The sequence below is a fragment of the Variovorax sp. GW460-12-1-14-LB1 genome (assembly GCF_059423605.1).
In genome coordinates this window covers 1-57,671 of sequence record NZ_JBWKYF010000017.1, presented here as the reverse complement: position 1 = coordinate 57,671, position 57,671 = coordinate 1, and the positions used below count along the sequence as shown (strand labels likewise).

Genomic DNA, 57,671 nt, shown 5'->3' with positions numbered 1-57,671 from the left:
ACACGATCCACTTCTTCCTTGTTGACTTCAGCGCATGGTGGTCGTGGGCGAGTGGTTGGACGGGGCTTGGGCCGGGGCAGGGACGACAGGCTCGTGCGAGCCTTTGTCTCCGGCCTGACGTGCACCGTGGTGTGCGTCTGCATCGCCTGGGGATCGACAGCGAAGGCCGTGGCCGCGGGCACCGACGTGCAGTCGGCAGATGCCGCCACCCGCGCGTCGCCCGAATCGCAGTTGCTGGACTTCGATCTGCCGGCGCAGCCCTTGGCGGCTGCCCTGGCGCAATACGCCGCGGTGTCGGGGCGATCGGTGATGTTCATCGACGAGTGGGTGGCGGGGCGAACTTCGGCCCCGGTGCGCGGGCGCCATACGCCGCATGCCGCCTTGCGGGCCTTGCTGGCCGGCACGGGTTTCACCGCGGACGACGTGGACACGCAGCTTTCCGGTGCCTTCATCCTGAAGCGCGTCGCCGCGGCGCCCGGGCTGGCATCGACCGCCGGTTCGCCACGCGGGTACGACGCCCTGGTCCAGGCCCGTGTCTGGGACGCGCTGTGCGCCGATCTGCGTACGGCCCCCGGCCACTACCGCGCGATCCTGCAACTGCAGGTGACCGCGTCGGGCCGCATCGGCCAGGCCCGCCTGGTGTCGTCTTCGGGAGACCCTGCGCGGGACGCCGCCATGCTTGCGGCCTTGGCTCCTCTGAAGATGGACCATCCTCCGCCGGTGGACCTGGCGCTGCCGCTCACGCTGGCCATCCTCCCGCACGACGTGTTGCCCGGACCCCGCTGTGCCACGGTGCACTGACGCATGACGGAGAACGTCATCCCGCTGCTGCGCAGCTTCCTGGTGCAACGCTACGAGCAGCTCAGGCAGCGCCTGGCCGTGCGGCTGGGGAATCGCGAACTGGCGGAAGACGCCTTGCACGAAACCTGGCTGAAGCTGGAGCGCAGCCAGCCCATGGCGGGCCCCATTGCCACGCCCCAGGCGTACCTGCTGCGCATGGCGGTCAATCTGGCCATCGACGTGCGGCGCGCACAGAGCCAGGTCTTGCTGTCCGACGACATCGACATGCTGATGAACGAGCTGCCGGACCCGGCGCCCGGTCCGGCCGAGGTCGCCGAGGCCCGTTCGCAGCTGGAGGCGCTGGACGGCCTGCTGTCGCGCCTGCCGCCGCGCCGCCGCGAAATCCTGCTGCTGGTTCGCCTGGAGGGCTGGTCGCAGCGGGACGTGGCCACGCGGCTTGGCATTCCTGTGCGGACCGTCGAGTACGAACTGAAGGCCGCGCAGGATCTTCTGTTCTCGCGGCTGGAGCCGCGCCCTGGCAGGTCTTCATGACGGCACGAAGAAATAGTTTGCGGATTGCGGTGTCGGCAACCGTCTATCAAGTACGGGGCCCCTGAAACCGACATGACGACGCACCCTCCACCACCGACGCTTCCCGAGACGCTGCGCGAAGACGCGCGCGCGTGGGTGCGCAAGCTGCATTCGGGCGCCGCCACGCAGTGGGAGGCCCAGGCGTTCCGGCGCTGGCGCGACGCGAGTCCCTTGCATCAGGCGGCGTTCATCGAGGCCCGGCAGCAGTGGCGCGTGCTTCAACCCGCACTGAACCGGCTGGTGCGCACCGACGCCGAAGCGGCGAGCCTTCACCGCGAGACCCTGCGCAAGCCCGCGGCGAGCCGTCGGGCCTTCCTGGGCGTGGCCGGCGCAGCCGCCGCGGCCGGTGTCGCGGGGGTGGCGGTCTATTCGCCCTTGGGGTTGTGGCCCGCGGCCAATGAATGGCGTGCGGACTGGCGCACGGCCGCCGGCGAGCAGCGTGCCATCGCGTGGTCCGACCAGATCGACGTGACCTTGAACACCCGCACCAGCATCCGCCGGGTGGCCTCGGACGACCAGGCCGAGGGGCTGGAATTGCTGAACGGCGAAGCGGCGATCGAGATGCTGCCCAGTGCGCGCACCTTCAGCGTCGTGGCCGGCGCCGGCCGCAGCATTGGGGAATCGGCGCGCTTCGAGATCAGCCGCCTGGAAGGGCGTGTGTGCGTGACCTGCCTGGCGGGGCGCGTGCGCATCGAGCACCCGGCCGGCGACCGTGTGCTGCTGGCACGCCAGCAAGCGGTCTACCGCGACCACTCGATCAGCGGCATCGCCGCCGCGGACCCCGAGGTGGCTTCCGCCTGGCGGCGTGGTGAGCTCGTGTTCAAGCAGGCGCCCTTGTCGGTGGTGCTGGACGAGATCAATCGCTACCGCCCCGGGCGTGTGGTCCTGATGGTGGATTCGCTGCGGGGGAAAACGGTCACCGCGACCTTCAAGCTCGACCGCCTCGATCTGGCCTTGCTCCAGATGCAGCGTTCCTTCGGTTTGAACGCCCGGTCGCTCCCCGCCGGCGTGCTGGTCCTGAGCTAGAGGTGGACCTCGGGGTTGGGTGGTGACCCTGTCTCGATGTCACGGCTTCCCATGGTTGGCGTGCGCAGCCACTGTGAAGCTTTCGTGACTTTGCCGAGGTGCAGCGCGTCCTGGCCGTTGATCTGCAAGGACTTTCCGGACCAAGGCCGCAGCAGCACGCGCGCGCCCACAACGAGGCCAAAAATATTCTTCTGGAATTCGACGTTTCCGTCCCGTCAAGAAACTGACGGCTCCTGTCGCCTTGGCTTTCGATCGCCATCGCAGGGGCTTCTTGAATGGGGCTGGCCTGCGCGACGCGCACAGCCCCTTCGGCACAGGCTTTACTTCGGCGGGAACGAGACATGACCATCAGTGGGTGCAACGAAAAGAATCGACCGGCGCGCGCGGCGCAGCAGGTTTTCAGGATGGCGCCCCTCGCGCGGGCCATCGCGGTGGCGCTGGCTGCCGGTGGGGTCCTCGGCAGCGCGCACGCCCAGCGGGCGTTCAGCCCGGCGTGGTTCGCCGACAAGGGCGCGGCGCAGGCGGGCGCGATCGCCACGGGCAAGCTGCCGAACGGCGCGCCGGCGTCCAGCCTGATCCACCCGACGCAGCCGTCGTCGGCGGCGAGCCAGCAGCTGCAGACGTCCATCACCAACCTGAACCTGGCCGCGCGCGCGATCGCCGCGCAGCAGGCACAGCAGACACAGAAGCGGGCTGAGGCGCTGGCCAGCGGCGACTCCGCGCCGGACGGTCTTACCGAAGGCGGCCTGAAGGTCGACACGAATTCGCTGACCGCCGGCTGGCTCAACGCCAGGGACCCCGTGCAGGCCGCAGCCAACGGCAGGACCACGGTCACCATCGAGCAGACCGCCGACAAGGCCATCCTGAACTGGGAGACCTTCAACGTCGGCAAGAACACGACGGTGAAGTTCGACCAGCGTGCCGGCACCCACGCCAAGACCGGCGCCAACGAGTGGATCGCGCTCAACCGCATCAACGACCCCAGTGGCCGACCCAGCCAGATCGCCGGCCGCATCGAGGCCGAGGGCAGCGTCTACCTCATCAATCGCAACGGCATCCTGTTCACCGGCAGCAGCCAGGTCAACGTGCGCAACCTGGTCGCCTCCAGCCTGAAGCTCAGCGACGAACAGTTCAAGGCCGGTCTCAACACGCGCCTGGGCGCGAAATCGGGTGACCCCGGTTACTGGAGCGGCCTCGAAGTGGGCGTCGGCATTCCCACCTTCGGCGAGAACTCCAAGCAGATGCCGGCCGATTCGAACGTGCAGTTCGCCGACATGGGCCCGGCCTTCGATCCGGGCAAGCCGCCGGGCGACGTCAAGGTGCTGGCCGGTGCGCAGATCACGGGCCAGGGCGGCCACGTGCTGATGTTCGCGCCCAAGGTCAGCAATGCGGGCAGCATCCGCACGCCGAGCGGCCAGACGCTGCTGGGCGCCGGCGAAAACGTGTGGCTGGAAGCCAAGGAAATCAGCCCCACCGTGCGCGGCTTCGATGCCGTCACCTCGTCGGTGCGGCCCTGGCTCTTTCCGGCCAAGTTCCTGATCAATCCGCAGACAGCGCCCGCCTTCCAGCCCTATCTCATCGGGCGCATCGTGTCCGACATCCTGCCGCTGATGGAGCAGCGCGCGGCCCAGGTCGGCTACAGCGTGCACAACACCGGCATCGTCCAGGCCGATCACGGCGACATCACGATGGTGTCGCGCGAGATCCACCAGGGCGGCATCCTGCAAGCCAGCACCGCGCTGAACAACCGCACGGGCTCCATCCGCCTGCGCGCCTGGGGCCAGGGCGTGCACAACATCGATATCAATCTGGCGGCCGACGTCCCGCGCCTGACGGCCTGGTCGGGCGGCACGCTGACCCTGGGGCCGGACAGCATCACCCAGGTCGTCAACGACTGGCAGGACACCACGCGGATCGAAAGCGGCTCGCTGGCCAACCGCTACCAGCCCGGGCGCATCGAGCTCTACGGCAAGACGATCGACGTGCAGACCCGTGCCCAGGTCACCGCCGCCGCAGGCCACATCGACATCCAGGCCCAGGCCAACCCGGCGGCCCTGCAGCGCAACACGCAAGTGGGCGACGGCAGCCGCATCCTCATCGGTGAGCACGCCACCGTCAGCACCGCGGGTCTGATGCAGATGCCGGTGGACATGGCCAGCAACTTCGTCGAGGCCGAACTGCGCATCAACGAACTGCGCGACTCCCACCTGCAGGCGAACACCTGGCTGTACGGCCGCAAGGTCATCGTGGATCGACGCAGGTCGGGTGCCTTCAAGGGGCTCATGGCGGGCGTCGAATGGGTCACCGACGAGTCCGGCAAGGCGCTCAAGGGCGTCTGGGTCGGCACCCCGCTGGCGGACGTGACGGGCTGGGTGGGCAACGGCCTGGTGGGCTTGTCGGAGCTGGCGGCGCGAGGCGGCGACATCACCATCCAGTCCAACGGCTCGGTGATCACGCGGCCGGGCTCCATCCTGGATGTGTCCGGCGGCTCGGTGCGCTACAGCGACGGCTGGAACACGGAAACCCTGCTGCGCGGCGCGGACGGGCGCACCTACACCATGTCGTCCGCGCCGGCGGACATGACCTACACGGGCATCGCGGGCCAGTACCTGCACGCGCATGCGCGCTGGGGCGTCACGCAGACCTATGTCAATCCGATGCTGTCGGGGCGGCGCTGGGAGCCGGGCTACGAGGAAGGCCGCAATGCCGGTTCGATCGACATCCGTGCCGGCAGCGCCTTCATCCTGGAGGGCGAGTTCAGGGGCTCGGTGCAGCCCGGCGACCGGGTGCAGGAAGTGGCCGAGCTGCCTCGGGCCGGCCGCCTCACGGTGGGTTCCAACCGGGCGCAAGAGGGCATGTGGACCCTGGGCCAGGTCGTCATCAGCGACAAGCCCGCGCTGCTGCCGGCGGGCTTCAGCATCGACAGCCCGCTGGGCAAGGACGCCTTCCTGACCGAGCCGGAAGGGCAATCCCCCGGCGCTGGCGCGGGCGTGGGCCGCACCACGTGGCTGTCCGCCGCGGGGCTGAGCCATTCAGGCCTGGGCGCCATCGAGTTGAACCTCAACACCGGCTTCGTGCTGGAAGACAGCGCGGTGGTGACTCTGCAGCCAGGGGCGCGCTTCACGGCCGCGGTCTACGACGGGCAGGGCATCCCCGGCAACTTCGACATCCAGGGCAAGCTCATCGCCCCGGGCGGCTCCATTGCCCTGAGCGCCGGCGGCAAGGCGGACAGCGTGCTGCGCCTGGGGGCGAACAGCCTGCTGAGCGTCGCGGGCCAGTGGGTCAACGACACCGGCAGCGGCGTCACGCTGGGCCGCGCCATCCACGGCGGCTCGATCGCACTGGGGACCCCGATGAAAGAGGGCCTGGGCACGGTGTACGGCAACGTGGAGGTGGCCGCCGGCGCGGCGCTGGACGTGTCCGGCGGCGGCTGGCTGTCCGGTGCCACGGCGGGCGGCAAGGCCGGCAAGGTGAAGGCGGGCAACGGCGGGGCCATCAGCCTGACGGCGTTCGACAACACGGCGCTCGAGACGCTGGACCTGCGCGGCTGGGCGGGGGGCGATGCGTCCCGGCTCACCCTCACGGCGATCGGCGACGTGCAGGTGGGCGGCGCCGCGCCCGCGGCCGACGCCACGGGCGGGAAGGCATCGGGCGCAGCCAAGCCGCTGCACCTGCCGCAGACCCTGTACGCCGAGCGCGGCTTCGGCACGATCGGCATCCGTTCGCTCGGCGGGGACGTCGTGGTCGCGGAAGGCGCACAGGTGCACATCCAGCCCACGAGCTGGGACATGCCCGCCGCGGTGTCGACGCTGCGTACGCTGCCCAGCGGCAGCGCATTGGGCGACGTGCTGGCCCCCAAGGCACTGGACGAACTGAGCGAACAGCGCCGCGCCGCGCGCGCGCCCGGCGGCCTGTCGCTGGCGACCGGCGCGACCGGCGGCGGCATCCGCATCGACGCGAACGCCAGCATCCAGACAGAAACCGGCGGCGCGATCTCGCTGGACGCGGACGGGTCCGGGCAGGCCTCCGTGCGGGTGGCGGGCCGCCTGCAGGCGCCGGCCGGCACGCTGAACATCCGCGCCAAGAACACCTTGACGCTGGCCGACGGGGCCGAGCTGCTGCTGCCCGGCGTGGCGCAAATCTTCCACGACCCGGCCATGCGCCTGCCCCAGGGCAAGGTGCTGCCGGGCGGCACGGTCACACTGAGCGCCGGCACGCTGGACGCGCAGGCCGGTGCGCTGATCGACGTGTCGGGCGCGCGGGGCACGGTGGCGTATTGGGACCGCGGCACGGGGGCGCTCGGCGCCCTGCGGCGCGCGGACCAGGAACTGGGCAGCGACGGCGGCGCGGTCGCGATGGAGGCCGCCGCCGGCGGTGCCATGAATGCCAGGCTGCGCGCCCACGGCGGCAATGCCCAGGCGGCGGGCGGGTCCTTGTCCATCACGGACACCAGCGCGGCCGGTAGTTCGTCCGGGGACCTGGTGGCGCCGGACATCGGCTCCTTCCTCTACTACAAGAGCCCCACCGGCACGTACACGTTCAACGGCGAAAAGTACGCGCGGATCATCGGCACCAGCGGCAACCTCGACGTGCGCGACGAGTACGCTGGCGACGTCAAGATGAGCAGCGCCATGCGCACCGCGATCAACACCACGCTGCCGACGTCGGTGTCCAGCAGCAAGGGGCTCGTCCTCGACGCGGGTGCGGCGCTTGCCGCGGGACCGGGCGCCGACAGGGCGCCGTGGGAACACGACGCCACCATCGACAAGCGGGTGGTCGAACTGCTCAACAAGTACTTCTGGAGCGGCACCGGAACGGCGCTGAGCCACAAGATCAATATCGGCAACATCGCCACCTCGGATGGCACCCTGCACGTGTCGGCGAAGGCGCTGCAGGACACGGGCCTCTCGGCGGTCGATCTGCGTTCCACGCAAGTGGGTGTGCAGCTGGCCGGCGGCGTCGACCTGAGCGTCGCCGGTCGCCTGGGCATCACCGCCCCGGTCATCCAGAGCGACGGGTTGGGCGGCGTGGTGCGCTTGCATGCCCACCATCTGCAACTGAACCCACTGACAGGTGCAGTGGGCGCGGTCGGCGCCCCGGCCCGCAATGCGGGCGAACTGATCCTGTCGGCCACCCAGGCCATCGACATCGCAGGCAGGGGTGCGAAGGGCGAGTCGGCATCGCCCGTCAACGTCAAGCTGCGCGGCTTCGAACGCACCGTGCTGGAAACCGGCGACCTGCGCTTCGTGGCGGGCGCCTACAGCGAAGGCGGCACCGACTACGACGACCCGCAGCTGCGGGCCACGCTCGACGTGGGTGGCGCGCTGGAGATCAAGGCGGCGCAGGTCTACCCGGCCACCGCCGTCACGGCGCGAATCAACTCGGACCAGGCCATCACCGTGCGCGGCAACGGGAGCGCCGCGGCGCCTCTGTCGGCCGGCGGCAGCCTGACGCTGAATGCGCCCGTCATCGAGCAGGACGGCGTGCTGCGCGCGCCCTTCGGGCAGATCGCGCTGAATGCCGGCGAGCGCCTGACACTGGGCACCAACAGCCTGACCTCGGTGTCCGGCGCGGGCCTGGACGTGCTCTACGGCAGCTTGCGCAACGCCGAGTACTGGCTGGACCCGGCCAACCCGCAGGGCCGCAATCGCGTCAATGCCGGCGATGCCAGCTCCCTGGACGAAAACCGCTACCTGTCGTCCCTGCCGGAAAAGCGCGTGCTCCTGCAAGCGCCGGATGTGGCCATGGCCGCGGGCGCGGTGGTGGACATCGCGGGCGGGGGCGACCTGCATGCGTGGGAGCACGTGCCCGGCTCGGGCGGCTCGCACGACGTGCTGACGCTGCCCGGCATGTACGCCGTGCTGCCGGGCTACCAGGGCCTGTCGCCCGTGGCGGGCGGTGCGGCGGGCCAGAAGGTCTGGCTGGCCGGTGGCGGCCTGGGCGCCGGCTGGTACACGCTGCTGCCGGCGCGCTATGCGCTGCTGCCCGGCGCCTTCGCGGTGCAGAGCACGGGCCAGGCCTTGCCGGCGTGGGCCGCGTCCCGTGGCGAGGTGGTGAGCCTGCGCGACGGCTCGACGATCGTGGCCGGGCGGGAACAGAACACGGTCAGCGGCGCGCGCGATGCCACGACCTCGGGCTGGCGCGTGCTGCCCGCCAGCCTGGTGCGCAAGGTCAGTGAATACAACGAAGCGCGGGGCAACGCCTTCTTCTCGTCGGATGCGTTCAAGCTGACGCAATACCGCCTCACAGGGCAGGACGTCGTGACCCCGCGCCTGGCGCGCGATGGCGGCGCCGTGGTGTTCAAGGCCGACCGCGCGCTGACGCTGGACGGCGAGCTGCGCGCACAACCCGATGCGGGCGGGCGCGGCAGCCTGGTGGACATTGCCGCCGCCAAGATCGCCATCGTCGGCGCGGGGCAGGACAGCAGCGACCTGCGCGCCGACGGCTACCTGGTCGTGGATGCCGGCAGCCTGACGCGCTTCGGCGCGGGCAGCCTGCTGGTGGGCGGCACGCGCACGGGCAATGTGCGCGGCCTGCAGGTGGACGTGGCCGCCAGCGATGTGGTGCTGCGCAACACGGCAGGCACCGCGTTGAGCGGCCCGGAAGTGATCCTGGCCGCGGCGAATGCCGTGTCGATCGAGTCGGGCAGCGTGCTGCGCGCGCACGGCGCCGCGTCGGGCGACGAGGCGAACCTGGTGCTCAAGCCGCAGGTGGCGGCCGTGTGGAGCGACAACAACACGCCCAACGACACCAGCGACGACCACATCGTCACGCCTTCCAAAGACTGGGGTGCGCTGGTGCGCGTGAGCAGCGGCCAGGCCGTGCGGGCGCTGCGCGAGAACGTGGACACCACGGTCGGCGGCCAGGTGCGCATCGGCGCCGGTGCGCTGCTGCAGGGCGGCGAGGCGCTGCTGCTCGACGCTACCAACAACACCGAGATGGCCGCCGGCGCGCAGTTGTCGGGCAAGGCCCTGTCGGTGGCCGCGAGCCGCATCGGCATCGGCGGCGGCAGCGGCGGCCTGGTGCTGGACGCCGACGCCCTGGCGCAGCTGTCGCGCGCGCAGTCATTGACGCTGCACAGCTACGGCAGCCTGGACTTCTATCGCTCGCTGGACATGCGCGGCCTGGCGCAGGTGGTGTTCGACGCCGCAGCCCTGCGCGGTCATGGCGCCGATGCCGTGCAGGTGCAGGCCTCCCACCTGACGCTGCAGAACACGGGCGCGTCGCTCGGCAGCGCGGGCACAGGCAGTGGTCGCCTGGAACTGTCGGCCGGCGAGCTGGTGCTGGGCGTGGGCGACAAGACGATGTCCGGCTTCGACCAGGTGCTGCTGTCGGCCAGCCGGCGCATCACCGGCGAAGGCACCGGGAGCCTGGACGCCGGGACGGCGGCGCTGACGCTGCGCACGCCGGTGCTGCAAGGGGTGTCCGGCTCAGACCAGGCCCTGCGAACGCAAGGCCAACTGGTGTTGCAGCAGGACGCGCAGCTGGATGCGCAGGAGATGGCGTCACTGGGCCGCGCCAGCCTGGGCGCGCGCCTGAGCCTGTCGGGCCAGGGCGTGACCGTGGCGCTGCCGGTGCTGGCGCTGGGCGGCAGCATTGCGGTCGATGCCGGCACGGGCAACCTGACGGTTGCAGAGCAGGGCAGCCTGCACGCGGGCGGCCTGGAAAAAGTCTTCTTCGACGCGGCCCAGTACGTGGACGCGGGCCAGATCAGCCTGGCGACGCGAGGCGGCCTGATCGACCTGGCCCCGGGCAGCCTGCTGGACCTGTCGGCCCATCCGCACGGTGGCGACGCCGGCCGCCTGACGGTGGATGCATCGGCCGGTGGACGGGTCCACTTCGGTGGCACTGTGCAAGCGCAGTCCGGTGCCGGCGGCAACGGCGGCAACTTTGCGCTGGCCATCGATCGGCTGGACGATTTCGGCGCGCTGGCGCGAACGCTCAACGATGCGGGCTTCAGCCGCTCGCGCCAGTTCCGCGTCCGCCAGGGCGACCTCACGATCGCGGGCACCACGCGGGTGGCCGACTTCGAAGTCATCACCGACCGCGGCGTGATTGCTGTCGACGGCACGGCGCGCGTCGAGGCCAACGCAGCCTACGGCGGCAGCATCCGCCTGGTCGGCGGGGCGGGGTTGACGATGCAGCCTGGCGCGGTGCTGGCGGCCCATGCCACCGACGCCGTCGATGGCCTGGGCAGCAGCCGCATCGACCTGGAAGCGGTCGACGGCCAACTGAACCTGGCCGGCGGCACGCTCGACCTGAGCGGCGGCGAAGGCGGCAAGCTGCGACTGCGGGCGCAGCGCACCGCAGGCAACGACGGCCTGAACGTCACGGCGCTGAACGCCGCCGTGCAGGGCGCGCGCTCCGCGGTGCTCGAAGGCGTGCGTCGCCATGCCAGCACGGATGGCACGGTGGAATCCGTGGCCCCGCAGGCGATCGCCGAGGCCAATGCCTTTGCAGGCCACACCGGCATCCTGGCGAGGCTGGGTGGCAATGCCGCCGCCTACACCTTGGCGGCGGGCATCGAGATCACCAGCCCCGGTGACCTGACGCTCGGCCGCGACTGGAATCTGTTCGACAGCTTCGGTGCGGCGCACCGCGAAGGCACGCTCACGCTGCGCGCCGGCGGCAACCTGAACATCGATGGCCATCTGAGCGACGGCTTCGACGTGGCGGGCCGCGACAACGGCGCGGGCCGGGCGGCGCGGCTGCAGCAGGCCGCGTCGTGGAACCTGCGCCTGGTGGCGGGCGCGGACCTGGGGTCGGTCGATGCACTGGCCACGCGGCCATCGGGCGCGCTTGCAGCCGACACCGGCACGATCCGCGTGGGCACGGCCGGCACCGAGTCGGGCGCCGGCAAGCTGGTGCGCACCGGCAGCGGCGACCTGACGGTACGCGCCGGGCGCGACCTCGTGCTGGCGCACAAGGAGTCCGCGCTGTACACCGCAGGCCGGGCCGAGGCCGATCCCACCTTGGGCGGCGGCTTCGACACCGCCAGCGTCGATGCCCAGTACGGCACCGCAGGTGGCCACGTGGATGTCGCGGTCCAGGGCAGCGTGCGTGCGCCCACCGCGCAGGGCGCGCGTTCGGACCAGATCCTGACCGAATGGCTGTTCCGCCAGGGCCGCTATGGCGGAGATCTCAGCAGTCCCACCGGCTACTACGACGCGTACAACATGGGCGAGAGCTGGGCGCCGGTCATGTCCGCCCGGGGCCAGCAACCGAGCTGGTGGGTGAACCACGCCAGCTTCCAGCAGGGCCTGGGCGCGCTGGGCGGCGGCAACGTGAAGCTGTCGGCGGGCGGCGACCTGGTGAACCTGGTGGTGGCCTTGCCCAGCACCATGCGCGTCACGGGCGGGCGTTCCGCCGGCGATGCCGCGGCCTCCATCGTGACGCGCAACGGCGGGCAGCTGCAGGTGAGCGCAGGCGGCGCCCTGAAGGCCGGCCAGTACTACGTGGGCCGCGGCGCCGGCGAGATCGAAGCCGGCGCAAGCGCCTCCGGCTATGCCCTGACCGGCATCTCGAGCAGCTGGCCCAACACCGCCTATTCCTACGACATCGCGCCCGTGCTGGCGCTGTCGGACGCCACGCTCAAGCTGCAGACGCTGGGCGACCTGGTCCTGCAGACCGTGATCGACCCGATGCAGATACGTCGTGCCTACGTCGACCAGGCCGACCGGGACACCAGCGGCGCGTCCAGCCATGCGATGTTCATGAGCAGTCAGACAGAGCGCAGCGCCGTCAGCCTGGTGTCCACCGGCGGCAACGTGCGCCTGGTCAACCAGTCGGAATTCGTGGCAGGAAACGACACGGAGAACACCACCAGGCTGGTGAGCGGCATGACGGACACCAAGCTCCAGACGGACATGGTGGGCCTGTACCCGGCCAAGGTCAGCGTGTCGGCCCTGAGCGGCAACATCGACGTCGCGGGCCTGCTGGCGATGGCGCCGGCGAACAGCAGCGACCTGTCTTTGCTGGCCGCGAAAGACCTGCGCTTCCTGCGCGGCAGCAGCCTGCAGAACACGGGTGCCATCGTCATGACCCAGACCACGCTGGACAAGTGGCCGTCGATATTCCGGCCGTGGATGGGTTTCACGATCACGCTGGGCGGGGCATCGGCGTTCGGCGCGCCGCTGAAGTCGGTCTATGGCGGCTTCTCGGTGACGAACACGTTCCTGACCAACAGCCTCAATGGCATGGAGCTGTTCGACAACCCCGATGTGCTGCCGATGCAGGTGCATGACTTCACGCCCAGCCGCTTGTACGCGGTGACCGGTTCCATCAGCGACCTGAATCTGATCGCGTCGGAATCGGTGCACGTGCAGGCCGGCACCGACATCCGCAACTTCGAGCTCAGCGCGCGCAACCTGCGCCCCACCGACACCACCATGCTGGCGGCGGGCAACGACATCCTGGCTGTCGCCAACAGGCTCCTGTCGCACCGATATGCGCGATACAGCGGCGACGCGGCGGCCTACTACTACGACAGGGGCAGCCGCACCGCGCTGCAAGGGCCGGGATCCCTGCTGCTGCTGGCCGGGCGCGACATCCAGGGCAACAACCTGTCGCTGTACACCAATGCCAATCGCTATTGGGACTACGTGTCGGCAACGCCGCTCGGCGAAGAATCGAACGTCATCAAGGCCCTGCCCGCCGAGGGCGCCGGCATCACCCTGATGGCCGGCATGAACAAGGCCGCCAGCTACGACGCCTTCGAGCGGGCCTACCTGAACCCGGCCAACGTGGCCGCCATGCCGGACTATCTGAAGACCACCCTGGCCGACGGCACCGTGGCGCCGCTGTACCTGAGCGACGGGGTGGAAAACCGCGGCGACCTGGCCAAGTTGGCGCGCCGGGGCCTGGTGTCCTTCGTGGAAGGCATGCTCGGTGCCGACAAGGTCGCCAGCCTCACCGGCACTGCGGACGGCAAGCTGAGCCCGCAGCAGGCGTGGGAGCAATACCGGCAATTGCCGCCGCTGGTGCGCGAGCAGTTCCTGCGCCAGGTCTTTGTCTATGAACTGCGCGAAGGAGGGCGCGACCAGAACGGGGGCGATGGGCAGAACGGTCCGATCAACGGCGGCTACCGCCGCGGCTCCGCGGCCATCGACACGCTGTTCCGCGGTGCGACGGCCGAAGGCCAGCCCGTTCGCTACGCCGCGGACCTGCCGGACAACTGGCGCAGCAGCTGGTCCGGCGTGGGCAGCATCGCCGCGACCCGGATGGCGGCGCGCACCCACCAGGGGGGCGACATCAACGTCTTCACCCCCGGCGGCGGCCTGCAGGTGGCGGGGCTGGGCGCGGTGGTGCCGGACGGATATGGCCTGGTGACGCTGGCCTCGCCGGGGCAGGTCAATGTGTTCACTGACCGAGACATCATCGTGAACCGTTCGCGCATCCTGTCCTTCGTCTCGCAGGCCGAGCCGCTGGGCAGCGACCAGGTGTTGTGGTCCAGCCAGGGCGACATCGACGCCGGCCGCGGCGCCAAGACCGTGCGCATTCCGCAGGCGCCGGAAGTCACGTCGGACGTGGACGGCAACATCACCGTGGAGGAAAAGCGCGACATGAGCGGCGCCGGCATCGGCACCGTGGGCGAAGGCGACGTGGACCTGGTCGCGCCCAGGGGCACCATCGATGCGGGCGATGCCGGCATCCGGGTCGCGAGCAACCTCAACATCGCCGCGCTGCAGGTGCGCAACGCCGACAACATCCAGGTCAAGGGCGAAACGACCGGGCTGCCGGTGGTGGCCGCGGTGAACATCGGGGCACTGACCACCGCCAGCGCGGCGGCGTCGGCGGCGGCCATGGCGGCGCAGGAGTCCATGCGCCAGGAGCGGGCCGCGGCACGGCAGAACCTGCCCTCGGTCTTCACGGTGCGGGTGCTGGGCTTCGGCAACGAAAGCCTGCCGTCGGGCGGTGCGGGTGCATCGTCGCCGCCACGCCCCGGCGCGCAGGCGGGCGCTTCGCCTCGCTACGACCCTGCCAATCCTGTGCAGGTCTTTGGACACGGCAACCAGTTCGACGCGTCGGTGATGTCGCTGTTGACCGACGCCGAGAAGACCAGGCTGCGCCATGCCGGCAAGTAAGACGATGTCCGTGGCTGAGTTCGATCCCGGTCCTTGTTTTCAAGGGCCATTCGCGGGCCACGGCGAGCCCGTCGGTGTGGCGCTGCGGGCGTTCCTGACGGCGAACTACACGTACCTGCATCGCCGCTTGGCCCGCGATCTCGGCTGTTCCGACCAGGCCAGCGAGTGCCTGCACGAGGCCTGGCTGCGTCTGGGCGAGATGACGGCATCGGAGCCCGTGCGCAGTCCCGGGGCCTATGTCTATCGAACGGCGCGCAACCTGGCCATGGATCGCCTGCGCAGCGACCGGTCCTGGCAGTACGTGGGCGAATGGGATACGGCCCTCGATCTCCTGGCCGATCACGCGCCCGGCCCCGATGCCATCGCCGAGGCGCGTTCGGCCGTGGAGGCCGTGGAGCAGGCGATGCAGCGGCTTTCGCATCGGCATCGTTCGGTGCTCGTGGCACTGCAGATCGAGGAGATGACCCGCCAGGACGTGGCGGACCGGCATTGCATCTCCCTGCGCCGGGTGGACACGGCACTTCGCCAGGCCCTGGACTACTGCGCGCATGCGTCCGGTCACACCGTGCGGGCGGAAGGCGCTTCGCCCCGGCGTGGTCTTTCCCGGCGATGGCAGGAGAAAGTCGTCGCCCCGATGCGCGCCGGCGCGCCACGCTTGGAGAAATGAAATCCCGCCTGCGGGCGGCGCCGGACCGGTAGCAACTTGCTGCTGCCGATCTCGTCGGCGTTCGGGTGGGCGTGGTTGCGGGACGCACGATCTGTCCGATCGAGCGCCCGATACCCAACGCGTATCGCCCGACATGAAGACGGTATTTCACGGCCAACACCGGTTCCCCTAGCATCGTTCCAACGACACGGGAGACCGAATGGACACAAGGACAGAAGCGGCGGGCCGCTTCCTTTCGCGCACTGCGCTACCGGCTTCGAAAAGCCAGGGGGCCCCATGAGCGGACCCCTCGACGGTGTGCGCATCATCGACATGACCGCGGTGCTGATGGGGCCCTATGCCACCCAGATCCTCGGCGACCTGGGCGCCGACGTCATCAAGATCGAGTCGCCCGGCGGCGACACGGTGCGCGGCATCGGGCCCGGCCGGAACCCCGGCATGGGCGGCATCTTCCTGCACGCCAATCGCAGCAAGCGCAGCGTGGTGCTGGACCTCAAGCAGCCTGACGGCCGCGAGGCGCTGCTGCGGTTGGCCGCCGATGCCGACGTGCTCATCTACAACGTCCGGCCGCAGGCCATGGCGCGCCTGGGGCTGGACTACGCCGCCATTGCTGCCGTCAATCCGCGCATCCTGTATGTCGGCGTGTACGGCTATGGGCAAGACGGGCCCTATGCGGCCAAGCCGGCCTATGACGACCTGATCCAGGGCGCGGCCGCGATTCCCACCTTGGGCGTGCGCGCGGGCGCCGACGTGCCGCGCTACGTGCCCAGTGCCATGGTCGACCGCATCGTGGGCATGAGCGCGGCCAACGCCGTGTCGGCGGGCCTCTTCCACCGCGAGCGCACGGGCAGGGGGCAATCGATCGACGTGCCCATGTTCGAGACCATGGCGCAGTTCGTTCTGGGCGACCACATGGGCGGCTGCACCTTCGAGCCGCCGATCGGGCCTGCCGGCTATGCGCGGCTGCTCAACGAGCATCGCCGTCCCTACGCGACGCTGGACGGCCATCTGTGCGTGCTGATCTACAACGACAAGCAGTGGAAGACCTTCTTCGGCCTGATCGGCAAGTCGCAGGAGATGGAGGCCGATCCGCGTTTCAGCACCATCGGCCGGCGCACCGAGAACATCGGCGAGCTGTACCAGCTGGTGGGCCAGGTGATGAAGACGCGCACTTCGGCCGACTGGACCGCACGGCTCGAAGCCGCCGACATCCCCGTCATGCCGATGCACACCCTCGAGTCGCTGATGGACGATCCGCATCTCAAGGCCGTGGGGTTCTTCGAAACCGTGGAACACCCCAGCGAAGGGCGCCTGCGCGCCATGGCGATCGCGACGCGATGGTCCGACTCGCCCCCCACGGTGGTGCGCCAGGCGCCCAGGCTTGGAGAGCACAGCGCCGAGGTGCTGGCCGAGGCCGGCTACAGCGCGGCGCAGATCGAGGCACTGGCCGCGCAGGGCGCCACCTTGTTGCCCGCCGAACTGATTTCCGAAGCGGACTGAACCGCCATTCCATGGACCTGAACGGAGCGACCTCTTGATCCAGCTGAACACCGGCTTCCATTTCGACGAGCTGCCAACAGGCATGCGCTTTCGTTCCCGTTCCCGCACCGTGACCGAGGCGGACCTCGTGAGCTTCATCAACCTGAGCTGGCTGAACGAGGAACTGTTCACCGACACCAGCGACCGGGCGCACATGGCGATTGCGGGCCGGGTGGTGCCGGGCGCGCTGGTCTATGCCTTCGCCGAGGGGCTGATCACGCCGTCCATGCAGGGAACGGGCCTCGCGTTCCTGAATGCGGAGCTCGACATCGCCGCGCCGACCTTCGTGGGCGACACGATCCATGTCGAATGCGAAGTGATCGAGCGACGCCCCACCGCCAAGCCGGGACGCGGCCTCGTGCGCACCCGCAATTCGGTTCTCAACCAGGATGGCAAGACCGTTCTCACCTACACGCCGCTGCGCATGATGCGCATGAAGCCGGCAGACGAAAAGAAGGCGCACTGACATGGAAGACTTCCTCAAGATCGAGCGCGACGGCGGCGTCGCAGTGGTGACGATGAACCGTCCGCAGACCCGCAATGCACTGTCCGACGCAGATGCCGTCGAGTCGCTGATCGCGCTGTGCGACACCGTCAACCGCGACCTGTCCGTGCGCGCCGTGGTGCTGACCGGTGCGGGCACGGCGTTCTCGTCGGGCGGCAACCTGAAGACCTTGCGCGACACCATCGGCAGCGGGCTCGGCGAGCCGGTGCACAGCCGTTACGCCTATCGCGACGGCATCCAGCGCCTGCCGCTGGCGCTGTGCAACCTCGAGGTGCCGACCATCGCGGCCGTCAACGGGCCGGCCTACGGCGCGGGCAGCGACCTGGCCTGCATGTGCGACATCCGCATTGCCTCGCGCACGGCCGTGTTCGCCGAGAGCTTCGTCAAGCTCGGCCTGATTCCGGGCGACGGCGGCGCGTGGCTGCTGCCGCGCGCGGTCGGCATGTCGCGCGCTTGCGAGATGGCCTTCACCGGCGATCCCATCGATGCCGCGCAGGCCCTGCAATGGGGGCTGGTCTCCGATGTGGTCGAGCCCGATGCGCTGATGCCCACGGCATTGCGGCTCGCGCAGCGCATCGCCAGCAATCCGTCGCATGCCCTGCGCATGACCAAGCGGCTGCTGCGCGAAGCACAGCACGCGCGGCTCGACACGGTGCTGGAGATGTCGGCAGGCTTTCAGGCGCTGGCACACCACACCGCTGCGCACGAGTCCGCGCTCGATGCCTTTCTCGATGCGGCGAAGGCCCGTGCCGCGGCGCGCACCTGACAGCGGGGATGACCATGTCCTTTCAACGGCGCCACATCCTTGCCGCTGCGGGTGCGCTCGCAGCAATGCCCCTGGCCCGCGCGGCCGATGAACCCAAAGCCTGGCCGCAGAAGCCGATCCGGCTGGTGCTGCCTTACGCTGCGGGCGGGCCCACCGACGTCGTGGCACGCGCCATCGGGTTCAAGCTCTCGCAACTGCTGGGGCAGCCGGTGGTCGTCGACAACCGCACCGGCGCCAGCGGCAACATCGCGACCGAGTTCGTGGCCCGCTCCGCACCGGACGGCTACACGGTGCTGTACCACTCGTCGGGCCTGGCCATCAGCCCGGCGCTGCACAAGAACCTGCCCTACGACGCGCTGCGCGATCTCGTGCCCGTGGCGCTGCCCGCGCTGATCCCGACCGTGCTCATGGCAAGCCCGAGCTTGCCCGTCGCCAACATCGAGGAGTTCGTGCAGTACATGAAGGCGCGGCCCGGCAAGCTCGCCTACGGCTCGGGCGGGCAGGGCAACGTCACGCACCTGGGTGTCGCGCTGTTCCTGCAGGCCCTGAAGCTCGATGCGATGCATGTGCCCTACAAGGGCACCGCACCCGCCATGGCAGACCTCATGAGCGGACAGACCCAGTTCCTGCTCGACGCCGTGAACTCGTCGCTGCCCTTCATCCGCGATGGCCGCGTGCGCGCGTTGGCTGTGGCCGGCAAGGCGCGCATCGGCGTGCTGCCCGGCGTGCCGGCGCTGGGCGAGTCGCTGATCCCGGGTTTTGACGCACCCACCTGGCACGGCCTGCTGGTGCCCAAGGGCACGCCGCCGGCCATCGTCAAGGCGCTCAACGAAGCCGTCAACAAGGCGGTGGCCGACCCGGGCCTGCGCGGCCAGTTCGAGCCGCAAGGCGTGCTGCTCCAGTCTTCCACGCCCGAGCAGTTCGGTACGTACCTGCGCGCGGAACTCAAGCGCTGGGCTGGCGCGGTGCAGGCCGCGGGCATCGAGGCCGAATAAGAAGACAGGCATCGGACCTGCGATCGGCGGGCCGGACAACAACGACAAGGAACCAGAGACATGAAGACCCCTTTCCTCGCGCGCTGGCTGCTGGCGCTTTCATTGGGTTGCGCCGCCGCGCTGGCGACCGCGGCCGGGTATCCGGACAAGCCCGTCAAGATCATCGTGTCGCTGCCGCCCGGCAGCGGCGCCGACACCACCGCGCGCTTCCTGGCCAGGCACCTGAGCGAAAAACTCGGCCAGCCTTTCCTCGTCGACAACCGGCCCGGCGCCGACAGCTTCATTGCCGCGCGCGCCGTGGCCACCGCACCGGCCGACGGCTACACGATGTTCGTCGCCAGCAACTCGCCGATGGTGACCAACGTGGCCGTGTTCCGGCAGTTGCCTTACGACGCGGTGAAAGACTTCCAGCCGCTGGCGCGCATCGCCCGTTTTCCGATGGTGCTGGTCGTGCCCGCCAGCTCGCCCTTCAAGACCCTGCAGGACCTGGTGGCGGCCGCGCGCCAGGCGCCGGGCAAGCTCAACTTCGGCAGCGGCACCGCCACCTACCGCGTCGCGCTCGAACTGCTGCACGAGCGCAACCAGATCAAGGCCACGGCCGTGCCCTACAAGGGCACCTCGGCGGCCATGACCGACCTGGCCGGCGGCAACATCGACTACACGATGGCGGAGGTCAGCGCGGTGATGCCGCTGCTGCGCGGCGGCAAGGTGCGTGCGCTGGCCGTCGCCGCCAACGAACGCATCAAGGAACTGCCGCAGGTGCCGACCGTGAGCGAGAGCGGCACGCCCGGCTATGAGTCGTATGCCTGGACCGGCGTGTTCTTTCCCGCGGGCGTGCCCGAGCCCGTGCTCACCCGGGCGTCGCAGGCCATCAAGGAGCTGATGGACAGCGACGAGGCCAGGACCTTCATCACCCTGCAGGGCGGGGCGGTGTTCTACGGCGCGCCGCAGGCCTTCGGCGAGTTCCAGCGGGCTGAGATCGAGAAGACCCGGCGCATCGTGAAGACCGCCAACATCGGCTACGAAGACTGAGCCGGTGGCTGCGTTGCAGAAGGCTGGACAGCAGCATGCGCCACCGCGATGAAATTGCGTGCGGCCGGCGTCAAGGCGTCGGGCAGCGTGGCCATCGCGATGCCCACGGTGTACTTGGACGGCATGTCGGTCAGCGGGATCAGGCGCACGCCGTTGCTGGCGTAGCGCTGCACCACCGCCGGCACCAGCGCCATGCCGAGGCCGCTTTCCACCAGGCCGAGGATCGTCTGGACCTGCACCGCCTCCTGCGTGATGCGCGGCTGCACGCCGGCATCCTGGAACACCTGCATGGTCAGCACATGCATGGTGGGCACCAGCGTGCGCGAGTACGCGATGAAGGGCTCGCCCTCCAGCTCGGCGATGGCGATCTCGCTGCGCTGCGCGAAGGCCGAATCGGCGCTCACGGCCAGCACCAGGTGGTCCAGTTGCAGCACCGTGAGTTCCGCTGCGGTCGGCGTCAGTACCGGATAGCGCACCAGTGCGAGGTCGAGCGAGTGGTCCTCGATGCGCCGCAGCAGATCGGTGGTGGTCGATTCCTCGATCTCCAGATCCACGCGCGGGTACTGGCGGTGAAAGCTGCGCACGATCTGCGGCATCAGCGAATAGGTGGCCGAGCCGACGAAGCCGATGCGCAGCAGGCCCTCTTCGCCCGCCACGCCGTCGCGGGCCGCGCGGCGGACCTCGTCGACGAAGAACAGTGCGCGCTTGGCGTTCTGCAGCACGGCTTCGCCGGCGGCCGTGAGCCGCAGGCCGGTGGAGAGCCGGTCGAACAGGAGCACGCCGAGTTCTTCCTCGAGCTTCTTGATCGAAGTGGACAGCGGCGGCTGCGCCATGTGCAGCCGCTCTGCGGCGCGATGAAAGTTGAGCGTCTCCGAAAGGACGACGACCTGCCGCAATTGGCGAAGCTCCATGGGGGCGAATGTCTCGGTGATTGCGGCAGTAACGGGTGGCCCGCTGCGGCTGCCAAACGGTGCAGGAGCCACGCGGATTATGGCGCTTGCACCCATCCGAACGAAGCGGGCAAAACCCGATGAAGCATCTGTGAGGACACACCATTGAACACCCTGCAATCGTTTTCGCTGGTCGCGATTCCACCGGAGGACGAAGCCCTGCGCGCGCCGGTGCGCGCCTTCCTGCAGTCGGCGCTGCACGGCGTTGCGCCGGCCGTGCGGGCGCGCTCCTGGATGGGGTTCGACGCCGACTTCAGCCGCGCGCTCGGGCGCCAGGGCTGGATCGGCCTGACGCTGCCCAAGGCCTATGGCGGCGCCGGGCGCAGCAGCTTCGCGCGCTTCGTGCTGCTCGAAGAACTGCTCGCCGCGGGCGCACCCGTGTCGGCCCACTGGATCGCGGACCGGCAGACCGCGCCGCTGATCCTGCGCTACGGCAGCGAGGCGCAGCGCGCGTTCTTCGTGCCGCGCATCGCGCGCGGCGAACTCTTCACCAGCATCGGCATGAGCGAGCCCGACACCGGCTCCGACCTGGCCAGTGTCCGCTCGCGGGCCGTACCCACCGCCACCGGCTGGCGCCTGAATGGCCGCAAGATCTGGACGACCAATGCGCACCGCGCGCACTACATGTGCACGCTGGCCCGCACCTCGGGCACGTCGGAAGACCGGCACAAGGGCCTGTCGCAGTTGCTGGTTGACCTGACGCTGCCGGGCATCACCGTGCGGCCGATCCGCGATCTCAGCGGCGACGGGCATTTCTGCGAAGTGCTCTTCGAGGACGTTGAGCTGCCAGCCGATGCGCTGGTCGGCGAAGAGGGCGCGGGCTGGCAACAGGTGACGGCCGAACTGGCTTTCGAGCGCAGCGGACCCGAGCGCATCTACTCCAGCCTCGTGCTCGCCGAAGCCTGGCTCGCCGAACTGCGCCAGGGCCCGGCGCCGGCCGCCGGCGTGCAGGTCATCGCGGGGCGCATCGCCGCGCGCATGGCGGTGCTGCGCGCGATGTCTCTGGCGGTGGCGGAGCAGTTGGGCCGCGGGCTCGATCCCGCATTCGAGGCCTCGCTGGTGAAAGACCTGGGCACCGAGTTCGAACAGGCGATGCCCGGATGGATCGAGGAAGCCTTCGATGCGCCCGGCCATCCGGTGCCGTCGGCCGGCCTGCTGCAGACCCTGGCCTACGTGACGCAACTGGCGCCGAGCTTTTCCCTGCGCGGCGGCACGCGCCAGATCATGCGCGGCATCATCGCCCGCGGGCTGGGCGTTCGCTAGCAGCGCCGCACACAAGGACACATGATGGACGACACACTCCTTGACGAATTCGAACGCCCGCTGCGCGCGCTGTGCACGGACGACACCTTGCGCGCCGTCGAAGCCGGCGCGCCCACCGACGCGCTGTGGCAGGCCATCGATGCGCTCGGCTACACCGATGCACTCGTGGCGGAAGCGCAGGGCGGCGCGGGCCTGTCGCTGCGCGAGCTGTTCGCGCTCGTGTTCGCCGCCGGCAAGGCCGGGCTCGGGCTTCCCTTCGGCGAGACCGCCGTCGCGCGCGCACTGCTGGCTGCGGCGGGGCATGGCGAGCGGCGCGGCGCCGGCCCCATCGCGATCGCACCGGGTGTTCCCGGCGACGCGGGTTCCATCGTTTGCCGCGACGTGCCCGGCGGCGCGCTCGCGCAGCAGGTGCTCGCGAGCTGGCAGGGCGAATGGCTGCTGCTGTCGCGCGAGCGTGCAACGGCCACGCCGGGTGCGTGGCGCCCGCAGGCTTCAGCCACCCTGCAATGGCACACATCCGATCTCGCCGTGGTGCGCTTCGAGGCGGGCGCAGCCGATGCCGTGGCGCTTTGCAACGCACTTCACGCCGCAGGCATGGCGGGTGCCATGGCGCGCGTGCTCGAACTGGTGACCGACTACGCGCGCGACCGCAAGCAGTTCGGCCGGCCGATCGCGCAGTTCCAGGCCGTGCAGCAGGAACTCAGCGTGCTGGGCGAGCAGGCGCATTCGGCCACGCTGGCCGCCCGACTGGGATGCAGCGCTGCGGGCGTGCAACCCGATCCGTTGCTGGCGGCCACCGCGAAGCTGCGGGCCTGCGAGGCGGCGCGCAGCGTCTGCGCCATCGCGCACGCCGTGTTCGGTGCCATCGGTATCACCGAGGAGCATGTGCTCGGCCTGTACACACGCCGCCTGCATGAGTGGCGGGCCGTGCCGGGCACGGAGACGCAGTGCGCGCGCCTGTTGGGCGAGGCCCTGCTCGCGCAACCCGACGGACTGTTCGATTTCGTCCGGCTGCGCTTGTCCGCGCCGGCCCTGGCCTGAGTTTTCACCAATCTGCGTGGGCGGCAGTCGCCACGCATCGAAGGAGACAAGCGAATGGGACCCTTGCAAGGAATCAGGATCATCGAGCTCGCCGGCATCGGCCCGGGCCCCATGGCCTGCATGCTGCTGGCCGACCTGGGCGCCACGGTGCTGCGCATCGATCGCACCGAGGCGGCCGACCTGGGCGTCAAGCGCCCGGCCAAATACAACCTGCTGCTGCGCAACCGCCAATGCGCGATGCTCGATCTGAAGCAGCCCGCGGCCGTCGAACAGGTGCTGGAACTCGTGGAGAACGCCGACGTGCTGATCGAGGGGTTCAGGCCCGGCGTGGCGGAGCGCCTCGGGCTCGGTCCTGAAATCTGTCTCGCGCGCAATGCACGCCTCGTGTACGGCCGCATGACGGGCTGGGGCCAGACCGGCCCGCTCGCGCATGCGGCGGGCCATGACGTGAACTACCTCGCGCTCACCGGTGCGCTGAACGCCATCGGCCGCAAGGACCAGGCGCCTTCGATTCCCCTGGCCCTGGCCGGTGACATGGGCGGCGGCGCGCTCTACCTGGTGATGGGCGTGCTGGCGGCGCTGCTGGAAGCGCGCAGCTCCGGCCAGGGCCAGGTGGTCGATGCCGCCATCGTCGACGGCGCGGCTTCGCTGGCCACCTCCTTCTACGGTCTGCACGCCGCGGGGCTGTGGGACGAACGCCGCGGCACCAACATCCTGGACACCGGCGCGCCGTTCTACGAGGTCTACGAATGCCAGGACGGCGGATGGATCTCGGTCGGCCCGATCGAGGCGCGCTTCTATGCGCAGCTGCTGCAGAAGCTGGACCTCGATGCCGCAGCGCTCGGCGACCAGCACGACCGCGGCGCATGGGCACAGGCCAAGGTGCAGATCGCGCAGCGCTTCAAGTCGCGCACGCGGCAACAGTGGTGCGACCTGCTCGAAGGCAGCGATGTCTGCTTTGCGCCGGTGCTGTCCTTTGCCGAGGCGCCGCAGCATGCGCACATGAAGGCGCGCGGCACCTTCGTCGAGGTCGAGGGCGTGGTGCAGCCGGCCCCGGCGCCGCGCTTCAGCCGCACCGTGCCCGCCATGCCCAGGGCGCCCCAGGAACGGCCGGACGCCGACCTCTCCGCCATCGCCGCCGAATGGCGCACCGCGCGACGCTGATTTGCGCATCGGCGCTCCATACTGCGGGGAGTTTCTTCCTTCGTGTCCATGGATGAATCCTTGAACCCCAGCCTTGCGACGGTGCCGGAGCGCAGGATCGAACCGGTCGCCAGCACCAAGCTGCTTCCGCCACGTCCGTCGCGCCGGCTGGTGCCGCGCGACGCCTTGCAGGCGCGGCTGCTGGAGGCCCGGCGCCAGCGCTGCGTGGTCGTGCAGGGGCCCGCGGGCAGCGGCAAGACCAGCACGCTGGTGGCCTGGCGGCAGGCCCTGCTGGCGCTGGACTTCGATGTCGCCTGGCTCTCACTGTCCGCCGAAGACTGCGAGCCGACACGCTTCTTCGACTGCCTGCTGGCCAGCATCGGCGAAGTCGATCCCGACGCGGTGCGCGAGGCGGCGCTGCTGATGGGGCGGGACAGCGACGAGTCGGCGCTCGAGCATGCCGTGATCACCGTCGTGCAGGCCATCTCGTCGCGCTCGCGGGAGCTGGTGCTGATGCTCGACGATCTCCAGCACCTGGAGGACGCCCGCATCTTCCAGGTGCTGCAATGGCTGCTCGACTACGCACCACCGCGGCTGCACCTGGCCTTCGCTTCGCGCACCGCCTTGCCGCTGTCGTTCGCGCGGCTGCGCTCCCAGGGCCTCGTGAGCGAGTTCGACCTGCGCGACCTGCGCTTCACCGCCGAGGAAACCGAGCGCTTCCTGCGCGAGCAGCTGGCCAGCATCGACAAGCGCGACGTGCAGGTGCTGCACGAGCTCACCGATGGCTGGGTGGCCGGCCTGCAGCTGTTCGTGGTCGACATGCAGGCCAAGCGGGGCGCCCCGTATGCCCGGGTGCAGGTGCGCGACGCGCAGGCCTTCGCCAGCTACTTCGAAGGCGAGGTGCTGGCGCACCTGCCGCCCGATGAGCTGGCGCTGCTCACGCGGCTGGCCCTGTGCAACCGTTTCTGTGCCTCCCTGTGCGCCGCGTTGCTGGTGTTGCCGCACGCCGGTGCGGACATGGCGTTGCGGCTGGCACGCCTGGACAGCGAGAACCTGTTCATCAGCCAGGTCAGCAGCCACGACCGCGAGACCTGGTATCGCGTGCATCCGCTGCTGCGCGAGATCCTGCTGGCGCGCCTGGAAAGGCTGCCGGGCGAGGAACGCGGTGCGCTGCACGGCGCGGCTTGGCGCTGGTTCGAGGCGCACGGGCACTTCGACGAAGCCGTGCGCCATGCGGTGCTGGCGGGCGATGCGCACGCGGCAGCCGACATCGTGGAGGCCTGCGCGTCCGACCTGCTGGCCCGGGGCGAACTGACCTCGCTGGGCGGCCTCATGCGGCGGCTGCCGATGGCCCAGGTGCAGGCGCGCTTCGGGCTGCGGCTCGTGGCGGCCTACCTGCGCCTGTATGCGCGCGACATCGAAGCGCTGGAGGGCAGCATCTCGCAGCTGGAGGCGGAATTCGACACGCTGGACGCACTGCAGCGCCGGGGTCTCACGCTGCTGCGCGGCGGCCTGGCCCTTCAGCGCGACGACACCGAGACCCTGCTGGCGATCGCGCCGCAGCTCGAAGCCATTCCCGACGACGCACAGGCCATCTTCGCCGGGCGCAACCACCTGCTGGCCTGGATGCACATGTACCGCGATGCCTACGCCGAGGCCCGCGCGCTGCTGGAAGAGGCCGCGCAGCAGCACGGCACCTCGACCGGGCGCGGCCTGATCGCGCGCTGCCTCGCCGGCATGAGCTTCGCGCTCGAAGGCCGCATGACCGAAGCCGAACACCTGTTCCGCGCGGTACTGCAGGAGGCGCAAGGGCACGGCGCCGCCCGGATCGGCGTGGCCAGCATGGCCGCGGGCCTGCAAAGCGACGTGCTCTACGAGTGGAACGAACTCGAAGCCGCCTGCAGCCTGCTCGAACCCCGCATCGAAGTGCTGGAGCGCGCCTCGATTCCCGATGCGGTGCTGCGCGCCTTCGTCGTCCTGGCGTGCGCGCACTGGCTGGCGGGCCGGCGCCTCGAAGCGCTCGACCACCTCGATCACCTGGAGGACTACGCCGTGCGCAACAGCCTGGACCGCCTGCTCGCGCATGCGCTGGTCCTGCGCCTGCGCCTGTACCTCAAGCAAGGCGAGACCGCGCAGGCCGACCAGGTGTTCGAGCGGATCAAGGTGCTGAACGTGCGCCATGCCGATGCGGGCAAGGGCACGGCCGCCGAAACCTGGCGCATCACCGAGCGTGCGCGTGCCGACATGTGCCTGCACTGGAACGACTTCGACGGCGCCGTCGATTGCCTGAAGCCCCTCGTGGCGTGCACCGAATCGGCTGGCCGGTTGCGCATCCTGGCGGCCCTTCGGCTGCAACTGGCCATCGCGGAGTCGGGGCGCGGCAACCAGCGGCCCGCGCGTGAGCAGGCGATCGAAGCCTTGCGGCTGGGCCATCGGCTCGGTCTCGTGCGCAGCCTGCTGGACGTATCGGCGAACGTGCCGTCGCTCCTCGATGCGCTGCTGGCGGATGCGGCACTCGACCCGGTCCTTGCGTTCTATGCACGGCGGCTGCTGGAGGCGGCCGCGGCCACGCGACGCGCACGGGCGGCCGTCCGCATGGCAAAGAGCGCTGCCGCCGAGGGTGTGGCCGTCGACCTGCTCAACGAGCGCGAGCGCGAGGTGCTCGACCTCGTGGCGCAGGCCATGCCCAACAAGAAGATTGCCCGCGTGCTGGGCGTCACGCCCCACACCGTGAAGTGGCATCTGCGCAAGATCTACAGCAAGCTGGGCGTTGCCGAGCGCGACGAAGCGGTTGCGCGCATGCGCGATCTCTCGCTGGTCCGGGAAACCCCCAGGCTGCACTGAACACCGGCTAGCCATCGCGGCTAGTGGCTCGCGGCCTTCGGCTTCGCATCATCGATGCACGCGACAGCGCCTGCCGGGGGACTGCCGCTGCGGACCGTCCGGTCCGGCACATCGATCCCAGCGAAACGAAAGGAATGGAGATGCAACAGCTCTGCAAGGACCGCGTGGTCGTCATCACCGGTGCCGGCCGCGGCCTCGGCCGCGAATACGCACTGGAGTTCGCGCGCCAGGGCGCGAAGGTGGTCGTCAACGACCTGGGCGCCAGGCCCGACGGCACGGGCGCCATGAACGGCCCCGCGCAGGAAGTGGTGGCCGAGATCCGCGCGATGGGCGGCGAGGCCGTGGCCAACACCGACGACGTGTCCGACTGGGAGGGCGCCAGGCGGCTGATCGAGGCCGCGATCACCGCGTTCGGCGGGCTCGACGTGCTGGTCAACAACGCCGGCATCCTGCGCGACAAGACGCTCGTGAACATGGACATCGACGATTTCGACGCCGTGATCCGCGTCCACCTGCGCGGCACCTTCGCACCGATGCGCCATGCCGCCGCGTACTGGCGCGAAGAAGCCAAGGCCGGCCGCCCGCGCGTGGCGCGCGTGGTCAACACCAGTTCGTCGTCGGGCCTGTACGGCATCGTCGGGCAGACCAACTATGGCGCGGCCAAGGCCGGCATCGCCAACATGACCATCGTGGCGTCGCGCGAGCTGGAGCGCTATGGCGCGACGGTCAATGCGATCTACCCGACCGCGATGAGCCGCCTCACGGAAGACCTGTTCAAGAGCGGCCAGCTCAACCCCAAGGCGCCGGCCGGCGTCGCCGGGTTCGACCCGCTGGACGCGGCGAACGTGGCGCCGCTGGTCGTCTGGCTGGGCAGCGTGCATTCCAGCGCCGTCACCGGCCGGGTGTTCGGCGCCAAGGGCGGGCGCATCACGGTGGCCGAAGGGTGGCGTGCCGGTCCTCACGTGCAGAAGGACAGCCGCTGGACTGTCGCCGAGCTGGGCGAGGTGCTGCCCGGCCTCGTCGCGCGCGCGGCGCCGAATGCCGACCTGAGCGGCCAGCTGAATGCGTCGAACGCCTGACATGAAGAAGGACTGCGGACACCGGTCCGCGCGAGGAGGCACCGCATGAAAACGGCGAACTACCTTGGAGACTTTGCGGCCCTGACGCCGGACAAGCCCGCCGTCATCAACGGCAGCAGCGGCGAGCGCCTCAGCTACCGCGAACTGGACGAACGCTCCAACCGGCTCGCACAGGTGCTGTACGCGCAGGGCCTGCGCCGCGGCGATTGCATCGCGATGCTGCTGGAGAACCACATGCGCTGCTTCGAGGTGGCCTGGGCGGCCTTTCGCTCGGGGCTGCTGCTGACGGCGGTCAACCGGTTCCTGACGGCGGGGGAGGTGGCCTACATCGTGGAGGACAGCGGTGCGCAGGTGCTGATCTCCTCGGTCGCGATGGCCGGTGTCGCGGCCGAGCTGGCCGGCACCACGCCGCACTGCGCGCGGCGGCTGATGATCGACGGCGTCATTCCCGGGTGGGAGTCCTACGAGCAGGCCGTGGCCGGCGCGCCGGCGCAGCGGCTGGCCGAGGAGTGGGTGGGCGGCACGCTGCTGTACAGCTCCGGCACGACTGGCCGGCCCAAGGGCATCGTGCGCGCGGCGGCCCGTGCGCGCTTCGACGACGACGTGGCCGACCCGCGCCTGATGATGATGCACCGGTACAAGTTCGACGCCGATTCGGTCTACCTGTCCACGGCGCCGCTGTACCACGCGGCCCCGCTGTCCTATGCGACCAACACGCACTTCTTCGGCGGCACCGTGGTGTTCATGCCCAAGTTCGATGCGGTCGAGTCGCTGGCACTGATCGAGCGTTACCGCGTCACCCACAGCCAGTGGGTGCCGACCATGTTCATCCGGTTGCTGAAGCTGCCGGACGCATCCCGCGAAGCCTTCGACCTGTCCAGCCACCGCGTGGCCATCCATGCCGCGGCGCCGTGCCCTGCCGAGGTCAAGCGCCGCATGATCGACTGGTGGGGCCCGATCGTGGTGGAGTACTACGGCGGCAGCGAGGGCAACGGCCTCACCTCCATCGACAGCCGCGAAGCACTCGCGCACCCCGGCTCGGTGGGCCGTGCCGTGCTGGGCGTGCTGCGCATCTGCGACGACGACGGCAATGAGCTTCCGGCGGGCCAGGACGGGCTGATCTATTTCGAGCGCGACAAGCTGCCCTTTCACTATCACCGCGACCCCGGCAAGACCCGCGCGGCCCAGCATCCACGGCACCCGAACTGGACCGCGATCGGCGACATCGGCCACCTGGACGCGGACGGCTATCTGTACCTGACCGACCGGCTCTTCTACATGATCATTTCGGGCGGGGTGAACATCTACCCGCAGGCCATCGAGGATGCGCTGGCCCTGCATCCCAGCGTGCAGGACGCCGCCGTGATCGGCGTGCCCGACCCCGAGATGGGCGAGGCCGTGAAGGCCGTCATCGAGCCCGCGCCCGGCGTGGCGCCCACGCCGGCATTGGCCGAAGCGCTCATCGCCTTCCTGCGCGGCAAGGTCGCGAGCTACATGCTGCCGCGCTCGGTGGACTTCATCGACGAGATGCCGCGCCTTCCCACCGGAAAACTCTACAAGCGCGCGCTGCGCGAGCGCTATGCCAAGCCTGAACTGAACCAGGAACCACAGACATGAACGACACCACCGAAACCCTGCGCGCGTCGCAGTTGTGCATCGAGGGCGGCATCGCCGAACTCAGTCATCAGCGCCCGGCGCTGCGCAATGCGCTGTCGACCGAACTGCAGATGGACTATGTCGACGTGATCGCGCGCGTCGAGAGCGACCGCGAGATCCGCGTGCTGCTGATCACCGGCTCGGGCGGCAGCTTCTCGGCCGGCGGCGACGTCAAGTTCATGCGCGAACGGCTGACCGACCCGAACGTGGCGACGGCGGACTACATGCGCAGCCGGCTGCGCAAGGCGCACCAGTGGCTGACCCGCCTGCGCGAACTGGAGGTGCCGGTGGTTGCCGCGGTCGACGGGCCGGCCTACGGCGCGGGCTTCGGCCTGGCCCTGCAGGCCGACTTCGTGCTCGCATCGACGCGTGCGGTGTTCTGCGCCTCGTTCGCGCGCCTGGGTGCCGTGCCCGACTTCGGCCTGCTGCACACGCTGCCGCGCATCGTGGGCCTGTCCCGCGCGAAGGAGCTCATGCTGACGGCGCGCCGCCTGGGGGCCGAGGAGGCGCAGGCCTGGGGTCTCGTGCATGCGGTCCATGCGGACGATGCGCTGCAGGCCGAGGCGAGGGCGTTTGCGCAGCGCCTGTGCGCAGGCCCGCGCGAGGCGGCCGGCATGACCAAGAACCTGGTCAACCGAAGTTTCGAGACCGACTGCGCCGCGATGTTCACGGCCGAGGCCAGCGCGCAGGCCGTGGCCATGCAGACGCCTTATCACGCCCAGGCCGTGGCCGACTTCGCGCGCGACGGCGCCTTCCGCTACGACTGGGACCGCATGGCGGCCGGGCGGTCCACCTCCTGAATCGCGAAGGAACAACCGCATGACTGACAACGTTTTGGTCGCCGGCGTCGGCATGGTGCCTTTCACCAAGCCCGGCGCAGGCCCCAACTACCTGGAGATGGGCAGCGATGCCGTGCGCCTGGCGTTGGCTGACGCCGGCATCGGCTACGGCCAGTTGCAGATGGCCTTCGCGGGCTATGTCTATGGCGACACCAGTTGCGGGCAGGGCGTGCTGTACCGCGTGGGCCGCACGGCCCTTCCGGTGTTCAACGTCAACAACGCCTGCGCCACCGGCTCCAGCGCCCTCTACCTGGCACGCGCCGCGGTGCAGAGCGGACAGGTCGAGTGCGCGCTGGCACTGGGTTTCGAGCAGATGCAGCCGGGGGCCACGCGCTCCAACTTCCCGGATCGCCCGATCCCGCGCGGCGACGTGCTGCCGATCCAGGACGCGCTGTGCGGCGATGCCGGCGAGATTCCGCGTAACCTGGTGACCTTCGGCGGCGCCGGCCGCGAGCACATGCGCCAGTACGGCACGCGGATGTCCACCTTCGCCGCGATCCGCGCCAAGGCCAGTCGCCATGCGGCGAACAACCCGCTGGCGCTGTTCAGGAAGGTCGTGACGACCGAAGACGTCATGAACGACCAGGTCATGTGGGACGGCGTGATGACCCGCATGATGGCCTGCCCGCCCACCTGCGGCGCGGCTGCAGCGGTCGTCTGCTCGCCCGCGTTCGCGCGGCGGCACGGCCTGCGCACCGACGTCGCGATCCTGGCGCAGGCCATGGTCACGGACCCGCAGGAGTCCTTCGAGCCGCCGACCATGAAAGGCTTCGTCGGCAGCTACATGGCGCAGCGCGCTTCGCGCGCGGTCTACGAACAGGCCGGCGTCGATCCGCGGGACATCCCGGTGGTCGAACTGCACGACTGCTTCGCTCACAACGAACTGCTGAGCTACGAATCGCTGGGCCTGTGCCCCGAAGGCGGTGCCGAGCAGTTCGTGCTGGACGGCGACAACACCTACGGCGGCCGTGTCGTCACCAATCCGTCCGGCGGCCTGCTGTGCAAGGGCCATCCACTGGGCGCCACCGGCCTCGCGCAGTGCTACGAGCTGACGCACCAATTGCGCGGCACCGCGGACAAGCGCCAGGTCGAGGGTGCGCGGCTGGCGCTGCAGCACAACCTGGGCCTGGGCGGCGCTTGCGTGGTCACGCTGTACGGCAGGCATTGAGTTTTTCAGACGGTTCTCGTCGTTGCGGCTTTCCGACTTTCACCAGGAGACAAGACCATGTTCACGCACTCGCAAGATGCCACCACCCTGCACCGGCGGGTCCTGCGGCTCAGCCTGTGGGGGGCCTTGCTGGGCCTTGCCGCATCGGCGACGGCGCAGCCCGCGGCCTACCCCGACCGGCCGGTGCGCATCGTGTCGGTCAGCGGCGCGGGCACCGGGGTCGACGACTTCACCCGGCTGGCCGCCAAGTACCTCAGCGACAAGACCGGCAAGTCGTTCTATGTGGAGAACCGGCCCGGCGCCAACAGCATCCTGGCGTCGGACCACGTGGCCAAGGCGGCGCCCGACGGCTACACGCTGCTGCTGGCGGTGGCCAGCGCCGTGGCTGCCAACCCCTACATGTTCAAGAGCCTGCCCTACGACGCGAACAAGGACCTGATGCCGATCGCGCGCATGTCCGTGGTCCCCATCGTGGTGACGGTGCCGGCCACGTCGCCGTACCGCAGCCTGGACGCCTTGCTGGCGGCCGCGCGTGCCCATCCCGGAAAGCTCAGCTATGGCACCAGCACATCGGGCTACAAGGTCATGACCGCGGCGATCAACGGCCTGGCGAAGGTCCAGGCGCTGGACGTGCCCTACAAGAGTTCGTCGGGCATGCTGCCCGACCTGCTCGCCGGCACCATCGACTACGCGATGCTGGAGGTGTCGCAGGCCGTGCCGCAGGTCGAAGGCGGCAAGCTCCGGGCACTGGCGGTGTCGAGCCCGGTGCGCGTTGCGGCGCTGCCCGATGTGCCCACGCTGGGCGAACTGGGCCTGGGTGATGCCACGTTGACGAGCTGGCTGGGCCTGTTCGCGCCGGCCGGCACGCCGCGGCCCATCGTGGACAAGCTCTCGCTGCTGGCCGTGGAGTTCGTCGCGTCGCCTGAAGCCCAGGCGCATTTCGCGCGGCGCGGCACGGCGGCCTACCCGGCGGCCTCGGCTGAGTTCACGAAGGCCATCCGCGAAGACCAGGCGCGCTGGAAGCACTACATCACGACCACGGGCCTTCAGCCGGAGTAGCGCGCCGGCGGCCCTTTCGCGTTCGACCTGTCCGTCCTGCCATCTGTCCGGACCGTGCGTCCGGCGAGGAACCCGCCATGCACCGCATCCAGACCTTCGTGCTCGCCGCCGCCCTGGCGTGCAGCGCTCCGGGCTTCGCCCAGGGCTTTCCGACCCGTTCCATCACCATGGTCGTGCCCGCGCCGGCCGGCGGCGCGTCGGATGCCATTGCACGGTCGCTGGCCGACGCGATGGGCAAGGCGCTGGGGCAGGTCATCGTCGTCGACAACAAGCCCGGCGCGTCGGGCATGCTGGCCACGCAGCTTGTCGCGCGTGCGCCCGCCGATGGCTACACGCTGCTGGTGACGCACACCACGCCCATCTACTACGCGCACCACACGTTCTCGAAGGTGCCCTACGACGTGCGTCGGGACCTCGCCTTCGTGACGCACATCTGCGATGCGAGCCTGGTGCTGGCGGTGCACAAGGATGTGCCTGCCAGGAACATGACGGAGTTCATTGCATGGGCCAGGTCCAACAAGGGCAAGGTCAGCTACGGCTCCTATGGGGTGGGCTCGTCCGGGCACCTGATGAGTTCCTACCTTGGCGAATCACGGCAGCTCGGCATGTCGCATGTGCCCTACAAGGGCGAGGCGCCCATGATCCAGGACCTCATCGGCGGCCACATCCCCTGGGCCTTCGCCACGGCCGGCTCCCTGTCGCCGCACTTCGCGAGCGGCCAGCTGCGGCCGCTGGCCGTGGTGGGCGAGCAGCGGCTCGACGACCTGCCGGGCGTGCCGACGCTGATCGAGGCTGGCTTTCGCGACCCGGAGTTCAAGATCATCGGCGGGCTGACCATGATGGTGGCCGCAGGCACGCCGCCGCCCGCGCTCGCCCGCCTGGAGAAGGAGGCGCGGGCGGCCATTCAAACCGTGCAGCTCAAGGCGCGGTTCCAGGTCTTCGGCCTGATCGGCGTTGGCAACAGCGCCAAGGAGGCGCGCGAGGGCTTCGAAGCCAGCGGGCCGGTCATCGAGAAGCTCGTGCGGATCTCCGGGGCAAAGATGGACTGAATGGGCGCGCCGACTCGCCATTACGGCTAGTGAATTCTGCGCGGCGAGTGGCGATCATGAACCCCAAGGCGACCGGTTTCCCCAACGCCGAAGTTCCATCAACAGACGCATCGAGAGGAGCTCCCAGTGGATGTGAATCGCACGGTCTTTCGTGAAGACCACGAAATGCTCAGGCCCAGCGCACAGCGCTTCTTTGAACGCGAGTGCGTGCCGCGCCAGGCGGCGTGGGACCAGGCCGGCCGGATCGACCGCGAGACCTGGCTCAAGGCCGGCCGCGAAGGCCTGCTGTGCGTGACGGTGCCGACCGAATACGGCGGCGGTGGCGGCGACTTCGGCCATGCGGCGGTGGTGCTCGAAGAGGTGCACCGCGCGGGTGTGTCGGGCGCGGGGTTCTCGCTGCACTCCGACATCATTGCGCCGTACATCGTGCGCCTGGGCACCGAAGCGCAGAAGCAGAAGTGGCTGCCCGGCATCTGCCGCGGCGAGCAGATCCTGGCGGTGGGCATCACCGAGCCGGGCGGCGGCTCCGACGTGAAGGCGATCCGCACCACCGCCGTGCGCGACGGTGACGACTACGTCATCAACGGCAGCAAGATCTTCATCAGCAACGGCCTGAGCTGCGACATGGTGCTGCTGGTGTGCAAGACCGATCCGGCCGCCGGCGCCAAGGGCGTGAGCCTGATCATGGTCGAGGCCGACCGCGCAGGCTTTCGCCGCGGCCGCAAGCTCGACAAGGTGGGCCAGCCCGCGGCCGACACCGCCGAACTGTTCTTCGACAACGTGCGCGTTCCCGTGGCCAATCGCCTGGGCGAAGAGAACCAGGGCTTCGCCTACCTCATGCAGGAGCTGGCGCAGGAGCGCCTGATCATCGCCCTGTATGCCGCTGTTGCGCTGGAGCGCCTGCTCGGCCTCACGCTCGAGTACGTGAAGGACCGCCGCGCCTTCAACCAGACCGTGTGGGACTTCCAGAACACGAAGTTCAAGCTGGCCGACGTCAAGGCGCAGTCGGTGGCCGTGCGCACGATGGTCGACTACTACCTGGGCGAACACCTGCGCCGCAAGCTCAGCGTGCAGGAGGCCGCCATCGCCAAGATGTACGCCACCGAGGCGCTGTGGAAGTGCCTGGACGACATGGTGCAGCTGCACGGCGGCTACGGCTACATGCTGGAGTACCCCATCGCACGCGCCTTCACCGACTACCGCGTCTCGCGCGTGGTGGGCGGCGCCAACGAGGTCATGCGCGACCTCATCGCACGCAAGCTGTAGGCACTGCGCTTCCTACGACTTTCCTTCCTTCTTCCCCCTTACTGAACTGGAGAAACCATGAGTGAAAAAGTCCTGGTCGGCGGTGTCGGCATGATCCCGTTTGCCAAGCCCGGTGCGAGCCCGAGCTATACCGACATGGGCGCCGATGCGGTGCGCCGCGCGCTGGCCGATGCCGGCATCGGCTACGAGCTGGTGCAGCAGGCGTACGTGGGCTACGTGTACGGCGACTCGACCTGCGGGCAGACGGCGCTGTATGAAGTCGGGCTCACCGGTATTCCGGTCGTCAACGTCAACAACAACTGCTCGACCGGCTCGACCGCGCTGTACCTGGCGCGCCAGGCCGTGGCGCTGGGCGACGCCGACTGCGTGCTGGCACTGGGCTTCGAGCAGATGCAGGCCGGCGCGCTCAAATCGCACTGGGACGACCGGCCCCGCACGCGGGCCCGCGTCTCGCACATCGTGAGCGACCTCACGGCCGACGTGCCCGAGCTGCCGCAGGCCCTGCGCACCTTCGGCGGCGCGGGCCGCGAGCACATGCAGAAGTACGGCACGAAGATGCAGACCTTCGCCGCCATCCGCGCCAAGGCCAGCCGGCATGCTGCCGCCAATCCGCTGGCCATCTTCAGGAACGTGCTCAGCACCGAGGACGTGATGAACGACAAGGTGATGTGGCCCGGCGTGATGACGCGCCTGATGGCCTGCCCGCCGACCTGCGGCGCGGCCGCCGCGCTGATCGTGTCCGAGAAGTTCGCGAAGAAGCATGGCCTGCGCAGCGACGTGCAGATCCTTGCGCAGGCGATGACCACCGACCCGGTCGCCTCCTTCGATCCGCCCTCGATGATCAGCTACGCCGGTTTCCACATGGCGCAGGCGGCGGCGAACAAGGTCTACGAGAAGGCTGGCGTCGACCCCGCGGACATCCGCGTCTGCGAGCTGCACGACTGCTTTGCCCAGAACGAACTGCTGACCTACGAAGCGCTGGGCCTGTGCCCGGTGGGCGGGGGCGAGAAGTTCGTCGAGGACGGCGACAACACCTACGGCGGGCGGGTGGTGACCAATCCGTCGGGAGGCCTGTTGTCCAAGGGCCATCCGCTGGGCGCAACGGGTCTCGCGCAGTGCTACGAGCTGACGCACCAGCTGCGCGGCACGGCCGACCAGCGGCAGGTGGACGGCGTGACGCTCGCGCTGCAGCACAACCTGGGTCTGGGCGGCGCCTGCGTGGTGACGCTGTACGGCCGCAACTGAGCGGGGAGGCGACATGCTCGACCGCAACCTCATCGGCCACGCCCTCGGCAAGCGCAGCCTCACCGTCGAAGAGGGCGCTGTGCGCTCGTATGCGCAGGCCATCGGCGAGACCGATGCGACCTACCTCGATGCGTCCGCGGCACGCGACGCCGGCCACCGCGCGCTGCGCGTGCCGCCCACCTTCCTGTCGTGCCTGGAAGGCCGGCTGTTCCAGACGCGCGCGCTGCTGGACCTGGCCCGCATCGACCTCAAGCGCCTGCTGCATGCGGAGCAAAGCTACGAATACCACGCGCAGGCCTATGCCGGCGACGTCCTCAGCTACGAGCCGAAGATCGTCGACGTCTACGAAAAGAAGGGCGGCGCGCTGGAGTTCCTGGTGAAGCAGACCCGCGTGACCAACCAGGACGGCGTGCACATCGCCGACCTGCGCACGGCCCTCGTGCAACGCCAGCTTGCGGAGGCATGACCACATGACGACCCCGGCACTGAAAGACCTGCAGGTGGGCGACAGCATTCCCGCGCTGCAGCTGCCCGCGATCTCCCGCACCACGCTGGCGCTGTATGCCGGCGCCTCGGGCGACCACAACCCGATTCACATCGACATCGACTTCGCCCGCAATGCCGGCCTGGACGACGTGTTCGCGCACGGCATGTTGTCGGCCGCCTACGTGGGACGACTGGTCACGAACTGGGCGGGGCAGGAGCGGCTGCGGCGCCTGCATGTGCGCTTCACCGGCATCACGCAGGTGCACGACGTGCCGCTGTGCACCGGCCGCGTGACCGAGCGCTTCGAGCACGAAGGCGAGCCGCGCCTGCGTGTCGAAGTGCAGTGCGCCAACCAGAACGGCGACGTGAAGATCCTCGGCGAAGCCGTGGTGGCCGCCCTTTGAAATTCATCCACAGGAGAAAGCAAGCATGAACAGAAATCTCGAAGGCAAAGTGGCCATGGTCACCGGCGCAGGACGCGGCATCGGCCGGTGCATCGCGCTGAAGCTCGCCCATGAAGGCGCCAAGGTGGTGGTCAACGACCTCGACGCCGCACCGGCCGAAGAGGTGGTGGCCGAGATCCGCGCCGCCGGCGGCCAAGCCGTTGCGTTCGCCAGCAGCGTGACCGCGCCGGACTTCGGCACCAGCTTCGTCAAGGCGACGCTCGACGCCTTCGGCGCCATCGACATCATCGTCAACAACGCCGGCTACACCTGGGACAACGTGATCCAGAAGATGAGCGACGAGCAGTGGGACGCGATCCTGGACTGCCACCTGAAGGCGCCGTTCCAGGTGCTGCGCGCCGCGCAGCCGTACTTCCGCGAAGTGAGCAAGGCCGAGGCCGAGAACGGCAAGGAGGTGTTTCGCAAGGTGGTGAACATCTCCTCGATCTCGGGCACGCAGGGCAGCACGGGCCAGGTCAACTACTCGGCCGCCAAGGCGGGCCTCGTGGGCATGACCAAGACGCTGGCCAAGGAATGGGGCCGCATGAAGGTCAACGTGAACTGCGTGGCCTTCGGCTTCATCGCGACCCGGCTCACGCAGCCCGTGAAGGAAGCCAAGACGATCCAGATCGAGGGCAAGGAAATCCGCATCGGCGTGCGCCCCGAGACCATCGAGCGCGCCAGCAGCGAGATTCCGCTGGGCCGCCCCGGCACGCCCGAGGAAGCGGCGGGCTCGGTCTACATGTTCTGCATTCCGGAGTCGAACTACGTCACCGGCCAGACGCTGATCTGCGGCGGCGGGCGCGGCGGTTTCTAGCCAGGCACGCCTCAAGGCAGCTTTCATGGCACGGTTGACCCGCCACTACGCACACTGGCCCGCCAGCGTTCCGCAGACGCTGGAAGTGGCCGATCGCAACCTGTTCAGCCACCTCGCCAGAAGCGCCGAGGCCGCGCCGGACAAGGTCGCGATCTCCTACTACGGACGCTCGACCAGCTACCGCAGCCTGCATGCGGATGCACTGGCGCTGGCCGGCTACCTGCAGCAGCGGCTGGGCGTGCGGCGCGGCGACCGCGTGATGCTGCTGATGCAGAACTGCCCGCAGTTCGTCATCGCCTACTACGCGGTGCTGCGGTGCGATGCCGTGGTGGTGGCGATGAACGCCATGAGCACCGCCGAGGAGGTCGCCTACTACGCCAGTGATTCCGGCGCGCGGGTGCTGATCGCCACGCAGGACATGATGGACAGGGCGCAGTCCCTGCTCGACGACAACCGCCTGGACGGCTGCGTGGTCGGCGCGGTCTCTGAGTTCGCCGGACCGCCGGAGGCGGTGCCCTTCCTCGAGATCCCCGAGTTCGTGCGCGAAGCGCGGCGGCCGTTGGCCGGCCCCGGGCTGCACACGTTCTCCGGCGCGCTCGCGGCAGGCATCGCGCCGACCCCGATGCAGGGCGGGGGCGGCGACCTTGCCGTGGTGGCCTACACCTCGGGCACCACCGGCAAGCCCAAGGGCGCCATGCTGACGCACCGCAACTTTGCCCATGCATCGCTGCAGCGCGTGCAGTGGCTGTCGGAGCAGGCCGACCAGTCCGAGCTGCTGGTGCTGCCGGCCAGCCACCTGGCCGGCATGAACGTGATGAACCTGGCGATCTACGTCGGGCGCACCGTCGTGCTGCTGTCGCGCTGGGATGGCGACGCGGTGGTCGAGCTGATCGAGCGGCTGCGCCTGTACGCCTGGTGCGCCGTCACGCCGATGCTGGCCGAGGTGTTCTCGCGGCCCGACATTGCGCAGCGCGACCTGTCGTCGCTGCGGCGCCTCTATGGCGGCGCCACGGCCATGCCCGAGGCGCTGATCCGCAAGATCGAGGAACGGCTGGGGCTGTCCTTCATCGAAAGCTACGGCCTCACGGAAGCCTGCGGCGCCTCGCACATCAACCCGCCCCATGCGGCGCGGCGCCAGTGCGCGGGCGTGCCGCACATCAACTGCGATGCCCGCGTGATCGATCCGGATTCGGGCGCGGAACTGGGGCCCGCGCACCCCGGGGAAATCGTGATCCATGCGCCGACCCTGTTCGAGGGCTACTGGAACCAGCCGGAGGCCACGGCGGCGGCGACCATCGAGATCGACGGCAAGCGCTTCCTGCGCAGCGGCGACATCGGCCATCACGACGAGGACGGCTATTTCTATGTCACCGACCGGCTCAAGCGAATGATCAACGCGGCGGGCCTGAAGATCTGGCCCGCCGAGATCGAGACCTCGCTGTACGGCCATCCGGCGGTGCAGGAGGCCTGCGTGATCTCGGCCTTCGATGCGCGCCGCGGCGAGACCGTCAAGGCCTTCGTCGTGCTGCGTCCGGCGGCGCGCGGCACGCTGGCGCCGGAGGCGGTGACGGAATGGGCGCGCACCCGCCTGTCGGCCTACAAGGTTCCGCGCCTGGTCGAGTTCGTCGAGGCCCTGCCCAAGACCGCGACCGGAAAGATCCTGTGGCGCGAGATGCAGGCGCAGCAGGACGCGAACGACCAGGCCGCGCGCGCTGCCGCACTCGCGCTCACGTGAAGACCCTCCAAGGAGACAAGACATGAAAAAGAAGATCGGTGCCGCATGGCTGGCCCTGGCCCTGGCCGTTCCTGCGCTCTCGCAGGCCCAGTCCGACGAAGGCTATCCATCCCGCGCGGTGCGCTTCATCGTGCCCATCGGGCCCGGCAGCAGCGGCGACACGCTCACGCGGCTGATGGCGGAGCAGTTCAGGGCCGTCTCGGGGCAGGCGACCTTCGTCGAGAACCGGCCCGGCGCCGATCTTGTCGTGGGCACGCAGAACCTGCTGGGCGCGCCGGCGGACGGCCATTCGGTGGTACTCGTGAGCAACAGCACCATGGTGATCAATCCGCTGGTCATCAAGGACCTGCCCTACAAGGTGGAAGACCTGACGCCGATGCTCGACCTGGTGCGCATTCCGGCTGTGCTGGTGACATCGCCCGACTCGCGGTTCAAGACGCTGGGCGATCTGCTCGACGCGGCCCGCAAGGCGCCGGGGTCGGTCAGCATCGGTGTCTACGGCAACTCGTACCGGCTGGGTGCGCTGGACCTCGCGCGCCGGGCGGGCGTGAAGTTCAATGCCATTCCCTACAAGGGCGCCTCGCAGGCCATCGCCGACGTGATCGGCGGGGTGGCCGACGCGGCGCTGACCGACGTCGGCGGTGCGGCGCCGCTGATCGCCTCGGGCAAGGTGCGCGGGCTGGGCGTGTCCTCGGGCAAGCGCCACGCGTTGATGCCGGGAGTGCCCACCGTGCAGGAAGGTGGCGTGGCCGACTACACGCTCTTCACCTTCATCGGCTTTGCGATCCGTGCCAAGACGCCGGCGCCGATTGCCGGCAAGTTCGAGGCACTGATGGTGCGCGCGGCCGCAGACCCCGCGTTCCGCGAGCAGGTGGTGCGCATCAGCGGTGGGGAGTTCGCCGGCACGGGGCGGGAGCCGTTCAGCGCCATGATCGCCAGCGAATCGGTGCGCACGCGCGAACTGGTCAAGCTGGCCGGGCCGAATTTCATGCAGTGATCGATCGCGCGGTCCCCGGCGCCGTGGCACCGGGGACCACGTTCGGGCCGGGTCAGCGCGCGATGACTGCGTCGCCCAGGATCTTCACCTCGCCGTCCTGGTTGGTGGTGCGGATCTCCACCTTCACCCGCTCCTCGCCGCCGGCCTCGAACTTCTCGATGACCTCGCCCGTGCAGGTGATGGCATGGCCCAGGTGCGTGATGCCGGCGAAGCGCGCGTTGAACTGGCGCACCTTGCGCTGGTCGACCCACTGCGTCAGCAGGCGGCCCAGGTAGGCCATCGACAGCATGCCGTGCGCGAACACGTCGGGCATGCCGCCGCGCTGCGCGAAGTCCAAGTCGATATGCATCGGGTTGTGGTCGTTCGATGCGCCGGCAAAAAGCGCCAGGGTCGTGCGGTTGATCGGGGCGAGCGCCAGCGGCGGCAGGGTGTCGCCGGGTTCGAGGGCGTCGAAATTCAGGGTCTTCATCGGGTGCTCCTTGTGTTGTTCAGCCATTGCGGTGCACCAGCACCTTGCGGATGTCGGCCACGTGCTCCGAGCGCTGGTTGGTGACGCGGGTTTCCATGACGACGAACTCGAGCGCGCCGCCTTTCTTCTCGTAGACGTCGGTGACCCGGCTGTCGAAGTGCAGCGTGTCGCCCGCATGGGCCATGCGCCGGTAGGTGAAGGACTGCTCGCCGTGCAGCACGCGCGCCAATTCGATGCCGGCCTCTTCGCGCCAGTTGCTCGGCGGACGCGCGAGTTCCAGCGAGAACAGGAAGGTGGGCGGCAGCGGCAAGGTGGGGTGGCCGGCATCGCGCGCGGCGGACTCGTCGAAGTAGACCGGATCGGTCTCGCCGATGGCCTTGGCGAAGAAGCGCAGCTGCCCGGCTTCGGCGGTGATGGCAAAGGGCGGGAAAGCCATGCCGATGATGTTCCTGTCGATCATGAAGATGCTCCTTGTTTGAGGTGCCGGCTTGCCCGGCCTACAGCTTGCGCGAGATCAGGTCGCGCATCACTTCGCTGGTGCCGCCGTAGATGCGGCTCACGCGCATGTCGACGAAGGCGCGTGCGATGGGGTACTCCAGCATGTAGCCGTAGCCGCCGTGCAGCTGCACCATGTCGTCGATGCACTTCCACAGCGTCTCGGTGGCGAACAGCTTGGCGATGGCGGTTTCTTCCACCGTGAGGCGCCGGCTCATGTGGGCCGCGAGGTAGTGGTCGACCATCGTGCGCAGTGCCACCGACTGGGCCTTGATGTCGGCCAGCTTGAACTTCGTGTTCTGGAAATCCCACACCGTCTGGTCGAAGGCGCGGCGGTCCTTCACGTAGTCGAGGGTCTGCTGGAGCAGCCGCTCGAGCTTGGTCGCGGCGCTGACGGCGATCATGAAACGCTCCTGCGGCAGCTCCTGCATCAGGTAGGCGAAGCCCTTGCCTTCGTCGCCCAGCCGGTTGGCCACCGGCACGCGGATGTTGTCGAAGAACAGCTCGGCCGTGTCCTGGGCGCGCATGCCGACCTTGTCGAGCTTGCGGCCGCGGCGAAAGCCGGGGCGGTCCGTCTCGACCACGACCAGGCTCACGCCCTTGGCGCCAGCGGCCGGGTCGGTCTTGCACACCACGACCACCAGGTCGCTGAGGAAGCCGTTGCTGATGAAGGTCTTGGTGCCGTTGATGAGGTAGTCGTCGCCGTCGCGCACGGCGGTGGTGCGCAGCGATTTCACGTCCGAGCCGCCGCCCGGTTCGGTGATGGCCACCGCCAGGATCTGCTCGCCGCGGCAGATGCCCGGCAGCCACTTCTGCTTTTGCGCCTCGGTGCCCAGGCGGTGGATGTAGGGCGCCACGATGTCCGAATGCAGCCCGATCGACAGGCCGCCGACACCGGCGTGCGCAATCTCCTCGGCAATGATGGCCGCGTGGCCGAAGTCGCCGCCACCGCCGCCGTATTCGGTGGGCAGCGTGGTGCACAGCAGGCCCTCGCGGCCGGCCTTTAGCCAGACCTCGCGGCTGACCTGGCCGTCGCGGTCCCACTCGGCCTGGTGCGGCACGCACTCGCGTTCGAGAAAGCGGCGCACCGTGGTGCGGAATGTCTCGTGGTCCTCACGATAGACGCTGCGTTCGACCTGCATGTCGCGATCTCCTTGGGTGACGGAACGGAGCGATCCGCCGGAGGCGTCATGGCGAAATCCGTTCCCTCGGTGATCGTCGTGCGACGCAGGGCCGGACGCACTAGCCGCGATGGCTAGGGCGTGTTCGCGCGATCAAGGGCCGTGGCCGGGCGCGTTGCGACCGACGAACCGGCCCGCAAGGGAGCCAACGGCCAGTGGCAGGCCTTTGGCGACACTGATCACCTGGCCACCGAAGACCTGGCGCCCGGCTGGCGAGAAGGAGACCGTGGAACGGGTCCGGCGGATGTCGGGCGCTACCAGTCCTCTTTCACCGCCAGCACCACATCGCGCCCCGCCGCGGCGCGCCCCGCCATCCACGCCGTGAACGTGCCGGCCGCCACCACGGCCGCGCACAGCGCCAGCAGTCGCACCCAGGGCACCAGCAGGTCCATGCTCCAGTGGAAGCTCTGCGGGTTCACCACCTTCACCAGCACCACCGACACGGCCAGCCCGAGCAGCAGCCCGGCCACCGCGCCGATGGCCGTCCAGGCCGCGCCTTCGCCGGCCACCACGGCCAGCACCTGCCGCCGCGTGAAGCCCAGGTGCGCGAGCAGGCCGAACTCCTTGCGCCGCGCCAGCACCTGCGCGCTGAAGCTGGCCGCGATGCCGAACAGGCCGATGGCGATGGCCACGGCCTGCAGCCAGTAGGTGACGGCAAAGCTGCGGTCGAAGATGCGCAGCGAGGTGGCGCGGATCTGGCCGACTGACGCAAGCTCGACCGCGCCGTCGCGTGAGGTGCGCGAGGCGAGTGCGCGCACAGCCGCTTGCACTTCTGTTTCGGACGCACCGGGCGCGAGCCACAGCGCGACGTCGCTCACGTCGTGCTCGCCGGTGATGCGCTCGAAGTCGCGCGCGTCCATCGCAATCGCGCCGAACTGCCGCGCGTAGTCGCGCCACACGCCGGCCACGAAGAACACCTGCGGCGTCGCCGTGCGCATCGCATCGGACAGCGGCGAAAACGCCGTGCCCGGCTTCGCGCCATACAGCTCGACCATCGGCTCGCTCACGTAGATGCCGGTCTGCCCGGGTGGCACCGGCAGCGCCTCGCCCACCAGCGGCAGGCCGCGCACCACGCCGCCTTCGAGGCTGCGCGCGATCAGCGTCACGGCGGGCTGCGCCGGGTCGAGCTGCAGCGACTGCGTGCGCAGCGTGCCGGTGCGCGCCACGCCGGGCAGCTGCGCCAGCGCCTGCACGAAGGCCGGCGCGAAGGTCGCGGTGTCGGTGCTGCTGGTGCCGCCGCTGTTGCCGCTGCCGCGCCCGCCCGAGGTGGCGCGCACGTACAGGTCGGCCGGTAGCACCACGTCCAGCCAGTGCGTGACCGACTCGCGAAAGCTCGCGACCATCACCGTGAGCGCCACCGCCAGGCTCAGGCTTGCGACCACGCCGCTCACCGCCACGGCCGCCGTGCCGCGCATGCGGCGCGCGCGCTCGATGGCGAGCATCGGCAGCACGCGCCGCGCGAACAGCGGCGCCACGCGGTCGTACAGCAGCGCGATGAGCCAGGGCAGGGCGGTGATGCCGCCCACCAGCAGGCAGGCCACCGACAGGTACGCCGCCACCGGAATGCCGCCGATGGCCGGCAGGTTGGCCAGCGCCGCGCCCGCGCCGATGAGCCCGAGCGCGAGCCAGTGGTGGCGGCCCTGCGCGGGCGCCGCGCCCAGGCCCTTGAGCGTCTGCGCCTCGGGCAGCGCCTGCGCGGCGCGCGCGGGCCACCAGCCGCCCACCAGCGCGGCCACCACGCCGAGCCCGCCGTACAGCAGCGCGGCGCCACTGCTCCAGTGCAGCCGGGGCGCCACGCCTTCGAAGTAGCCGCCGCCCAGGTCGCCACCCAGCACGCGCAGCGCGAAGGCCGCGAGCGCGGTGCCCAGCGCCAGGCCGGCCGCGCTGCCGATCAGCCCGAGCACCAGCGATTCGGCCAGCACCAGCCGCAGCCGTCCGCGCGGCGTGAGGCCCAGCACGCCGAGCAGCGCGAACTGCTGCGCGCGCTTGGCCACGCTGAGCGCGAGCACCGAGAACACCAGGAACGCGCCCGTGAACAACGCCACCAGCGCCAGCACCGTGAGGTTGACGCGGTAGGCGCGCGACAGGTTGCTCACGCGCTCGGCCGCATCGCCCGGCTCGGCGAACTTCAGGCCCGCGGGCCAATCGGGCGACCTCTCGAGCGCGGCCACGAAGGCCGCGCGGTCGGTGCCCGGCGCCAGCCGCAGGTCGATGCGGCTCAACTGGCCGAGCGGGCCGAACAGCTCCTGCGCGACCGCGATGTCCATCACCGCCAGCGCTGCGCCGCCGGCCGTCACATGGCCAGAGACTGCGAGGCGCTGCCACGCGGCGCCGCTACGCAGCTGCAGGCTCTCACCGGTCGCGGGCTGCAGCGGCAGCTGCAGCGCCTGGCGCGCCGCCGCGTTGAGGAACACATGGCCGGGCGCGAACAGCGCGAAGCGGTCGGCGCCCGCCGCCGACTGCGGCATCAGCGCGGGCGCGATGGTGGGCAGCGCGAGCGCATCGACGCCGATCACGCGCAGCGGCACCTGGCGCCCGTCGTGGGCCAGGGCCAGGGCCTGGAACTCGAGCACCGGGCTCGCCAGCGCCACCTCGGGCCGGCGCGCGAGCCGGCCGAACACGGCCTCGTCGAAGCTGCCCTGCGCGGCGCGCACCTCGAGGTCGGGCTGGCCGTTCACCGAGCGCACCGCGCTGGAGAACTCGTCCAGCGCCGAGGCGTTGATGAGCTGCACCGAAAACGCCAGCGCCACGCCCAGCATCACGGCCAGCACGGCCGCCGCGTTGCGCCAGGGGTGGTGGCGCAGTTCCTGCCAGGAGAAAGTCGAAAGCAATGCACGCATGGGGTCATTGTGGCCGCCGTGGCAGGATGGCGTCTGTTCGACGATGACGACTTCACGCCCGAGGATTCCGACGATGCGGCTTCTGCCCTCCGCCTGGTGCCGCCGCTGGCTGGCGCCCTGGCTTCTCGTGCCCTGGCTGGCGGGCGCGGCGAGTGCGCAACTCGCACCACCGTCCGCACCGCTCTCGCTCGCCAGCGACCCGGCCGTGCTGGCCCGCACGGCGCTCGGCGCCGAGCGCGGCACGCTGGTGGTCGGCGTGCTGCGCGGCGACAAGGCCGCCTACGGCATCGCCCACAACCCCGAGCCGCTGGTGGCGCGCGCCATTGCGGCGGCCAGCGCGGAGCAGCCGATGTTCGAGATCGGCTCGGTCACCAAGGTCTTCACCGGCCTGCTGCTGGCGCAGGCCGTGGAGCGCGGCGACGTGGCGCTCGACGACAGCGTGGGCAAGCTGCTGGCCGGCCACGCCGAGGGCGTGCCGCCCGCCGTGGCGTCGATCACGCTGCGGCAGCTCGTCACCCACACCGGCTGCCTGCCCGTGATGGCCGACGGCGTGACCGGCGGCGCCGCGCTGGCCGAGCAGTTCCGCAGCTTTGACCTGCCGATGTTCTGGGCCGCGCTCGCGCGCATCCACCTCACGGGCGTCGCGGCGCCGTGCGAGGCGCGCTACAGCAACTTCGGCATGGCGCTGCTCGGGCAGCTGCTGGCGCTGCGCTACGGCACCTCGTGGGGCGAGCTGGTGCGTGCGCGCATCACCGAGCCGCTGGGCATGAACGACACCGTGATCCCCCTCGGCGACAAAGCTTCGCGCATGGCGCCGCCGTTCGCGGGCGACCAGCGCCAGCGCCGCTTCGACATGCATGCCTACGCGCCCGCCAGCGCGCTGCGCTCGACCGCCGCCGACATGCTGGCCTTCAGCCGCGCCATCCTCGCCGGCGCCCACGGCCCGCTGGGCCCGGCCGCGGCGCGGCTGCTCACGCCGCTCGCGCGTTACGAGGGCGCCGAGATCGGCTATGCCGTGATGGTGCGCGGCCCCGAGACCGGCCGGCGCACCTACTACCACGCGGGCGTCACCGAGGGCTACCGCACGCTCTGGCTGCTGGCGCCCGACACCGGCGAAGCGCTCATCGTGCTCGCCAGCAACCAGCGCGCGCCGCTGCAGCCCGTGATGCTCGCCATCGGCAAGAGCCGCTACCCGGTGCCGACGACCGAAGTGCCCATCGATCCGAAGCGCCTGCCCGACTACGCGGGCGAATTCCGCGTCGGCAAGGCGCAGGTGCTGGGCTTCACCGTGCGCGACGGGCGTTTGCTGGCGCGTGAATCGGGCAAGGGCTACAACCTTCTCACGCCCACGGGGCCTGATCGTTTTGCGGTGACGGCGATCGGTGCGCAGTTCGTGTTCCGGCGTGGGGAGGGCGGTGAGGTGAATGGCGTCACGCTGACGCAGGGTGGCAGCCGGCTTGAAGGGCGGCGGGTCGGCATTGCTGTGCCGCAGGACTGAGCGCCTCAGGCCCGCTCCGACATCGTGTGCAGGTACGCCCGCACCGCGCCATTGCTGCTCAACCCGATCGCCCGGTCGTACGCCTGCCGCGCCGCCACGCGCGCACCGCCGGCCGCGAGCAGGTGCGCACGCGCTGCCCAGAACGGCTGGTAGTTCGCCACCTCGTCCGACGGAATCGCATCGAGCGCGCGCAGCCCGGTCTCGGGCCCGCGCGCATTCGCCAACGCGCACGCCAGGCTGACCTGCGCGCCGATGCTGGGCCGCAGCGCGAGCAGGCCTTCGTACAGCGACACCAGCACCTCGGGCGGCACCGGTGCGCCCGCGCGGCGCTCGCAGTGGGCCGACTGGATCGCGGCCTCGAGCTGGTAGGGCCCGAGCGACTGCATGGCCGACGCGATGCGCAGGTGGTGCTCGGCCTCGGCCAGCAGCGCGTGGTCCCAGCGCGTGATGTCCTGCTGGTCGAGCGGCACGTAGGCGCCGGCCTCGGTGCGGCGCGCGGCGGTGCGCGCCTCGCAGAACAGCATCAGCGCCAGCAGGCCCAGTGGCTCGGGCTCGGCGGGCAGCAGGCGGCACAGGATGCGGCCCAGGTCGATGGCCTCGGTCGTCAGGCCGCGCGGCAGGGCGTCGGCGCCGTCGACGTCGTCCCAGCCGGTGCCGTAGGCGGCGTAGATGCCGTCGAGCACGTCGCGCAGCCGGTGCGGCAGGTCGCGCGCCTGCGGGTACTCGAAAGGAATGCCGGCGGCGCGGATGCGGGCCTTGGCGCGCACCAGCCGCTGGCCCAGCGCGGAAGGCGAGGTGAGGAAGGCACCGGCCATGCGCGCGGCATCGAGCCCGAGCACGGTCTGCAGCATGAGCGGCGCGCGCGCGGCGGCGTCGATGGCCGGGTGCGCGCAGACGAACAGCAGGCGCAGCCGCTCGTCGGGCACGGTGGCGGCATCGGGGTCGGCCTCGTCCATCTCGCCGGCGAGCAGCAGCAATGTCTGCGTGGCGTCGTCCTGCACGCGGCTGTGGCGCCAGGCGTCGAGCTTGCGGTGCCGCGCGACGCTCAGCAGCCAGGCGTCGGGCTGCACCGGCACGCCGTCGGCGGGCCAGCGCTCGAGCGCGCGGGCGAAGGCGTCGGCCAGGGCGTCTTCGGAGGCCGCGATGTCGTGCGTGCGGGCGGACAGGATGGCCAGCAGCCGCCCGTACGACTCGCGTGCCGCGCGTTCGGCGGCGTGGTGTGCCGCCGGAGTGGTCACGTCTGGCTCGCGCCCGCCGCTGCGGTGGCGGTGAAGACCGGCCGGACTTCGACACCGCCACTGGCGGCGCAGGGCGCACGCGCGGCCCATTCGAGCGCCGCGTCGAGGTCGGGCACGTCGACCACGAAGTAGCCGCCGAGCTGCTCCTTGGTGTCGGCGAAGGGGCCGTCCTGCACCTGGCGCTTGTCGCCGCGCACGCGCAGCGTGGTGCCGGTCATGGGCGGCAGCAGGCCGTGGCCGCCGAGCGCGACGCCCGACTGGCGCACCGCGTCGGCGTACGCGACCCAGCTGGCGCGGTAGGCCTGCGACGAGGGGTCGTCACGTTGTTCGAATTCGGCGGCGGGTTGGTAGAACATCAACATGTACTGCATGGTGTTTCTCCGTGAAGGAAAAGCTTGCCGAGCAAGATTGCTCACCACAATGACGGCCCGCAACCGGTCATTTCGACACCGGACCGGTGCCGAGCAGAAGATTCTTGATCTGTTCGCTCTTTGGCGCAACGTGGGCGCCAGGCCCCGCGCTCAGGCCGCGCGGGCGCGCACCGCGGGCGTGAACAGCGCTTCCATTTCCTGGCGCAGCCGGTAGGCGGCGGTGGTGGTGTCCATCGCCACGTCGGCCCAGCTCAGGCTCTGGCCCTTCTTGACGGGGCGCACGAGCTTGACGTTGTGCGCCAGCCCCAACGGCAGGCCGCCCAGGCGCAGCGAGCGCTCGGCCGGCAGCAGCTTGCCCCAGACGGTGTAGCCGCCTTCGCCGTCGAGCATCTCGCCCGCCGCGAGGTCGCGCTTGGCGGTGGCGACCACGTCGGCGTTCCAGCCGGTGGCCACGCCGGTGGGCTCGCCGCGCAGCGCCACGCTGGCCACCGACATGCCCACCTCGAGCCCGATCAGGTGCCAGCGCTTGTACAGCGTGAAGTAGCGCCCGCTCGGGTCGGTGTGGGCGTTGTATTCCTCGAAGCAGTTCTTGATGTAGTCGGTCTCGGCCTCGACCGTGACCCACACGCCCATGCGGATGTCGTAGGGAATCTTGCGGCCGTCGGCCTCGAGCGACGAGATCACCTCGACCATGCCCTTGCGCTCCAGCACGCCGCCTTCGCTCTTCGGGCGGGTGACGAAGGGAATGTCTTCCACGCTCGCGGGCGGGTAGAGCAGGCCGTCGGAGGGCACGCCCAGGCCGGTGGCGTTGGCCACGGCCGAGCTCTCGATCGATGGCTTGGAGCCGTCGAGAAAACTGTTGAACATCTTCGGGTTGAGCCCGCCGCGCTTGGCCTGTTCGGGCGTGAGGCCGTAGTTGCCCCACACGGTCTCGGGCGTCGATTCGGTGAAGTGCGGCAGCCACTTGTGGCCGCGCCCGGCCGCCACCACCGGAAAGCCGCAGGTGCGGGCCCAGTCGACCAGGTCGCAGATCAGCGCGGGCTGGTCGCCGAAGGCCAGCGAATACACCACGCCGGCCTGCTGCGCCTTGTGCGCGAGCAGCGGGCCGCAGAAGGCGTCGGCCTCGACCGTCACGTTGACCACGTGCTTGTCGTGCGCAAAGGCGTCCAGACAATGGTCGACCGCGGCGACCGGGTTGCCGGTGCACTCCACCACGATGTCGATGCTGGGCTCGCGCGTCACGGCCTGCCAGTCGTCGGTGATCCAGGTGGCGCCGGTCTTCAGCGCCTCCTGCACCGAGCCGGCGTTGCTGCGCTCGGCCTGCCAGCCCACGCGCTCCAGGTTGACGCGCGCGGCGGCGGGCGAGAGGTCGGCAATGGCGACCAGCTGCACGCCGGGCGTGCGCGGAATCTGCGCCAGGTACATGGCGCCGAACTTGCCGGCGCCGATCAGGCCGATGCGGATGGGACGGCCTTCGGCGGCGCGTTGTTGCAGGCGGGTGTGCAGGCTCATGGCGGTCAGGCTTCCACGGTTTCGATGACGTCGGGCGAGGTGCGCAGCGCGCTCTCGGGCAGGCCGTCTTTCCACGGCACCTCGACGGGGTAGGGCGTCAGCAGGCAGTCGTCGGGCAGCATCTCGATCGGCGTGAAGTCGCGGTGCGCGATGTACTCGGGCCTTTTGTGGCGGCGGATGTGGTTGCTGACCGCGCACAGGCTCAGGTACACGGCCACGCGGTTGAAGGGCGAGAGGTTGCTGCCCGAGGCATGCACGAGGCAGCTGTGGAACAGGATCATCGAACCGGCCGGGCCCTTGGGCGAGACGATGCCGCCCTGCGTGCCGCCGGCGCGGTCGACCAGCTGGCGGATCAGGTCGTTGTCGACCGTCCACAGCGGGTAGCTGGTGGTCGTGAGGTCATGCTTCGCATCGACCACGCCCTTGCGGTGGCTGCCCGGAATGAACATCAGCGGGCCGTTGTGCTCGGTCACTTCGTCGAGAAAGATGGCCACGTTCATCGCTCGCTCGGTGGGCATCAGGTCGTCGTTGAGCCAGGTGCCGTAGTCCTGGTGCCACTGCCACACGTCGCCTTCGAAGGCCATCTTGCCGTTGATCTTGAACTGGTGCATGTAGACCGCTTCGTCGAACAGGTCCATCACCGGCTCGACCATGCGCGGATGCCGCGCCAGCCGCGCGAAGGGCTCGCTGATGAGGTGCGCCGCGAAGTTCGTGCGCACGGCGTCGGAGCCCTTCTCGCGCACGTTGAAGGCCGCGCGCTTGCTGTACAGGTCGGGCACCGCCTCGGTCAGCACCTTGGTCTCTTCGGGTGAGAAGTGGCCGGGGAAGAACAGGTAGCCCTCGCGCTCGAACTGCGCGCGTTGCTCGGGGGTCAGCTTCATGCCTTGTCTCCTTTTTTGGTGGGGGTTCCAGATGCGGATGCCGTGCGTGCCAGCTGCTGCGCGAGCCGCTCGGCCAGCGCGTCGCTGGCGCGCGAGACGTGCTCGTCGCTCAGGCGCGCGGCGCGTTCGACGTCGCCGGCGGCAATGGCGTCGGCAATGGCTTCGTGCTCGTCCCACAGCGACTCGCGCTGCGGCTCGGCCTGCAGCACCGCGCCCATCGCGCGGCGCAGGTGGCGCCAGTGCGGGTCGGCGCTCTGGCCGATCAGCGGGTTGCCCGAGGCGGCGTAGATGGCCTGGTGAAAGGCCACGTCGGCATCGATCATGGCTTCGACGTTGCGCCCGCGCGCCGCGCGCCGGCCGCGCTCGATGAGCTTGGGGTCGATGCGAAAGCGCTGCTGCGCCGCCAGCCGCGCGGCCAGCACGTCGAGCGCGCCGCGCACCTGGTAGACCTTGCGCATCGCCTCGGCCTCCAGCGGCGCCACCAGCACGCCGCGCCCGGGCGCGTCCTGCACGAAGCCGTCCTTCTTGAGCAGCCGCAGCGCCTGCAGCACCGGCTGGCGCGACACCGCGAGCCGCGCCGCGATGTCCTCCTGCGTGAGCCGCTCGCCCGGCGCGAGCGCGCCGCTGCTGATGGCGCCGAGCAGGGCGCGGTAGACCTGGTCGACGAGGTCGGGGGCGACTTCGATGCTGAGCAACTGGGCGGGCATGGTGGGCCTTTTCTGAACTCTGTATACAGAGTACGGACTTCGGCCCAGGGGTGCACTGGGGGTTTTCACCCACGCCGTGGCGGGCTACCAGGGGGCTCGCAGCGGCGCGATGCCCTCATGGGAAGGAAAGTGCGGCAGCACTTCCTCGGCCAGTTCCTGGAGGACTTCTTTCGCAGGTCGGCGCGAGAATTGCACGCCGAGCGCGGCATGGTTGACGCCGGCATCGCGCCATTCCGCCAGCAGGGCGATCAACCCCTTGCGGCCTGTCTTGAGCACGTAGCCTCCGTTCATCGGGGTGCGCGGATGGTCGGGGTCGTCGCTCAGGTCGATCCACTCGTTGGTCATGTGCGGGCGGAAGCCGCCGCCGGGAATCAGCGCGCGCCAGGCGCGGATCTTCTCGGCCAGTTGGCGCGGCCCCATGACGTTCTGCGTCGAGCCCGGGTAGGTGAGCCAGCCGTCCGCGTGCGTGCCGATCCACTCGAGCGACTGCTGCGAGGAGCCGGTCACCATCAGCGGGATCGCGCCGCTGGCGGGCCGGGGCAGCAGCGTTGCATCGCTCAGCTGCCCCAGCGGCGACGCGATGGGGCCGGCGCCGGGCTGCACCAGCTGCCGGAAGTAGGCGACCGATTGCGCGAAGCGCGCGCCGCGTGTGCCGTGCTCCAGGCCGTAGGCGGGAAACTCGACGGGGCGGTCGCCCGACGCCACGCCGAGCACCAGCCGCCCGCCCGAGAGCTGGTCGATGGTGACCGCCGCCTTGGCGAGGTCGATCGGATGCCGCAGCGAAAAGATCGCGCTCCCGATCGCCAGCGACACGCGCTGCGTGCGCGCGGCCAGGAAGGCCAGGTAGGTGAACGGATCGAACACCTGGCCTGCGTCGCCGAAGCGCGGATCGAACAGCGGCACGTCGCGCGCCCAGATGGCCGCAAAGCCCTGGCGGTCGATGTCGGCCAGCAGCGCCGACTGACCTTCGAGCACGGCCATGTCGCCCTCGAAGAAGCGCAGCGGCAGGAAGATGCCCAGCGTGAGCGCGTCGGGCGCGAACATGCGGCGGTAGCCGGGGTGGGTGGCGAAGGCGTGGGCGGAGGCGCCGGTGGGCAGAGAAGCTTGCATGTCAGAGGTTGGAAGAGGAAGGGGAAGGCAACGTCAGGCGTCCGTCGCGGGTTCGGGCAGTGCGATGCCGCGTTGCACGGCCGGCCGTGCGGCCATGCGTTCGTGCCACGCGGTCAGGTGGCGGTGGCGGCTGAAGTCGAACGCGACGATCCGCGCGATGTGCGTCCAACCAAAGGTCGCGATGTCGGCCACGGAGTACGAATCGCCCGCCAGCCAGTGGTGGCTTGCGAGGTGACCGTCCAGCGTCGAGAACGCGGCCTCGGTGAGCTCGCGATATCGGTCGATGGCCTCGGGGTTGCGGTGTGCGGCAAACCGTTCGAAATGCACGCGCTGCCCCAGCAGCGGCCCCATGCTCGACGCATGGAACATCAGCCACCTGATCGCCTGCCAGCGTGCGGCAGGTTCCGTCGGCAACAGATGCCCGGCCTTGTCGGCCAGGTACAGCAGGATGGCCGCGGACTCGAACAGCGTGATGCCGGCCGCGTGGTCCACGAGCACGGGAATGCGGCCATGCGGGTTGAGCGCGAGGAACGCGGGGAGGCGGTGCTCGCCGCGGTCGATGCGCACGTGGTGCAGCGTGTAGGGGAGCGCCAGTTCTTCCAGCGCGATGGTGATCTTGAAGCCGTTGGGCGAGCTGTCGGTGTAGAGCGAGAGGCTTGGTGTCATGAAAGATAGAAAATCTGATTTCCTTGGGCATCGATGAACCGATGCTAGGGAGAGAGAATCCGATCGACAAACGATGATTCGTCGATCAAAAAATCAGTTTTGCTAATGACTGGAAACCCATGGGAAGCGTCTTGCCTTTGCTCGCCTTGCGTGCCTTCACCGAAGCCGGCCGGTGCGGCAGCCTCAAGGCCGCCGCCGAAGTCCTGGGCGTGACGCCGGGCGCAGTGAGCCAGCAGATCCGCGTGCTCGAACAGCGCCTGAACGTGTCGCTGTTCGTGCGCGAGCGCTACGGCGTGCAGCTCAGCGAGGCCGGCGCGCGCATCCATCCGAACCTGGTGCGCGCGTTCGACCAGATCGAACACGCCGTGTCCGTGCTGGAGGCCGCGTCAAAGCAGCAGACCCTCACCGTGAGCACCGTCGCGTCCTTCGCCGCGAGCTGGCTCGTGCCGCGCCTGGGCGCGTTCTCGGCGTTGCACCCGGAGATCGAGGTGCGGGTCGAAGCGTCGTCCAAGCTGGCCGATCTGCAGCGCGACGGGGTCGACGTCGCAATACGCCACGGGCTGGGCGTGTACCCCGGCCTGCAGGTCGAGCGACTGATGGCACCCGTGCTCTTGCCGGTGGCCAGCCCCTCGCTGCTGGCCCAAGGCCCGGCGATCCGCAAACCCGCCGACTGCCTGAAGTACACGCTGCTGCACGACAGCGACCGCGCGGACTGGGCGCTGTGGCTGCAGGCGCACGGCGTCGAGCCTGAGGATGCCGCGCTGCGTGGTCCCGGTTTCGAGGAAGACCTGTTGCTGCTGCGCGCCGCAGCCGCCGGCCAGGGCATCGCGCTCGTGCAGGACACGCATGCGCAGGAGTACCTCGATGAGGGCCGCCTGGTCGTCGCGCTGAACAAGCGCTGGCCCGCTCGCTTTGCCTACTACCTGGTGAGCAAGCCGGGCGCCACGCGGCGGCCGGCGGTGAAGGCGTTTTCGGAATGGGTGATGGCGCAGGCGGCTCCCCCCGCGCGTGCGCCGCACGCCGGCAGCCGCTAAGCTTGCGCGATGCAACTCCCTACCTACGACGACGTCATCGCCGCGGCCGCGCGGCTCGAAGGCCATGCCCACCGCACGCCGGTGCTGCAATCGACCACCGCCAACGAACGCTGGGGCGCGCAGTTCTTCTTCAAGTGCGAAAACTTCCAGCGCATGGGCGCGTTCAAGTTCCGCGGTGCGTTCAATGCGCTGTCGAAGTTCGACGCGGCGCAGCGCAAGGGCGGCGTGATCGCCTTTTCGTCAGGCAACCACGCGCAGGCCATCGCGCTGTCGGCGCGCCTGCTGTCGATGCCGGCCGTGATCGTCATGCCCAAGGACGCGCCCGCCGCCAAGGTCGCGGCCACCAAGGGCTACGGCGCCGAAGTGGTGATGTACGACCGCTTCACCGAAGACCGCGAGGCGCTGACGAAACGGCTCGCGCAGGAGCGCGGCATGACGATGATTCCGCCCTACGACCATCCCGACGTGCTCACGGGGCAGGGCACGGCGGTGAAGGAACTCATCGAAGAGACGGGTCCGCTCGATCACTTGTTCGTGTGCCTCGGCGGCGGCGGGCTGCTGTCGGGCTCGGCGCTGTCGGCGCGTGCGCTGTCGCCCGCCTGCAAGGTCTACGGCGTGGAGCCCGAAGCCGGCAACGACGGCCAGCAGTCGCTGCGCGCCGGGAAGATCGTGCACATCGACACGCCCAAGACCATCGCCGACGGTGCGCAGACGCAGCACCTGGGCGAATACACCTTCGGCATCATCAAAAGGGATGTCGACGACATCTTCACCGTCACCGACGAGCAACTCGTCGAGGCGATGCGCTTCTTCGCCGAGCGCATGAAGATGGTGGTGGAGCCGACGGGGTGCCTCGCGTTCGCGGGCGCCATCGCGGCTGCGAAGGCGATCGAAGGCCAGCGCGTGGGCATCGTGATCAGCGGCGGGAACGTCGATCTGTCGCGCTACGCCTCGCTGATCGGCTGAGCTTTCTTTTCAGGCCCGGATACCGCTCGCCGTCAGGTGCAGCAACCGGTCTGCGCGCGCCGCGGCGCTCTCCGAGTGCGTGACCAGCACCAGCGACGCGCCGTGCTCGCGCGTCTGGCCGATCAGCAGGTCCATCACCTTCGCGGCGGTCGATGGGTCGAGGTTGCCGGTGGGTTCGTCGGCGAGCAGCAGCGCGGGACGGTGCACCAGCGCGCGGGCGATCGCCACGCGCTGCAGCTGGCCGCCTGAGAGCGTCTGCGGCAGCCGCGCGCCCATGCCGGGCAGGCCGACGGCCTCGAGCATGTGGGCCACGCGCGCGTCTTCGCGCGGGCGGCCCAGCAGCATCAGCGGCAGCGACACGTTCTGCGCCACGTCGAGGTGCGGCAGCACATGGAAGGCCTGGAACACGAAGCCCACGTGCTGGCGCCGCCACAGCGCGCGGGCCTCGCCGTCGAGCGCGCCGATGTCGGTGCCGTCGTGCGACACGCTACCTTCATCCCAAGTGTCGAGGCCGGCCATGCAGTTGAGCAGGGTCGACTTGCCCACGCCCGATTCGCCCACGATGGCGACGAACTCGCCGGGCGCGACCTGCAGGCTCACGTGTTCGAAGACAGGCGCGTCGCCGTAGTGCTTGCCGAGGTTGGAGAGGTGCAGGGTCATGCGGGCGTCGCCCCGCGTGCGATGTGAGCGATCTGTGCGATGTGCTGCACGGCGGCCTGCACCGCGTCGGGCGCGTCGCAGGCGATCACGGTGCGCTGCGGCATGCTGCGCAGCCAGGTGATCTGCCGCTTGGCGAGCTGGCGCGTGGCGGCGATGCCGCGCTCGCGCAACTCGTTCAAGGCCTTGGCATCGGGCGGTGCGTCGCCGCAGGCGTCGAACATCTCCCAGGCCTGGCGGTAGCCGACGCAGCGCATCGAGGGCAGGTCGGGCGACAGGTCGCCGCGCGCGCGCAGCGCCTTCACCTCGTCGAGAAAACCGGCTGCGAGCATCGCGTCAAAGCGCTCGGCGATGCGCCCGTGCAGCCAGGCGCGGTCTTCGGGTTCGAGCGACACGAGCACGCCGCCATCGACGGCCTTGGCCGCCTTGGTGTCGCTCGCGTGGAAGCTCGACAGCGGCTGGCCGCTGCTTTCCCACACCTCGAGCGCGCGCTGGATGCGCTGGCTGTCCTGTGGCGCGAGCCGCGCGGCGGTGACGGGGTCGACCTGCGCGAGCCGTGCATGCATGGCGGGCCAGCCGAGCGCGGCGGCTTCGGCATCGAGGCGCGCGCGCACGGCGGGGTCGGCGGCGGGCATGGCGTCGATGCCGTCGAACAGCGCCTTGAAGTACAGCATGGTGCCGCCCACCAGCAGCGGCAGCGCGCCGCGTGCGCGGATGGCGTCGATGAGCCGGGTGGCGTCGGCCACGAAGGCGGCGGCGCTGTAGCTGTCGCGCGCATCGAGGATGTCGATCAGGTGGTGCGGCACGGCGGCCTGCTCGGCGGCGGTGGGCTTGGCGGTGCCGATGTCCATGCCGCGGTAGACCAGCGCCGAATCGACGCTGACGATCTCGACCGGCTGCAGCCGGGCCACGGCCAGGGCGACGGCGGTCTTGCCGGACGCGGTGGGGCCGGCGAGCGCGATGTAGCGCGGGGGAACAGGGG

General features: G+C 69.9%; 44 protein-coding genes. 30 read left to right on the top strand and 14 right to left on the bottom strand.

Annotation, left to right across the window (positions count from 1 at the left end):
- Nucleotides 1-93: 93 nt before the first annotated feature.
- The 10 genes from AC07Y4_RS11485 to AC07Y4_RS11440 all read left to right on the top strand — a co-directional run bounded on the left by AC07Y4_RS11485 (nucleotide 94) and on the right by AC07Y4_RS11440 (nucleotide 19,984).
- Nucleotides 94-801, top strand: coding sequence for an STN domain-containing protein (locus tag AC07Y4_RS11485; RefSeq protein ID WP_495274557.1), 708 nt, complete (start codon nucleotides 94-96; stop codon nucleotides 799-801).
- Between the two features lie 3 nt (nucleotides 802-804).
- Nucleotides 805-1,332: an RNA polymerase sigma factor gene (locus AC07Y4_RS11480; RefSeq protein ID WP_062474055.1), complete on the top strand. Its 528-nt coding sequence runs from the start codon at nucleotides 805-807 to the stop codon at nucleotides 1,330-1,332.
- A gap of 72 nt (nucleotides 1,333-1,404) precedes the next feature.
- Nucleotides 1,405-2,397 carry a FecR family protein gene (locus AC07Y4_RS11475; protein WP_495274556.1) on the top strand — a complete coding sequence of 331 codons (993 nt, stop codon included), beginning with the start codon at nucleotides 1,405-1,407 and terminating at the stop codon, nucleotides 2,395-2,397.
- A gap of 404 nt (nucleotides 2,398-2,801) precedes the next feature.
- Nucleotides 2,802-14,480: a filamentous hemagglutinin family protein gene (locus AC07Y4_RS11470; RefSeq protein WP_495274555.1), complete on the top strand. Its 11,679-nt coding sequence runs from the start codon at nucleotides 2,802-2,804 to the stop codon at nucleotides 14,478-14,480.
- Complete coding sequence (locus AC07Y4_RS11465; protein ID WP_495274554.1) at nucleotides 14,467-15,147, top strand: RNA polymerase sigma factor; 681 nt, start codon at nucleotides 14,467-14,469, stop codon at nucleotides 15,145-15,147. The genes AC07Y4_RS11470 and AC07Y4_RS11465 overlap by 14 nt, the downstream gene beginning before the upstream one ends.
- A 276-nt stretch (nucleotides 15,148-15,423) precedes the next feature.
- Nucleotides 15,424-16,647: a CaiB/BaiF CoA transferase family protein gene (locus AC07Y4_RS11460; RefSeq protein WP_495274553.1), complete on the top strand. Its 1,224-nt coding sequence runs from the start codon at nucleotides 15,424-15,426 to the stop codon at nucleotides 16,645-16,647.
- Nucleotides 16,648-16,729: 82 nt separating this feature from the next.
- Complete coding sequence (locus AC07Y4_RS11455) at nucleotides 16,730-17,152, top strand: hotdog family protein (protein ID WP_354345135.1); 423 nt, start codon at nucleotides 16,730-16,732, stop codon at nucleotides 17,150-17,152.
- 1 nt (nucleotide 17,153) lies between these two features.
- The gene (locus tag AC07Y4_RS11450; RefSeq protein ID WP_062474043.1) at nucleotides 17,154-17,957 is read left to right on the top strand and encodes a crotonase/enoyl-CoA hydratase family protein; all 804 of its coding nucleotides are present in this window, start codon (nucleotides 17,154-17,156) and stop codon (nucleotides 17,955-17,957) included.
- Nucleotides 17,958-17,971: 14 nt separating this feature from the next.
- Nucleotides 17,972-18,952 carry a tripartite tricarboxylate transporter substrate binding protein gene (locus tag AC07Y4_RS11445; protein ID WP_495274552.1) on the top strand — a complete coding sequence of 327 codons (981 nt, stop codon included), beginning with the start codon at nucleotides 17,972-17,974 and terminating at the stop codon, nucleotides 18,950-18,952.
- Nucleotides 18,953-19,012: 60 nt separating this feature from the next.
- Nucleotides 19,013-19,984, top strand: coding sequence for a Bug family tripartite tricarboxylate transporter substrate binding protein (locus tag AC07Y4_RS11440; RefSeq protein ID WP_495264580.1), 972 nt, complete (start codon nucleotides 19,013-19,015; stop codon nucleotides 19,982-19,984).
- Here AC07Y4_RS11440 and AC07Y4_RS11435 read toward each other — a convergent pair.
- Nucleotides 19,972-20,895, bottom strand: coding sequence for a LysR family transcriptional regulator (locus tag AC07Y4_RS11435; RefSeq protein WP_062474040.1), 924 nt, complete (start codon nucleotides 20,893-20,895; stop codon nucleotides 19,972-19,974). The two genes, AC07Y4_RS11440 and AC07Y4_RS11435, sit on opposite strands and share 13 nt — an antisense overlap.
- A gap of 144 nt (nucleotides 20,896-21,039) precedes the next feature.
- On the opposite strand from AC07Y4_RS11435, the gene AC07Y4_RS11430 reads away from it, so the two are divergent.
- The 17 genes from AC07Y4_RS11430 to AC07Y4_RS11350 all read left to right on the top strand — a co-directional run bounded on the left by AC07Y4_RS11430 (nucleotide 21,040) and on the right by AC07Y4_RS11350 (nucleotide 41,064).
- Nucleotides 21,040-22,197, top strand: coding sequence for an acyl-CoA dehydrogenase family protein (locus tag AC07Y4_RS11430; RefSeq protein WP_495274551.1), 1,158 nt, complete (start codon nucleotides 21,040-21,042; stop codon nucleotides 22,195-22,197).
- Between the two features lie 24 nt (nucleotides 22,198-22,221).
- Nucleotides 22,222-23,238 carry an acyl-CoA dehydrogenase family protein gene (locus AC07Y4_RS11425; RefSeq protein ID WP_495274550.1) on the top strand — a complete coding sequence of 339 codons (1,017 nt, stop codon included), beginning with the start codon at nucleotides 22,222-22,224 and terminating at the stop codon, nucleotides 23,236-23,238.
- A 54-nt stretch (nucleotides 23,239-23,292) separates the two neighbouring features.
- The gene (locus tag AC07Y4_RS11420) at nucleotides 23,293-24,402 is read left to right on the top strand and encodes a CaiB/BaiF CoA transferase family protein (protein ID WP_495274549.1); all 1,110 of its coding nucleotides are present in this window, start codon (nucleotides 23,293-23,295) and stop codon (nucleotides 24,400-24,402) included.
- 60 nt (nucleotides 24,403-24,462) lie between these two features.
- The gene (locus AC07Y4_RS11415) at nucleotides 24,463-27,225 is read left to right on the top strand and encodes a winged helix-turn-helix domain-containing protein (protein ID WP_495274548.1); all 2,763 of its coding nucleotides are present in this window, start codon (nucleotides 24,463-24,465) and stop codon (nucleotides 27,223-27,225) included.
- A 140-nt stretch (nucleotides 27,226-27,365) separates the two neighbouring features.
- A complete protein-coding gene (locus tag AC07Y4_RS11410; protein ID WP_495274547.1) occupies nucleotides 27,366-28,304 on the top strand; it encodes an SDR family oxidoreductase in 939 nt (312 codons plus the stop codon).
- A gap of 45 nt (nucleotides 28,305-28,349) precedes the next feature.
- On the top strand, nucleotides 28,350-29,921 hold the full coding sequence (locus tag AC07Y4_RS11405; protein ID WP_495274546.1) for an acyl-CoA synthetase: 1,572 nt from the start codon (nucleotides 28,350-28,352) through the stop codon (nucleotides 29,919-29,921).
- Nucleotides 29,918-30,760, top strand: coding sequence for an enoyl-CoA hydratase/isomerase family protein (locus AC07Y4_RS11400; RefSeq protein WP_495274545.1), 843 nt, complete (start codon nucleotides 29,918-29,920; stop codon nucleotides 30,758-30,760). Before AC07Y4_RS11405 ends, AC07Y4_RS11400 begins: the two co-directional genes overlap by 4 nt.
- Nucleotides 30,761-30,779: 19 nt before the next feature.
- Entirely contained in the window at nucleotides 30,780-31,967 is a 1,188-nt protein-coding gene (locus tag AC07Y4_RS11395) for a lipid-transfer protein (RefSeq protein WP_495274544.1), read from the top strand.
- Nucleotides 31,968-32,024: 57 nt separating this feature from the next.
- On the top strand, nucleotides 32,025-33,026 hold the full coding sequence (locus AC07Y4_RS11390; protein WP_495274543.1) for a Bug family tripartite tricarboxylate transporter substrate binding protein: 1,002 nt from the start codon (nucleotides 32,025-32,027) through the stop codon (nucleotides 33,024-33,026).
- Between the two features lie 77 nt (nucleotides 33,027-33,103).
- Nucleotides 33,104-34,075 carry a Bug family tripartite tricarboxylate transporter substrate binding protein gene (locus AC07Y4_RS11385; protein WP_495274542.1) on the top strand — a complete coding sequence of 324 codons (972 nt, stop codon included), beginning with the start codon at nucleotides 33,104-33,106 and terminating at the stop codon, nucleotides 34,073-34,075.
- Nucleotides 34,076-34,201: 126 nt separating this feature from the next.
- Nucleotides 34,202-35,341: an acyl-CoA dehydrogenase family protein gene (locus AC07Y4_RS11380; protein WP_495274541.1), complete on the top strand. Its 1,140-nt coding sequence runs from the start codon at nucleotides 34,202-34,204 to the stop codon at nucleotides 35,339-35,341.
- Nucleotides 35,342-35,398: 57 nt separating this feature from the next.
- On the top strand, nucleotides 35,399-36,586 hold the full coding sequence (locus tag AC07Y4_RS11375) for a lipid-transfer protein (protein WP_495274540.1): 1,188 nt from the start codon (nucleotides 35,399-35,401) through the stop codon (nucleotides 36,584-36,586).
- Nucleotides 36,587-36,599: 13 nt separating this feature from the next.
- Nucleotides 36,600-37,052 carry a MaoC family dehydratase N-terminal domain-containing protein gene (locus AC07Y4_RS11370; protein WP_495274539.1) on the top strand — a complete coding sequence of 151 codons (453 nt, stop codon included), beginning with the start codon at nucleotides 36,600-36,602 and terminating at the stop codon, nucleotides 37,050-37,052.
- Between the two features lie 4 nt (nucleotides 37,053-37,056).
- Nucleotides 37,057-37,476 (top strand): MaoC family dehydratase, encoded by a 420-nt coding sequence (locus tag AC07Y4_RS11365; protein WP_062474016.1) that lies wholly within the window; start codon nucleotides 37,057-37,059, stop codon nucleotides 37,474-37,476.
- A 25-nt stretch (nucleotides 37,477-37,501) separates the two neighbouring features.
- Nucleotides 37,502-38,332 carry an SDR family NAD(P)-dependent oxidoreductase gene (locus tag AC07Y4_RS11360; RefSeq protein WP_492727698.1) on the top strand — a complete coding sequence of 277 codons (831 nt, stop codon included), beginning with the start codon at nucleotides 37,502-37,504 and terminating at the stop codon, nucleotides 38,330-38,332.
- A 25-nt stretch (nucleotides 38,333-38,357) separates the two neighbouring features.
- Nucleotides 38,358-40,067 (top strand): AMP-binding protein, encoded by a 1,710-nt coding sequence (locus AC07Y4_RS11355; protein WP_495274538.1) that lies wholly within the window; start codon nucleotides 38,358-38,360, stop codon nucleotides 40,065-40,067.
- Nucleotides 40,068-40,089: 22 nt separating this feature from the next.
- Nucleotides 40,090-41,064, top strand: coding sequence for a tripartite tricarboxylate transporter substrate binding protein (locus tag AC07Y4_RS11350; protein WP_495274537.1), 975 nt, complete (start codon nucleotides 40,090-40,092; stop codon nucleotides 41,062-41,064).
- Between the two features lie 52 nt (nucleotides 41,065-41,116).
- On the opposite strand, the gene AC07Y4_RS11345 is transcribed toward AC07Y4_RS11350, so the two are convergent.
- The 4 genes from AC07Y4_RS11345 to AC07Y4_RS11330 all read right to left on the bottom strand — a co-directional run bounded on the left by AC07Y4_RS11345 (nucleotide 41,117) and on the right by AC07Y4_RS11330 (nucleotide 46,049).
- Nucleotides 41,117-41,533 carry a MaoC family dehydratase gene (locus tag AC07Y4_RS11345; RefSeq protein WP_062482834.1) on the bottom strand — a complete coding sequence of 139 codons (417 nt, stop codon included), beginning with the start codon at nucleotides 41,531-41,533 and terminating at the stop codon, nucleotides 41,117-41,119.
- Between the two features lie 19 nt (nucleotides 41,534-41,552).
- Entirely contained in the window at nucleotides 41,553-41,993 is a 441-nt protein-coding gene (locus AC07Y4_RS11340; protein ID WP_354345040.1) for a MaoC family dehydratase N-terminal domain-containing protein, read from the bottom strand.
- A 37-nt stretch (nucleotides 41,994-42,030) separates the two neighbouring features.
- Nucleotides 42,031-43,170 carry an acyl-CoA dehydrogenase family protein gene (locus AC07Y4_RS11335; RefSeq protein ID WP_495274536.1) on the bottom strand — a complete coding sequence of 380 codons (1,140 nt, stop codon included), beginning with the start codon at nucleotides 43,168-43,170 and terminating at the stop codon, nucleotides 42,031-42,033.
- 293 nt (nucleotides 43,171-43,463) lie between these two features.
- A complete protein-coding gene (locus AC07Y4_RS11330) occupies nucleotides 43,464-46,049 on the bottom strand; it encodes an FtsX-like permease family protein (RefSeq protein ID WP_495274535.1) in 2,586 nt (861 codons plus the stop codon).
- 73 nt (nucleotides 46,050-46,122) lie between these two features.
- On the opposite strand from AC07Y4_RS11330, the gene AC07Y4_RS11325 reads away from it, so the two are divergent.
- Nucleotides 46,123-47,547, top strand: a complete 1,425-nt coding sequence (locus AC07Y4_RS11325) for a serine hydrolase domain-containing protein (RefSeq protein ID WP_495274534.1) — start codon at nucleotides 46,123-46,125, stop codon at nucleotides 47,545-47,547.
- 5 nt (nucleotides 47,548-47,552) lie between these two features.
- On the opposite strand, the gene AC07Y4_RS11320 is transcribed toward AC07Y4_RS11325, so the two are convergent.
- The 7 genes from AC07Y4_RS11320 to AC07Y4_RS11290 form a co-directional block, all read right to left on the bottom strand.
- Nucleotides 47,553-48,785, bottom strand: a complete 1,233-nt coding sequence (locus AC07Y4_RS11320; protein ID WP_495274533.1) for an RNA polymerase sigma factor — start codon at nucleotides 48,783-48,785, stop codon at nucleotides 47,553-47,555.
- Complete coding sequence (locus AC07Y4_RS11315; protein WP_159271118.1) at nucleotides 48,782-49,156, bottom strand: YciI family protein; 375 nt, start codon at nucleotides 49,154-49,156, stop codon at nucleotides 48,782-48,784. Before AC07Y4_RS11315 ends, AC07Y4_RS11320 begins: the two co-directional genes overlap by 4 nt.
- 150 nt (nucleotides 49,157-49,306) lie before the next feature.
- Complete coding sequence (locus AC07Y4_RS11310) at nucleotides 49,307-50,668, bottom strand: NAD(P)H-dependent oxidoreductase (RefSeq protein WP_495274532.1); 1,362 nt, start codon at nucleotides 50,666-50,668, stop codon at nucleotides 49,307-49,309.
- Between the two features lie 5 nt (nucleotides 50,669-50,673).
- Nucleotides 50,674-51,549 carry a phytanoyl-CoA dioxygenase family protein gene (locus AC07Y4_RS11305; protein WP_495274531.1) on the bottom strand — a complete coding sequence of 292 codons (876 nt, stop codon included), beginning with the start codon at nucleotides 51,547-51,549 and terminating at the stop codon, nucleotides 50,674-50,676.
- Nucleotides 51,546-52,256: a GntR family transcriptional regulator gene (locus AC07Y4_RS11300; RefSeq protein WP_159276143.1), complete on the bottom strand. Its 711-nt coding sequence runs from the start codon at nucleotides 52,254-52,256 to the stop codon at nucleotides 51,546-51,548. The genes AC07Y4_RS11305 and AC07Y4_RS11300 overlap by 4 nt, the downstream gene beginning before the upstream one ends.
- 84 nt (nucleotides 52,257-52,340) lie before the next feature.
- Nucleotides 52,341-53,366, bottom strand: coding sequence for an LLM class oxidoreductase (locus tag AC07Y4_RS11295; protein WP_495274530.1), 1,026 nt, complete (start codon nucleotides 53,364-53,366; stop codon nucleotides 52,341-52,343).
- A 33-nt stretch (nucleotides 53,367-53,399) separates the two neighbouring features.
- Nucleotides 53,400-54,032, bottom strand: a complete 633-nt coding sequence (locus AC07Y4_RS11290) for a glutathione S-transferase family protein (protein ID WP_495274529.1) — start codon at nucleotides 54,030-54,032, stop codon at nucleotides 53,400-53,402.
- A 119-nt stretch (nucleotides 54,033-54,151) separates the two neighbouring features.
- Between AC07Y4_RS11290 and gcvA the strand changes: the two genes are divergently transcribed.
- Together gcvA and AC07Y4_RS11280 are read left to right on the top strand one after the other, a co-directional pair.
- Nucleotides 54,152-55,066: a transcriptional regulator GcvA gene (gcvA, locus tag AC07Y4_RS11285; RefSeq protein ID WP_495274528.1), complete on the top strand. Its 915-nt coding sequence runs from the start codon at nucleotides 54,152-54,154 to the stop codon at nucleotides 55,064-55,066.
- A gap of 9 nt (nucleotides 55,067-55,075) precedes the next feature.
- A complete protein-coding gene (locus tag AC07Y4_RS11280) occupies nucleotides 55,076-56,032 on the top strand; it encodes a threo-3-hydroxy-L-aspartate ammonia-lyase (RefSeq protein WP_495274527.1) in 957 nt (318 codons plus the stop codon).
- Between the two features lie 9 nt (nucleotides 56,033-56,041).
- Here AC07Y4_RS11280 and AC07Y4_RS11275 read toward each other — a convergent pair whose 3' ends face one another.
- Together AC07Y4_RS11275 and miaA are read right to left on the bottom strand one after the other, a co-directional pair.
- On the bottom strand, nucleotides 56,042-56,692 hold the full coding sequence (locus AC07Y4_RS11275; RefSeq protein ID WP_095746026.1) for an ABC transporter ATP-binding protein: 651 nt from the start codon (nucleotides 56,690-56,692) through the stop codon (nucleotides 56,042-56,044).
- Nucleotides 56,689-57,671: tRNA (adenosine(37)-N6)-dimethylallyltransferase MiaA (gene miaA / locus AC07Y4_RS11270; RefSeq protein ID WP_495274526.1), on the bottom strand; the 983-nt coding region annotated here is incomplete at its 5' end. The genes AC07Y4_RS11275 and miaA, both read right to left, overlap by 4 nt.

Bases quoted from the DNA above. Each gene is read 5' to 3' on its own strand.
- AC07Y4_RS11480 (WP_062474055.1), top strand. From the start codon at position 805: ATGACGGAGAACGTCATCCCGCTGCTGCGCAGCTTCCTGGTGCAACGC.
- AC07Y4_RS11475 (WP_495274556.1), top strand. From the start codon at position 1,405: ATGACGACGCACCCTCCACCACCGACGCTTCCCGAGACGCTGCGCGAA.
- AC07Y4_RS11470 (WP_495274555.1), top strand. From the start codon at position 2,802: ATGGCGCCCCTCGCGCGGGCCATCGCGGTGGCGCTGGCTGCCGGTGGG.
- AC07Y4_RS11465 (WP_495274554.1), top strand. From the start codon at position 14,467: ATGCCGGCAAGTAAGACGATGTCCGTGGCTGAGTTCGATCCCGGTCCT.
- AC07Y4_RS11460 (WP_495274553.1), top strand. From the start codon at position 15,424: ATGAGCGGACCCCTCGACGGTGTGCGCATCATCGACATGACCGCGGTG.
- AC07Y4_RS11455 (WP_354345135.1), top strand. From the start codon at position 16,730: ATGCGCTTTCGTTCCCGTTCCCGCACCGTGACCGAGGCGGACCTCGTG.
- AC07Y4_RS11450 (WP_062474043.1), top strand. From the start codon at position 17,154: ATGGAAGACTTCCTCAAGATCGAGCGCGACGGCGGCGTCGCAGTGGTG.
- AC07Y4_RS11445 (WP_495274552.1), top strand. From the start codon at position 17,972: ATGTCCTTTCAACGGCGCCACATCCTTGCCGCTGCGGGTGCGCTCGCA.
- AC07Y4_RS11440 (WP_495264580.1), top strand. From the start codon at position 19,013: ATGAAGACCCCTTTCCTCGCGCGCTGGCTGCTGGCGCTTTCATTGGGT.
- AC07Y4_RS11435 (WP_062474040.1), bottom strand. From the start codon at position 20,895: ATGGAGCTTCGCCAATTGCGGCAGGTCGTCGTCCTTTCGGAGACGCTC.
- AC07Y4_RS11425 (WP_495274550.1), top strand. From the start codon at position 22,222: ATGGACGACACACTCCTTGACGAATTCGAACGCCCGCTGCGCGCGCTG.
- AC07Y4_RS11420 (WP_495274549.1), top strand. From the start codon at position 23,293: ATGGGACCCTTGCAAGGAATCAGGATCATCGAGCTCGCCGGCATCGGC.
- AC07Y4_RS11410 (WP_495274547.1), top strand. From the start codon at position 27,366: ATGCAACAGCTCTGCAAGGACCGCGTGGTCGTCATCACCGGTGCCGGC.
- AC07Y4_RS11405 (WP_495274546.1), top strand. From the start codon at position 28,350: ATGAAAACGGCGAACTACCTTGGAGACTTTGCGGCCCTGACGCCGGAC.
- AC07Y4_RS11400 (WP_495274545.1), top strand. From the start codon at position 29,918: ATGAACGACACCACCGAAACCCTGCGCGCGTCGCAGTTGTGCATCGAG.
- AC07Y4_RS11395 (WP_495274544.1), top strand. From the start codon at position 30,780: ATGACTGACAACGTTTTGGTCGCCGGCGTCGGCATGGTGCCTTTCACC.
- AC07Y4_RS11390 (WP_495274543.1), top strand. From the start codon at position 32,025: ATGTTCACGCACTCGCAAGATGCCACCACCCTGCACCGGCGGGTCCTG.
- AC07Y4_RS11385 (WP_495274542.1), top strand. From the start codon at position 33,104: ATGCACCGCATCCAGACCTTCGTGCTCGCCGCCGCCCTGGCGTGCAGC.
- AC07Y4_RS11375 (WP_495274540.1), top strand. From the start codon at position 35,399: ATGAGTGAAAAAGTCCTGGTCGGCGGTGTCGGCATGATCCCGTTTGCC.
- AC07Y4_RS11370 (WP_495274539.1), top strand. From the start codon at position 36,600: ATGCTCGACCGCAACCTCATCGGCCACGCCCTCGGCAAGCGCAGCCTC.
- AC07Y4_RS11365 (WP_062474016.1), top strand. From the start codon at position 37,057: ATGACGACCCCGGCACTGAAAGACCTGCAGGTGGGCGACAGCATTCCC.
- AC07Y4_RS11360 (WP_492727698.1), top strand. From the start codon at position 37,502: ATGAACAGAAATCTCGAAGGCAAAGTGGCCATGGTCACCGGCGCAGGA.
- AC07Y4_RS11355 (WP_495274538.1), top strand. From the start codon at position 38,358: ATGGCACGGTTGACCCGCCACTACGCACACTGGCCCGCCAGCGTTCCG.
- AC07Y4_RS11350 (WP_495274537.1), top strand. From the start codon at position 40,090: ATGAAAAAGAAGATCGGTGCCGCATGGCTGGCCCTGGCCCTGGCCGTT.
- AC07Y4_RS11345 (WP_062482834.1), bottom strand. From the start codon at position 41,533: ATGAAGACCCTGAATTTCGACGCCCTCGAACCCGGCGACACCCTGCCG.
- AC07Y4_RS11340 (WP_354345040.1), bottom strand. From the start codon at position 41,993: ATGATCGACAGGAACATCATCGGCATGGCTTTCCCGCCCTTTGCCATC.
- AC07Y4_RS11335 (WP_495274536.1), bottom strand. From the start codon at position 43,170: ATGCAGGTCGAACGCAGCGTCTATCGTGAGGACCACGAGACATTCCGC.
- AC07Y4_RS11330 (WP_495274535.1), bottom strand. From the start codon at position 46,049: ATGCGTGCATTGCTTTCGACTTTCTCCTGGCAGGAACTGCGCCACCAC.
- AC07Y4_RS11325 (WP_495274534.1), top strand. From the start codon at position 46,123: ATGCGGCTTCTGCCCTCCGCCTGGTGCCGCCGCTGGCTGGCGCCCTGG.
- AC07Y4_RS11315 (WP_159271118.1), bottom strand. From the start codon at position 49,156: ATGCAGTACATGTTGATGTTCTACCAACCCGCCGCCGAATTCGAACAA.
- AC07Y4_RS11310 (WP_495274532.1), bottom strand. From the start codon at position 50,668: ATGAGCCTGCACACCCGCCTGCAACAACGCGCCGCCGAAGGCCGTCCC.
- AC07Y4_RS11305 (WP_495274531.1), bottom strand. From the start codon at position 51,549: ATGAAGCTGACCCCCGAGCAACGCGCGCAGTTCGAGCGCGAGGGCTAC.
- AC07Y4_RS11300 (WP_159276143.1), bottom strand. From the start codon at position 52,256: ATGCCCGCCCAGTTGCTCAGCATCGAAGTCGCCCCCGACCTCGTCGAC.
- AC07Y4_RS11295 (WP_495274530.1), bottom strand. From the start codon at position 53,366: ATGCAAGCTTCTCTGCCCACCGGCGCCTCCGCCCACGCCTTCGCCACC.
- AC07Y4_RS11290 (WP_495274529.1), bottom strand. From the start codon at position 54,032: ATGACACCAAGCCTCTCGCTCTACACCGACAGCTCGCCCAACGGCTTC.
- gcvA (WP_495274528.1), top strand. From the start codon at position 54,152: ATGGGAAGCGTCTTGCCTTTGCTCGCCTTGCGTGCCTTCACCGAAGCC.
- AC07Y4_RS11280 (WP_495274527.1), top strand. From the start codon at position 55,076: ATGCAACTCCCTACCTACGACGACGTCATCGCCGCGGCCGCGCGGCTC.
- AC07Y4_RS11275 (WP_095746026.1), bottom strand. From the start codon at position 56,692: ATGACCCTGCACCTCTCCAACCTCGGCAAGCACTACGGCGACGCGCCT.